The following is a 57,671-nucleotide window of genomic DNA, read 5'->3' on the forward strand; positions in this document are numbered from 1 at the left end:
TTATTTTCAGTGGCAAGGTTAACCGAATAGGGTAGCCGTAGCGAAAGCGAGTCTTAATAGGGCGCCATAGTCGCTGGGAATAGACCCGAAACCGGGCGATCTATCCATGAGCAGGTTGAAGATCAGGTAACACTGATTGGAGGACCGAACCCACTGTCGTTGAAAAGCCAGGGGATGACTTGTGGATAGGAGTGAAAGGCTAATCAAGCCCGGAGATAGCTGGTTCTCCTCGAAAGCTATTTAGGTAGCGCCTCTTGTCTCACCATCGGGGGTAGAGCACTGTTTGGGCTAGGGGGTCATCCCGACTTACCAACCCCATGCAAACTCCGAATACCGATGAGTGCAATCAAGGGAGACACACGGCGGGTGCTAACGTCCGTCGTGGAAAGGGAAACAACCCAGACCGTCAGCTAAGGTCCCAAAGTAATAGTTAAGTGGGAAACGATGTGAGAAGGCCCAGACAGCCAGGAGGTTGGCTTAGAAGCAGCCACCCTTTAAAGAAAGCGTAATAGCTCACTGGTCGAGTCGGCTCGCGCGGAAGATTTAACGGGGCTCAAACTATTCACCGAAGCTACGGGTTCAATACTTTGTATTGAGCGGTAGAGGAGCGTTGTGTAAGCGGTTGAAGGTGTGCCGGGAGGCATGCTGGACGTATCACAAGTGCGAATGCTGACATGAGTAACGATAAGGGGAGTGAGATCCTCCCCCGCCGGAAGACCAAGGGTTCCTGCGCAACGCTAATCGGCGCAGGGTGAGTCGGCCCCTAAGGTGAGGTCGAAAGACGTAATCGATGGGAAACAGGTTAATATTCCTGTACCCCTTTTGACTGCGACGGAGTGACGGAGAAGGCTAGGCCAGCACGGTGATGGTTATCCGTGTTTAAGGTCGTAGGCTGTGGGTTCAGGCAAATCCGGACCCACAAAGCCGAGAACTGATGACGAACCGGCTACGGCCGGGAAGTGGTTGATGCCATGCTTCCAGGAAAAACTTCTAAGCTTCAGGTCAAAAGGGACCGTACCCCAAACCGACACAGGTGGTCAGGTAGAGAATACCAAGGCGCTTGAGAGAACTTGGGTGAAGGAACTAGGCAAAATGGCACCGTAACTTCGGGAGAAGGTGCGCCGGCTGGTGTGAAGGGCTTGCCCCGTAAGCACCGGCTGGTCGAAGATACCAGGTGGCTGCGACTGTTTATTAAAAACACAGCACTGTGCTAACACGTAAGTGGACGTATACGGTGTGACGCCTGCCCGGTGCCGGAAGGTTAATTGATGGGGTTAGCTTAGGCGAAGCTCTTGATCGAAGCCCCGGTAAACGGCGGCCGTAACTATAACGGTCCTAAGGTAGCGAAATTCCTTGTCGGGTAAGTTCCGACCTGCACGAATGGCGTAACGATGGCCACGCTGTCTCCACCCAAGACTCAGTGAAATTGAAATCGCTGTTAAGATGCAGTGTATCCGCGGCTAGACGGAAAGACCCCGTGAACCTTTACTACAGCTTCACAGTGGATCTTGATGTTGCTTGTGTAGGATAGGTGGGAGGCTTTGAAGTGTGGACGCCAGTCTGCATGGAGCCAACCTTGAAATACCACCCTGGCAATATTGAGGTTCTAACCCAGGTCCCTTACCGGGATCGGGGACATTGTGTGGTGGGTAGTTTGACTGGGGCGGTCTCCTCCCAAAGAGTAACGGAGGAGCACGAAGGTTGGCTAAGCACGGTCGGACATCGTGCGGTTAGTGTAAAGGCACAAGCCAGCTTGACTGCGAGACGTACATGTCGAGCAGGTACGAAAGTAGGTCTTAGTGATCCGGTGGTTCTGAATGGAAGGGCCATCGCTCAACGGATAAAAGGTACTCCGGGGATAACAGGCTGATACCGCCCAAGAGTTCACATCGACGGCGGTGTTTGGCACCTCGATGTCGGCTCATCACATCCTGGGGCTGAAGCCGGTCCCAAGGGTATGGCTGTTCGCCATTTAAAGTGGTACGCGAGCTGGGTTTAGAACGTCGTGAGACAGTTCGGTCCCTATCTGCCGTGGACGTTGGAAGTTTGAGGAGAGCTGCTCCTAGTACGAGAGGACCGGAGTGGACGAACCACTGGTGTTCGGGTTGTGTCGCCAGACGCATTGCCCGGTAGCTAAGTTCGGACGGGATAACCGCTGAAAGCATCTAAGCGGGAAGCCCCCTTCAAGATGAGACTTCCCTTGGCCCTAGAGGCCACATAAGAGACGTTGAAGACTACGACGTTGATAGGCGGGGTGTGTAAGCGTTGTGAGGCGTTGAGCTAACCCGTACTAATGACTCGAGAGGCTTGACCATATAACGCCAAAGCGATCTGGTTAACTAACCAGAGCCATACGCTAGAGAGTGTAAAGCAAGAAAGCTTAAAGAATTTGGATTCCGGATGGACGTTGAAAGACGGACATCAACCAGTTTTGCCTGGTGACCATAGAGTGTTGGAACCACCCGATCCCATCCCGAACTCGGAAGTGAAACGATACATCGCCGATGGTAGTGTGGGGATTCCCCATGTGAGAGTAGGTCATCGCCAGGCACATATTTAGAAAAGCCCGATAGAGCAATCTGTCGGGCTTTTTGCTGTATGCGGAAAATAAAAATTGAACACAGTCGTATACAACAATAAAAACGGAGAAAAGCTACACTAACATTCAATTCACGGTTTGTGTTGTTTTCCATTAGCTTTGGGAGATAGAAAATGGCTGCGTCCAAAGTTCTGATAATCACTGGTGGTTCCAGTGGGATAGGGGCAGAAACCGCCCGTCATATTGTCGAGGCTGGCTGGCAAGTTGTTATCGCTGGGCGTCGGATGGAAGCATTGAAGGCATTAAGCGGCGAGCTGGGTGGGAGCGAAAAAGCTTACCCTGTCGTCTGTGATGTAACTTCTTGGGAAGACCAGCAGAAGCTGGTCAGCGAGTCTTTAGAGCACTTTGGCAGAATAGATGCTGTTTTTGCCAACGCTGGTATTGGAGGCACTCCCGGAGGTTTCAGTGGTGCCGACCCTTTGCAATGGCGGGATCTGCTTCTGACTAACGTGTATGGTGTCGGATTGACCCTGAGAGCCAGTCTGGAAGAAATCAAAAAAAGAAAAGGCCATGTGGTCATCATGAGCTCCGCTGCTGGACGTCTGCATTTGTCAGGCTCCATGTACGGGGCGAGCAAGTGGGCTGTCACTGCCATTGGTTACAACCTGCGGGAAGAGCTGAAGGACACTGGCGTAAGAACCACCATTATTGAGCCGGGCGTTGTTGATACGCCGTTTTTTGATGAAGCTAAACCACACGGTTTGAGGGCTGAAGATATTGCCCGCACTGTCGTGTTCGCACTGTCTCAGCCTGACGGTATGAACCTGCATGAAATGACGATTTACCCGACCAGCAGCGCTTTCTGAGAGTCGGGAGTCGTAAGACTCCCGTCGTCAGGAATAAGAAAAACCATTAACCAAGAAATGCTTTGTAAGCCTTGTTACTGGTTTCTTCGCAATAGTGGTAGCCAATTTCATCGAGAAAACCATTAAGATGAACCCGATCCTCTGCTGGAACATTAAGACCAACGGCAACACGCCCATAGGCTGCACCGTGATTTCGATAATGGAACATGCTGATGTTCCAGCGTTTACCCAGTTTGTTCAGGAAATTGAGTAAAGCACCTGGCCGTTCGGGGAATTCAAAGCAATAAACCACTTCATTGTCTACGGCACTGCTGTGTCCACCCACCATGTGGCGAACGTGCAGTTTTGCCATTTCGTTGTCGGTGAGGTTTTCTACCGGATAACCTTTGTCGCGTAACTCGTTGATCAGGTTGTCGATGGGCATCTGGTCCGGATGCACCTGAACACCGACAAAAATGCTGGCGTTTACAGGGTCGTGGTAGCGGTAGTTGAATTCAGTGACGTTACGTTTGCCCAGTGTTTCGCAGAAGGTTTTAAAACTACCGGGGCGTTCAGGAATGGTGACTGAGATAATCGCCTCACGCTTTTCACCCAGTTCCGCCCGTTCAGAAACATAGCGAAGACGGTCAAAGTTAACATTGGCACCCGAGTCTATTGCCATCAATGTTTGCTGTTGAACTCTTTCCCGCTCAACAAATTTCTTCAGACCCGCAACCGCCGTTGCCCCGGCGGTTTCACAGATAGACCGGGTGTCATCGAAGATGTCTTTTATGGCTGCACAGATTTCATCTGCACTAACGGTAATGACTTCATCAATATACTCCCTGCAAAGCTTGAAGGTTTCCTCACCAATTTGTGCCACGGCAATGCCATCTGCAAAGATGCCTACGTGGGGGAGAACTACACGTTCGCCAGCGTCTAATGCCGCTTTCAGACAGGCGGACTCTTCGTATTCAACACCAATCACCTTAATGTCCGGGCGGAGATACTTGATGTAGGTAGCGATACCGGCAGCCAGTCCGCCTCCGCCGACAGGAACAAAAACAGCATCCAGCGGTCCGGTATGCTGGCGGAGTATTTCCATACCGATCGTTCCCTGTCCGGCAATGGTATCAGGGTCATCGTAAGGGTGGATAAAGGTGTAGCCATGCTGCTCAACCAGTTCCAGGGCATGTTTCAGTGCCTGGTCAAAGGCGTCTCCATGCAGAATAACGCTGGCGCCTCTGGCTTTACACGACCGAACCTTTATTTCCGGTGTGGTGGTGGGCATAACAATAATGGCTTCAATGCCCAGTTTTTTTGCTGCAAGCGCTACGCCCTGGGCATGATTGCCTGCTGAAGCGGCAATCACACCACGGCTTTTCTGCTCCTCATTGAGCTGGGCAATTTTGTTATAGGCACCACGAATTTTGAAAGAAAATACGGGCTGAAGGTCTTCCCGTTTGAGAAGAATGTTATTGCCCAGACGTTCGCTCAGGAAGGGAGCTGGATCGACAGGTGTTTCTACCGCGACATCATAGACCCTGGCTTCCAGAATCTTTCTTATATAGTGGTGAGGCATTTTGTTCTGCTATTTATACTGACTTTTTTTGGATTTTCATTAGTTTTGGGCATTCTAAAGGAAATCGGTCAGAGTTGAGTAGTATAATTCTTGTTTTCCCCGTGTCTCATGCTGTTAAGGTAACGTAATGACTCAGGACGAACTGAAAAAAGCAACGGCTGAAGCCGCTCTGGAACGTATTCTTCCACATCTGGAAGATGACATGATCATCGGTATCGGTACAGGTTCCACCGCTAACTTCTTTATTGATGCCCTGGCTGAGCATAAGGCGAAGTTTGATGGTTGCGTGGCCAGCTCTGAAGCGTCTGCAGACCGCCTGAAAGGTCACGGAATCCCCGTTTACGATCTGAACAGTGTTTCCAGCCTGCGCTTTTACATCGACGGTGCTGATGAAACCAATGAACACCTGCACCTGATCAAAGGTGGTGGCGCTGCCCTGACCCGTGAAAAAATTGTGGCAGCTGTAGCGGATGAATTTATTTGTATTGCTGATGGCAGCAAGAAAGTGGCTGTGTTGGGTCAGTTCCCACTGCCCGTTGAAGTGATTCCAATGGCCCGCAGTTATGTTGCCCGTGAACTGGTTAAGCTGGGTGGTGATCCGGTTTATCGCGAAGGTGTAGTGACTGACAATGGTAATGTCATTCTGGATGTCTGGAATATGCAAATTACCGATGCGGTTGCTACTGAAGAGAAAATCAACCAGATCGTAGGTGTGGTCACTAACGGCTTATTTGCTGCCCGACCAGCCAATGTGCTGTTGCTGGGTACTGAAGACGGCGTGAAAACCATCACTGCCTGATCATTACTGTCTGATTATTAAAAACGGCCGGTTGAACCGGCCGTTTTTAATAAACCTGGTTTCATCATTCTGATATCAGTAAAGACTGGCAAAGAAAAAATGTAAGGCTGTGATAATGCTGCCAAATGATATGGTCAGCAGGACAAGTTCGCTGAACTTCAGCTTGTAGTCATAATTATTTTCATCCCTCTCCATTTCCATAGTACAGCTCCCTCTATGACAGGCTTTTTCTGGTGTTACTATTCTTTCCCAGAGCCAGTTGATTCAGTTTTTTCCTTTTATATCCTCAAGTTTAAAGCGGTTACTAATATTGATCCTTGCTACATTGGTCGGAAATTCGACTTATGTCTTATAAAAAGCATGAGCAAGAGAAATTGCCCATCCACTCAGGGAATAGAAAAAAATCATGGAAAAAGCAGCACATAGTTGCTGATCTGGTTGTAAAAAATTATTAATATAGCGAGTGGTAAGCACCAGGGATTTTAAAATAACAAGTCGAAACCATCCTTTAGGAAAGGGCGTCAACACAATGAAGAATAATAAAAAAACATTATTGAGCCTTACGGCATCCATGCTTCTGGCTGGAGGCATGGGTATGGCTCAGGCTGCCGATACCATCAAAATTGCTCTGGCGGGTCCTGTAACAGGCCCTGTTGCACAGTATGGGGATATGCAGTTTACCGGTGCCAAAATGGCGATCGAGCAGATCAATAAAGCAGGCGGAGTCAATGGCAAGCAACTGGAAGCCATGGTTTTCGACGACGCCTGTGATCCTAAGCAGGCCGTAGCTGTGGCGAACAGAATTGCTAACCAAAGGGTTCGGTTTGTTGTTGGTCACCTCTGTTCCTCCTCTACTCAGCCTGCTTCCGATGTTTACGAAGATGAAGGCATTCTGATGATTACTGCGGCTTCAACCAGCCCGGAAATTACCAGCCGTGGTTATAAGATGATTTTCCGAACTATTGGCCTGGACAGTTTGCAGGGGCCAACCGCAGGCAAATATATCGTTGAAAAAATCAAGCCAAAGAAAATGGCAGTGGTTCATGACAAACAGCAATACGGCGAAGGCATTGCCAGAGCGGTCAAGGATGTTGTGGAAAAGGCAGGTATTAATGTGGCGGTATTTGAAGGTGTCACTTCCGGTGACAAAGACTTCTCTGCGCTCATTGCCAAACTGAAAAGAGAAAATGTCGAGTTTGTTTATTATGGCGGCTACCACCCAGAACTGGGTTTGATCTTACGACAAAGCGCCGAGAAGGGTTTAAAGGTACCGTTTATGGGGCCTGAAGGCGTGGGTAATAAAGATATATCTGCTATTGCCGGTGAAGCTTCAGAAGGCTTACTGGTCACCCTGCCAAAGAGTTTCGACCAGGACCCGGCCAATGCGAAACTGGTTGAAGCCATCAAGGCAAAAGGCGATGACGCATCGGGTCCCTTTGTTTTCCCGGCTTACTCTGCGGTACAGGTGATGGCAGACAGCATGAAGATGGTTAAGAATGAAGACCCTGAAGAGGTAGCGGAAGTGCTGCGCAGGAATGTTTTTGCGACACCAACCGGACAGCTGACCTTCGATGGCAAGGGCGATCTCAAGGACTTCAGCTTTGTCGTGTATAAGTGGCATGCCGATGGCACCAAAACGGCGCTGGATTGATTGTCTTATACAAACTTAAGACATTTGTTGTCTAATAAAAATAAGAAGTACAGGGCCTGACTGAACGACGCTCGTCGTTGTCAGGCTCTGGGGATTCTACTATGACAGACTCTCTTTACTATTTTATTCAGCAACTCCTCAATGGATTGACGGTTGGCAGCACCTACGCCCTGATCGCCATAGGCTACACGATGGTCTATGGCATTATTGGCATGATCAATTTTGCGCATGGCGAAATCTACATGATTGGCAGTTACATTGCCTTCATTGTATTAGCGGCACTGGCCATGATGGGAATTGACAGTGTCGTTTTAATGCTGGCTGGCGCTTTTATTATCAGCATTATCATCACCAGTACTTACGGCTTTGCTGTTGAACGGGTGGCTTATCGTCCTTTGAGAAACAGCAACCGCCTGATAGCCCTGATCTCCGCCATAGGCATGTCTATTTTTCTGCAAAATTATGTTCGTCTGGCGCAGGGCTCAAGGGATATTGCCATGCCTGGCCTGATCAATGGAGGCTGGGTTTTTGGACCTGAGGATGGCTTTAATGCCACCCTGTCGTATATGCAGGTGATTATTTTTATGGTCACCTTTATTTCGATGACGGCTCTCACGCTGTTTATTTCCCGTTCGCGTATGGGCAGAGCCTGTCGTGCCTGTGCTGAAGACCTGGGTATGACCGGATTGCTGGGAATTAATACCAACCAGATTATTTCACTGACTTTTGTTATTGGAGCGGCACTGGCTGCTGTGGCAGGGGTTTTGTTGGGACTGTATTACGGTGTTGTGAATCCCTACATTGGCTTTATGGCCGGGTTGAAAGCGTTTACCGCTGCGGTGCTGGGGGGAATTGGCAGTATTCCCGGGGCTGTACTGGGTGGGTTGATTCTTGGGGTGACGGAGGCGATGACGGCAGGTTATTTCAGTACTGAATACAAAGACGCTGTTGCTTTCAGTCTGCTGGTCCTGATTCTGTTGTTCAGGCCCACAGGTATCCTTGGACGTCCGGAGGTTGAAAAAGTATGAAAGCACTTCGATGGACTCCGGCCATTCTGTCATCAGTGGTTCTGGTGATTCTTGCCAGCCTTATGCTGGGTGTACGACTTCAGTCTGATGGTATGATTCTGCGGATTAAGGGGGTTGAATCATCCATCTATACGTCAATCGCCATAGCTACTGCTGTTGTTTTTATCTTTCAGCTGTTCAGGGACTGGCTGGATCATGGCCTTAAATCAGTAAAGCAGCGTTTGCCTGCTGTGCCGGTTCTGACGACCAAACCCGCTTATTTTGACTCTTATTACAAGAACGCCCGCAGGCTGGTGCTTTGTTTTGCCGTTGCCGCTTTATTTGTCTGGCCGTTTTATGCCTCAAGAGGCGCTGTTGACCTGGCTACCCTGACGTTAATTTATGTCATGCTGGGACTTGGGTTAAATGTCGTTGTTGGTCTGGCGGGTTTGCTGGATCTGGGGTATGTCGGATTTTATGCGGTTGGGGCTTATGGTTACGCACTGCTGAATCAGTACTTTGGCGTGGACTTCTGGACCGGGCTATTAGCCGGTGGGCTTCTGGCGGCCTTCTTTGGTTTTATTCTTGGCTTCCCGGTTTTACGTCTGAGAGGGGATTATCTTGCCATCGTGACGCTGGGGTTTGGAGAGATTATCCGCATCCTGCTGAATAACTGGACGGAATTGACCAATGGCCCTAATGGCATTTCCCAGATTCCCAAGCCCACACTGTTTGGTCTGGAGTTTAACCGACGTGCCAGAGAAGGCACGGCCTTCCACGAGTTTTTTGGGATTGATTACAGCGGCGTATATAAAGTTATCTTCCTTTATATTCTTGCCCTGCTGCTGGTTCTGGCGACACTGTTTGTCATTAATCGCTTACTTCGAATGCCTATTGGCAGAGCCTGGGAAGCGTTAAGGGAGGATGATATAGCCTGCCGGTCACTGGGCCTGAATCCAACGGCGATCAAACTGTCTGCTTTTACCATCGGTGCTACTTTTGCTGGTTTTGCCGGAACCTTCTTTGCTGCACGACAGGGTTTTATTAGTCCTGAGTCGTTTACCTTTATTGAGTCAGCCATCATTCTCGCCATTGTTGTGCTTGGGGGCATGGGGTCTCAGCTGGGGGTGATTCTTGCTGCGGTGATTATGACGATGTTGCCGGAACTGGCTAGGGAGTTTCAGGAATACCGTATGCTGATGTTTGGCTTGATGATGGTATGCATGATGATCTGGCGGCCTGAAGGCTTATTGCCCATGAAGCGCCCCCAGATAACGTTAAAAACCAAGAATAAAGCCTCTGAAGGTCAGGTTGTCGAAGCAGGAGCATCCTCATGAGTGAATGGTTATTGGAAGCCGATGATTTGAGTATGCGCTTTGGCGGGTTGCTGGCCGTGGATCAGGTGGCGCTGAAAGTCCGCCCGGGAGAGATTGTTTCTATTATTGGGCCAAACGGTGCTGGTAAAACAACAGTATTTAATTGCCTGACAGGCTTTTATAAGCCAACAGGCGGTGTTGTCCAGTTTAAGGGTAAGGCCATTCATCAATTGCCGGGGTTTAAAATATCCCGTCTGGGACTGGTTCGGACTTTTCAGAATGTCCGGTTGTTTAAATCGATGACTGTGCTGGAAAACCTTCTGGTGGCACAGCATCGGCACCTGAATACCAACCTGCTGTCCGGTCTGTTTAAAACACCGGCTTTTCGCCGTAGTGAGCGGAAGGCTCTGGAGCAGTCTGAATACTGGCTGGATAAGGTTGGGTTATCAGAGTTTGCCAATCGGGAAGCGGGGAACCTGGCTTATGGTCAACAGCGGCGACTGGAAATAGCCCGTTGCATGGTCACCAGACCAGAGCTTCTTATGCTGGATGAACCGGCTGCCGGCCTGAACCCTAATGAGACCGCAGAATTGAATGAGCTGATTTCAGACCTCAGAGACCATCATAATGTCTCTGTGTTGCTGATTGAACATGATATGAAACTGGTGATGGAGATTTCAGATCGTATATACGTGATTAATCAGGGGCGACCTCTGGCTTCCGGTGTTCCGGACAGGGTGCGAAGTCATCCGGAAGTGATCAAAGCTTATCTGGGGGAGTCCTGAATCATGGCAGATAATGTTATTGAAACATTGATGGGAAAGCCTTTGCTGAGTGTGGAAAAGGTTTCCGCTTTTTATGGCAAGGTTCAGGCACTGGATGGTATCAGTGTCGATATCTGGCCGGGGGAGATAGTGACTCTGATCGGTGCCAACGGGGCCGGTAAAACGTCATTATTACTGACCATCTGCGGTGAACCCAGGGCCAGCTCAGGCAGTATTATTTATGATGGTCAGGACATCGCACACAAACCAACATCAGACATTATGCGCTCGGGGCTGGCGATTGTACCTGAAGGGCGTCGGATTTTTTCCCGCCTCACGGTTGAGGAAAACCTGACCATGGGCGGCTTCTTTGTAGAAGGGAAAACGTTTCAGAAAAACTTTGAACACGTATTAGAGCTGTTTCCCCGACTCAAGGAGCGTTTAAAGCAACGTGGCGGCACCATGTCCGGTGGCGAGCAGCAAATGCTGGCCATTGCCAGGGCGCTGATGAGTTCTCCCCGGTTGATGCTTTTGGATGAGCCTTCGCTTGGGCTGGCCCCCATTATTATTCAGCAGATTTTTGAAATCATCGACAAGCTGCGCAGCGAAGGCGTGACGATTTTTCTGGTTGAACAGAATGCCAATCAGGCTCTGAAACTTGCAGACCGGGGCTATGTTCTGGAAAACGGACGCATTGTTCTACAGGATCAGGGCAGTGTCCTGTTGACCAACGAAGCAGTTCAGGAAGCGTATCTTGGTGCCTGAATTGCCAAATTAGTGACGTTGCGCTGTTTTGTATTCACCCTTTAAAGGTCGATACCTACCACTGATCAGACGGGTATCGACCCGTCCTTCCTCCTTTCTTTCTGCAATTATCCTGACAGACCGAAGATACGGGTAATGGACACTGTTGTCTGCCTGGAGATAGTTTGTGCTGCTTTCCTATAATTTTTACTGATTAAGCAGTACGAGGTGAGCAGTATGAAACCTTCGAATGATCAATTGAGCCGTCAGGAAATAGTCCTGCTGTCTCTTTCTCTTTTGGCACTGGGTTTGTCTTTACTTTATTTCGCTAAAAGTCTCTTTTCTGGTTTCTGAGAGGGGGGCATATCCGCTAAACCTTTCTGTGGTGGAGGCGATTGAATAAGGGTTAAACCCTGAACATCTGGCTGATCAGGATGCAATGGATTTGCCCTTTATGAAGCGAACAGACAGTCAACAATCACAGACCAAATTCAGACATGGACTCGCAGCCACTTTGTTTGGCTGGTTCATGCTGCTGTCTTTAACGCCTATCGCAATCATTGGTTTCAACGAGTACCGTGAAGGGAAAAATGCCATTGTCGATAGTCGCTATCAGGAGCTGACCACCATCAATCTCCTGTTGAGCCAGCAAATTAATGATTACTTTGATTCGGTTGTCACCAACCTGTTTATAAAGGCAGGCATAGCCCAGACGTTTCTGCAGAAGCTTGAGAGTAGTTTTATTCAGTCAGGAAGCAGCCTGAATGACTTTGTCTACTCAGAACCCTACAACTATATACTGGACGACTATTCCCGGGAGTTTCTTGATTTCCTGCGTTATTACGATTATTCCGATGTCATTCTGGCGGATGCGAATGGCAATATTCTTTACACGGTGAACGCCTATTCCGACCTTGGGAAAAACCTGTTTGAAGATGAATCACTTAAAGCAACTTCTTTTTCTCTTGCCGTCAAAAGCAGCATAGAACTGGCTGAACCCCGTTATGCTGATGTCGATTTATATCCAGCGATTCACGACCAGCCCGTCAGTTTCTTTATTCTGCCGCTCGTCAATGACCGGGAAGGCGTGGATGGTGTGCTGGCCGTTCAGATACTGGCTTATAACGTTCAAAGCATATTCGAGAACGATAACCAGTTTGGTGCGGGACTGAAATCCTACCTTGTGGGTACCGACCAGTATGTTCGCTACGGAACAGAGCTGGGTTCTGACCAGACCATGAAGGTTCAGGTCGATAACCCTCTGGTTGAAAACTGGATCAGTCGCCTGGATGAAGAGACTTTCGAGTTTGTTGAGCTTGATGAACACCTGGATCATGATCACGGTCATGATCACGATGAATTAAGTGAGAATGAGTTTGATGATCTGAGCCTGGATGTAGAGGAAACTGAGGAGCATTCAAAGGCAAAAGACATAATGGTTGCCAGTCGTGCTCATATTCTCAGTTATAAAAATGCTGGCAATCAACCTGTACTAGGCACTTTCCACCCCATAAATGTGGCGGGGACGCCACTGGTGATGATTTCAGAAGTACTGGAAACGGACGCTTTTTCTACGGTTAAAAGCTTCAGGAACCGGCTGCTGCTTATTACTGCGATCACCATTCTGCTGGTATTGATGATCGCCCTGCTGATTACCCGCAGGCTGGTAAAACCGATTCGTACCATTACCGCCTGGGTGAATCGGGTGGCGTCCGGAGACTATGTACAGGTTGATGTAATCAGTGGTCACAATGAAATCAGTGAGCTGAGTAGCAGCTTTGCTGAAATGACCGAAAAGTTACGGCGGGTAATTAATGAAAATAAAAGGAAAAGCTGGCAGCAGGATGGGCAGGCCGGGCTGAATAACAGCATTCGCGGTGAGCAGGAAATCTCTGACCTCTGTAAGCATATAGTGTCGTATCTGGCTCAATATCTGGATATGCAGACAGGCGCTATGTACGTTCTGGATGATGATAAACAGTTGCAGCTGATGGGCTCTTACGCCTGGAGTAAGCGCAAACAGACCAAAAACAGTTTCGAACTGGGTGAGGGTATGGTCGGGCAGGCCGCGCTTGAGCAGCAGACGATTGAACTCACCAATCTGCCAGATAATTACATGACCGTTGAGTCAGGTCTGGGTATGGCGGCTCCACACTCTGTTATTGTGGTGCCTCTGATGTATGAGAATGAAGTAAAGGGTGTTCTTGAGTTTGGGCTGTTGAAGCCACTGACCGAAGAGCAGAAAGCCTTCCTTGAGCAGTCCGTTGAAAACGTAGCGATTGGCATTAACTCAGCCCAATACCGAACCCGTGTTAACCAGCTGCTCGACAAAACCACCAAACAGTCAGAAGCCATGCGTGAACAGCAGGAAGAGTTGAAAGCTGTGAATGATGAGCTGGAAAATCGTGCCAAGATTCTGGAGGAATCACAGGAAGAACTGAAAGCTCAAAGTGAGGAGATGCAGAAGTCCAATGTTGAGCTGGAAGAAAAGACCGAAATGCTGCAACAGCAGAAAGCTGAAATTGAACGTAAGAACCTTGATATTGAACTGTCCAGCAAGACACTGGAAGAAAAAGCCAAAGAGCTTGAACTGGCCAGTAAATACAAGTCAGAGTTTCTGGCGAATATGTCCCATGAGCTTCGCACACCTCTGAACTCGCTGTTGCTGCTGGCGCAAATGCTGGCAGACAATGACGAGGGCAACCTGACCGAAGACCAGATTGAGTCTGCCGAGGTGATATACAACGGCGGTAAAGAGCTGCTTGACCTGATTAACGACATTCTTGACCTGTCCAAGGTTGAAGCGGGCAAGATGGCAGTTAATCTGGAAGACGTTGATGTTGAAGAACTGTGTACCAGCGCCAAAACACTCTTTAAGCCGCTGGCTGATGACCGTGGCCTCGACTTCTCCGTAGAAGTCGATCCCGGAACTACCCGGTGCATTCTTTCAGACAGCCAGCGGCTGATGCAGATTATCAAAAATTTCCTGTCTAACGGATTCAAGTTCACTGAAAAAGGCGGTGTTTATATCCGCATACACAATACCAGCCGACAGACAGAGCATGGTGAAGAGACTTTTGTGGCATTTGATGTCAGGGATACCGGTATAGGGATTCCGAAAGAGAAGCAAAAAGTCATATTTGAAGCTTTCCAGCAGGCGGATGGTTCAACCAGCCGCCAGTATGGTGGCACCGGCCTTGGTCTGGCTATTTCCCGGGAAATGGCAAACATGCTGGGCGGGTACATAGGGCTTGAAAGTACAGAAAATGAAGGCACAACCTTTACGCTCTATCTGCCAGACAATGCTGTCTGCTCTCTTACCGGTGAAAAAATTCTGGCAGAAAGTTACTCACCGGCTGTTTCTGATGGCCTGTCAGGAGCTGCAGCAGACAAACCTGCAACCTCTCCGGGAAAGGCTCGTAAAAAGGTCAGGGAAATGGCTGAGACACCGGCACCAGCTCCGAAAGCAGATGCTGCCCTATTGTCTTCAGACGGCAAAACCCTGTTGCTGATCGAAGACGATGAACACTTTTCCAACATTTTATGTCAGATAGCGAAAAACCATCAGTTTGTCTGTTTAGTGGCGCACAGTGGTCAGGAAGGCATTGAGATGGCTAAATCCAGTCGGCCAGGGGCTATTGTGCTTGATCTTGGTCTGCCCGATATGGACGGTGAAGCGGTTCTTAATATTCTCAAAAGCGAACCATTAACTCGCGATATTCCGGTTCATATTATTTCCGGGCCGGGATCGGGATGAGATTAAAAATTCTCATGCTGTGGGGTATTTAACCAAGCCTGTCACAGTAGCGGATCTGGAGTCCGTGTTTACCACCGTCGAGCAGGCTATCTCATCAGACATCAGTCATACATTGCTGCTTGATGCGGATGAAAGCAGCCGGGCGCACATGAAAGAACTGCTGGTGAAAAAAGGGCTGAATGTTGGCGAAGCCAAAACAGCTGCCGATGCCATGGTTTCACAGCTGGAACATCAATGGCAGTGCATTGTTATGGATGTTGACCTGCCAGATATGAGCGGGTTGGCGTTTCTGGAGGGACTGTACGAAAAATTGCAGGGAAAAATGCCTTCGATTGTTATTCATACCAGCAGAGTCCTGGGTAAGGAAGAACATAACCAGCTGCAAAAATTCAGCGGTTCGATGGTGATGAAAGGTGATATGGCATCGGACCGGGTGATTGATGAGGTCAGCCTGTTCATGCATTCCATTGACAATAACGATGGGACCGAAAAAGAACCTGTAAGTCTTCCGGAGAACTCTCTGGAAGGTCACAAAATATTGCTGGTGGATGATGACCTGCGTAATACCTTTGCTCTGTCAAAAGGGCTTCAGGCTATTGGGCTGGAAGTACTGATCGCTGATAACGGTGAGAATGCACTGAAGAAGCTGGAAGAAGAAGAGGGTATAGAACTGGTGTTGATGGATATCATGATGCCAGTGATGGATGGCTATGAAGCCATGACAAAGATGCGGGAACACCCGCAGTTGAAGGATATGCCGGTTATTGCACTTACGGCCAAGGCCATGTCAGACGACAAGTCTAAATGCATTGAGGCCGGAGCCAACGATTATATGACCAAGCCTGTAGACCTTGAAAAGCTGGTGGCTATGATGAAGCTGTGGTTATTCAAATGACAGAGACTTATCAGGATCTGGAGCTGCAGCTATTACTCGATGCAGTAAAAGCTCGATATGGATATGAGTTTGCCCATTATGCCCGGGCTTCAATGATGCGGCGAATTCGCAAGCATATGAGTGCGGCCAAAACAGACAGAATCAGCGACCTTATTCCCCTGTTTATCCATGATGAAGCCGCCTTTGCCCACTTTGTTAAAGATATGTCTGTCACCGTGACAGAGATGTTTCGTGACCCCGACTTTTTTCAGGCATTGCGCAAGAACATCATTCCTCTGTTAAAGACCTTTCCTTTTATAAAAATCTGGCATGCCGGTTGTGCGACAGGGCAGGAAGCGTACTCCATGGCAATCTTGCTGGACGAAGAAAATCTGCTGGATCGCTGCCAGATATACGCGACAGATTTTAATGAAAACTCCCTGAAAATTGCCCGCAGTGGCATTTATCCGGATGCTGAGTTGCCACTGTATGAAGACAATTACAGCAAGTCCGGTGGGTATACGTCATTGGAGAATTATTGCAGCCGGGGGTACGACTCGATCAAATTCAATGGCCGGCTGTCAGAGCATATTACCTTTGCCAACCATAATCTGGTATCGGATGGTGTCTTCGGTGAAATGAACCTTGTTCTGTGCCGCAATGTACTGATTTATTTCAACAATGAGTTGCAGGACCGGGTACTGAAACTGTTGATTGACAGTTTGAGGTCCCGGGGTATTTTGTGCCTTGGGCGGCGGGAAAATATTCAGTTCAGTGAATCGTCGAGCCAGCTCGAAACCGTTGACCGGCCTCAGCGAATATTCAGGAAAAAAGTCTGATGCCTGTTAAAGAAGTATCACCGGTTGAACGCATTGTAGTGATTGGCGCCTCGGCAGGAGGATTCAGCGCTCTGCAAACCATTTTTTCAGAGTTGGGAAGCGAATTTAATTTTCCCATACTGGTTTGTAAGCATCTGGGAATAGGTGATGAAAAAGGGCTGGTGGATGTTCTGGCTAACCGCACAGGCACTACGGTTATGTTGTCGCAGGATAAACTGCCTATGTACAACGGCTGCATTTATATGGCACCAGGCAATTACCACCTGCAGGTTGAGTCCCGTGACATGCTGAGCCTGAGTATTGACGAGAGGGTTTGCCACTCAAGGCCGGCCGTTGATGTTCTGTTTGAGTCAGCCGCTGATGTCTTTGGTGAAAACGTCACTGCCATTGTCCTGACCGGTGCAAACAGTGACGGGGCGGCAGGTGTAAGAGCTGTTAAAGAGGCAGGAGGCAAAGTGGTTGCTCAGTCACCTGAATCAGCAGAGGCGAAGATCATGCCTAAAGCGGCGATTGAGACGGGATGTACCGATGCCATTCTTGATCTGGAAGGCATTGCCGGTTATCTCAGGCAGCCATAAGCGAGCTTAAACAGTAACAGAGTTTACATAGACAGGAGTTGAGAGCAGAGGTGCCGCTCAAGGAAGGAGCCTATGAGTAACACAAGCAAAGTAAAAATTCTGGTGGTCGATGATCGCAAGGAAAATCTGTTGGCCATGGACAAACTTCTGAAACCCCTGGGGGCAGAAGTTCGCAAGGCGGATTCCGGAGAAGCTGCGCTGTCCGAAGTTCTGAACCACCAGTTTGCTGTCATCCTTCTGGACGTCCAGATGCCTGGAATGGATGGCTTTGAATGTGCCACCTTGCTGCACAGCAACAAGCAGACAGCGAACATTCCAATTATTTTCGTGACTGCGATCAACAAAGACCAGGCTTATGTCAACAAAGGCTACAAGGCTGGAGCCGTTGATTATCTTCCCAAACCGATTGTTCCGGAAATTCTGCTGGGTAAGGTAAAAGTCTTTTTGCAGCTGGAACAACAGCGACTGGAACTGGAAGATGTCACCAGGCAGCTGCGATGGATCAGCCGCAAAAACAAGCTGCTTCTGGATTGCGCCAGTGAAGGGATTGTGGGTCTGGATAATGACGGGAAGGTTTCATTTATTAATCCGGCAGCCTGCGCCCTGCTGGGCGGAACAGAAGAATCACTGTTGGAGAAGCATATCAGTCAATTTATGTATGCATCTAACGATGATGATCCCATGACCAGCTGGGACAGCTCCGGGATGAAAGAAAACTGTTTGCAGAACGGTGGTAATTTTCAGATGGCCTCTGACCTCTGGCGTCAGTCCGAGGGAAGCTTTCCGGCAGAGTTAAGCGCGGCAGCTCTGGTCAATGAAAAAAAACAGGTACAGGGTGCGGTTCTGGTGTTCAACGACATCACCGAGCGCAAGAAACTGGAAGATCAGCTCACCAGGATGGCGAAATACGACAACCTGACAGGGCTGGCCAACCGGGCGTTGTTCAAGGAGTTTTTGCAAATGTCCCTGGCTCGCAGTGAACGACGGAAAAAGAATACCGGGGTCATGTATCTTGACCTGGATCACTTCAAGGAAGTCAACGACACACTGGGGCATGACGCAGGAGATGCCTTGCTGGTGAGTGTCGCTAACCGGCTTCAGGAGTGCGTTCGTGATGGCGATATGGTGGCACGTCTTGGTGGCGACGAATTTGCCATTGTGCTGGATGATGTAGCAGAGCCCCAGGACGCCAAAACGATTGCAGAAAAAATTCTGGAACAGTTTGCCATACCCCATGATTTATCGGGTGAAATGCGCAAGGTAGGCACCAGTATTGGCATTGCAACATCCAGTCATTCAGGAGATGACCCTGATGCGCTGATCAAGGCGGCTGATGATGCTATGTATGTGGCAAAGAAAGCCGGCAGAAATGGCTACCGGATGGCGCATGAACTCAGGGAATAGTCTGCTCTGATATGAAAAAGCCCGCAGTTGCGGGCTTTTTCACAGGTGTAATGTTTTATCCGTTGATGGTCATTACATCACAGGGTAGGTGTAGGAAGCATCGACACCCAGAGGCAGACCCAGAGCCCAGAACAGCAGCAGGAAGGCGGTCCAGCCAATCATGAAGACGATGGAGTAAGGCATCATGATGGAAGCGACAGTACCGATACCTGCATTTTTAACATAACGCTGGGCAAAAACAATAATGACCGGGTAGTAGGCCATCATCGGGGTAATGATGTTGGAAGAGGAGTCACCAATACGGTAAGCCGCCTGTGTCAGTTCCGGAGAGATGCCCACAGCCATCAGCATAGGAATAAAGATCGGGCCAATTATCGCCCATTTCGCAGAGGCAGAACCCACACACAGGTTTACGACAGCTGTCAACAGAACAATACCAACAATGGTCACCTGACCCGGCAGGTTCATAGCTTGCAGAAGGTCGGCACCAGACAGTGCCAGCAGGGTGCCCAGGTTGGAGTCACCGAAAGCTTTCAGGAACTGGGAGCAGAAAAACGCCATCACGATGTAGCTGCTCATAGTCTTCATGGAACCGCCCATGCTGCCAATCACATCACGATGGTTCTTGAAGGTGCCAGTCATACGACCGTAGATCACACCCGGAGTCAGGAAGAAGATGAAGATGAATGGCACGATAGACCGCATCAGTGGTGAGCTGAATGCTGTCAGGCTTCCGTCTGCTGCACGCATTGGAGATGCTTCCGGTAAGGACAGGGCGAACAGGGCAATACCCATACCCAGAAGAACCAGAGAGCTGACTTTAAACGCACGATTTTCCTGAGCAGTGTAGCTGCTCATATCTTCGCCTTCGCCTTCTTCATCGCTGACTTCAACAGACTGCAGGTGAGGCTCTACAATACGTTCGGTCACGAACCAGCCCATCAGCGTCACCAGGAAGGTGGAGCAGAAGGTGAAGTAGAAGTTTGCCAGAGGGTTCATCTGGTAATCAGGGTCAAACAGCTGTGCCGCAGACTGGGTAAAGCTTTGCAGCAGCGGGTCCAGAGCAGATGGCAGCAGACCTGCGGAGAAGCCACCGGATACACCGGCAAACGCCGCGGCCAGACCAGCCAGAGGATGACGACCCGCAGCCTTAAAGATGATCGCACCGATTGGAATGACCAGTACATAACCGGCGTCCGTTGCGATGGAGCTGACCGCACCAATGAAAACAACAGCGGGTGCCAGCAGTTTATCCGGGGTGATGCGAATCATTTTTTTCAGGGCAATGGTGATGTAGCCGGAAGATTCAGCAATACCAACACCCATAACAGAGGCCAAAACCACACCCAGCGGAGCAAAGCTGGTAAACGTGGTGACCATAGAAGCAAACAGCTCTATGAGATAATCCACATCCATCAGGTTGGCAACCTGAATGGCTTCGCCTGTGCGTGGATTGATATAGCTAAAGCTGACCATGGAAAACAGTGCTGACAGCACCAGCACCAGAGCCAGACAGTAAACAAACAGCATAGCCGGATCAGGAAGGCGATTACCTGTCCGCTCTATTCCGTCAAGAAAGCGATCCATCAATGTCGGCTTGGCACTCACATTATCTGAGCCGCTTGCCGCACTACTCGCAACATTCATTAATAACTACCTTGGGTTTTATCTATTTAATCGTCAGTCACCTTTTATTCTTATTTTACAAAACTGTAACAAAGACTTTGCATTATAAGTTATTGATATAAATCAATTTTTTTGTGATTTTTCTGTTCTGTGCGAAGTCTTAGTGAATAATTTCGAGCAATAGGGGTTTTTGTGGTTATTTTATCTGTCCTTACGGTAGGTATGAATAACTATTTGTTAGCAGTAGTTTAAAATAAACAGTATTCGCCCGATTGAATCAATATTCAGTCCGGGCGAGAGGTTAGCTGACGTCATTAAATGTCGAATGGCGTATTGAGTTTTTTTCTGACCATTACTTTCTTCAGTCTGGCAAAGCGCGGAAGGCCGTTGAGATAAGCCGGGTACTCTTCCCCCTCTATCAGGGGTTCGAGGTACTCACGACAGCTTCTGGTTATTCCAAAGCCATCTTCAGTGATGAAATCCGTGGGCATTTTACGCTCGAAGTTTGCAACTTTTTCGAGAGAGGCTTCTCCCACGGACCAGCGATAGGGGGCATTGGATTCTCGAATAATGGCAGACATCACGGCGTTTCTTCCGGTCACCGCCAGCTCGACAGCGGCTTTACCAACGGCGTAAGCCTGTTCAACATCGACACGGGAGGCAATGTGTCTGGCTGAGCGTTGCAGGTAATCAGCCACGGCGTAATGGTATTTGTAACCCAGCTCCTGCTTGATGGTGGTACATAGCGCCGGAGCCACACCGCCCAGCTGATGGTGACCAAATGAATCAACGACGGTGGTTGATGCTGACACAAAGCTGCCATCTTCGTAACGGGACCCTTCCGAAGCAACAATAACGCAGTAGCCTTCTTTTTCGGTGGTCTCCTTCACCTTGCGCAGAAAGCGTTCTTTATTCAGAGGAATTTCGGGAAAGACAATGATATGTGGAGGGTCACTGTCCTGCCGGGCGGCCAGTCCGGCTGCTGCTGCCAGCCAGCCCGCATGACGTCCCATGACCTCCATGATAAAGACTTTGGTGGATGTATCGCACATGGAAGCAATATCATGACTGGCCTCCTTGGTGGAGACGGCAAGGTACTTTGCGGCAGAGCCAAAGCCAGGGCAGTTGTCTGTCACTGTCAGGTCGTTGTCGATGGTTTTGGGGACACCAATACACGTCAGTGGATAACCCATCTCTTCACTCAGCCGGGAAACCTTCAGTGCGGTATCCATGGAGTCGTTGCCGCCATTGTAGAAAAAATAACCGATATCATGCGCCCTGAACACTTCGATCAGACGACGATATTCTTCTTCACTTTCTTCAATAGGTCTGAGCTTGTAGCGACAGGAACCAAAGGCCCCGCCCGGCGTTCGCAGCAGTGCGCCAATGGTTTCTTCGGATTCAAAACTGGTATCGATCAGTTCTTCCCGAAGCGCGCCTAGAATGCCGTTATGTCCGGCATAGACTTTTCCGATTTTGTCCTGATAGCGGCGAGCCGTTTCGATAACGGCGCAGGCGCTGGCATTAATAACGGCGGTTACACCGCCTGACTGGGCATAGAATGCGTGTTTGACTGACATCCTTAATAGCTCTCGTAACGAGTGATGTTTCTTTTTGTTCTGTGAAAATCATACTGAATGTTGGGGCAATACGGTATCCCCTGATTAAGAAACTGGTGTTACGCAGGCTGTGAATTATTCAGTAATTTCATAGTAAACTAGTCAGGATTTTGATTTTCCACTTTCATTTTTCACTTATATCGTTGCCTGGAGTCGCTGGATGCACATACATATTCTTGGAATCTGTGGCACTTTTATGGGCAGCCTGGCTCTGCTGGCAAAGGAGATGGGATTAACCGTCAGTGGTGCAGACCAGAATGTCTATCCTCCCATGAGTACACAGCTGGAAGCTCAGGGTATTGATCTTATTCAGGGGTATGATCCGGAGGTTCTGGATCAGCTCTGCCCTGATCTGGTCGTGATTGGTAATGCCATGACCAGAGGGAATCCTGTTATTGAATATGTTCTGGATAAAGGTATTCCTTATACTTCCGGCCCTCAATTTTTTGCTGAACAGGTATTGCGTGATAAATGGGTCATGGCGGTAGCCGGTACCCATGGAAAAACGACAACCAGCAGCATGCTGGCCTGGGTGCTTGAATATGCAGGGATGTCTCCGGGGTTTCTGATAGGCGGTGTTCCGGAAAATTTTGGCATTTCAGCCCGGTCAGGTGATACACCATTTTTTGTGGTTGAGGCTGATGAATACGACACGGCGTTTTTTGATAAGCGCTCTAAGTTTGTTCACTATCATCCCCGAACCTTGATAATGAATAACCTTGAATACGACCATGCTGATATTTTTCCAGATTTGTCGTCTATTCAGAAACAGTTTCATCATCTGGTTCGCACGATTCCTGCATCTGGCCGGATAATAATGCCGGGCGGAGACGCTGCGCTGGAAGATGTTATAGGTATGGGCTGCTGGTCGGAAATGGAGAAGGTCAGTTTAAGCGACAACAGTTGTGAGTGGTCAGCCAATATTCTGGAAGATGATGGCAGTCATTTTGAAGTCCTCAGGAATGGACTGATTGTTGGCCAGGTTCGCTGGGAGCATCAGGGGCGGCATAATGTCAGCAATGCCCTGGTCACCATTGCCGCTGCCCGGCATGTTGGCGTTTTACCAGCCCTGTGTTGTGAGGCTCTGTCGCTTTTCTGTGGCGTTAAACGTCGTATGGAGCTGGTGGGAGAAGTGAATGGTGTGCGCATATACGACGATTTCGCTCATCACCCAACCGCCATAGCCAGCACCCTTGAAGGTCTGCGGGCAAAGGTTGGGCCGCAAACCATCAAGGCGATTATTGAACCTCGCTCCAACACGATGAAAATGGGGCATCACAAAGAAGTGCTGGCTCAGTCAACAGCGGCGGCTTCGGAAGTGCTGTGGTTTGCGCCTGAAGCCATTGGCTGGCTGGAGGATTCGATTACAAAGAGCAGCCCGGTAAGCGCGAGGGTGATGAACTCAACCACTGAAATCATTGATTATCTGCTGGCATCGGCACAGCCCGATGAACACTGGGTCATTATGAGTAATGGTGGATTTGAGAAAATTCATACCCGCCTGCTTGAAGCGCTGAAAAACCGTGGATAAAAAACTAACTTCAGGATGTCAATGTGTCTGAATGGAAGGCTGACAAGCAAAATAGTACACAGAAAAAGAGCACACAGAAAAATAGTACACAACGGGTAACGCTGGCGATTACCGGAGCGTCCGGTGTCCAGTATGGTTTTCGACTGTTGCAGTGCCTTGTTGCTTCTGGGGTACAGGTGTTTTGCCTGGTTTCGAGGGCGGCAAGGGTTGTTTCAGCGGTTGAAGCTGATCTGACGTTGCCGGAAGAAGACTCCGGGCTGGAAGCGTTTCTGACCGATTATGCCCGGGCTGAACCTGGTCAGGTTAAAGTATTTGGTGATGAGCAGTGGATGTCCCCAGTGGCCTCAGGCAGTGGCGCACCTAGTCAAATGGTCGTGTGTCCCTGTAGTGCCGGGTCTTTATCGGCCATTGCCACGGGGGCCAGTAACAATCTGATTGAACGTGCCGCAGATGTGGTATTGAAAGAACGGCGGAAGCTTATTCTGGTACCCCGGGAAGCACCCTATTCGGAAATTCACCTGGAACACATGTTAAAGCTGACCCGGATGGGAGCGGTTGTGATTCCGGCTTCTCCCGGTTTTTACAATAAACCTGAATCAGTTGAGGACATGGTGGATTTTGTTGTTGCAAGGATTTTGAGCCAGCTGGGCTGTGAGCAGGAATTGATGCCCAGCTGGGGGGATCACTATTTATGAGCAGAAACCCGCTTTTGCAGGTTGTGTAACCATAGTACCAGGGCATCAAGAAATATCGCTGTTCGGGTTTCTTCTCCCGCAGCTCCTCCGGTGACTTCAGTGATAAAGGTCTCAGGCAGCTCCTGTCTTACCACTTCGTGCTGATAAAGGGCATGTGGCTGGTCGGAAACCACCAGGGTTTTGCCGCCAGCCGGTTTGCCATTGGGCGCTTTGTATTCCAGAAGCCACCTTTTCAGGGTGTCGCGGGTATTGGCTCGTTGCCAATGTGTGTCCTGCCAGTACCTTGGTGTATCTATGTAGATAACCGGCAGCCTGCGCATGTCTTCTGGCATTTCGGTTACTTCAAAAACCAGCCGGGCACCTTCTGTTTCCGTTAGTGGGCGAGCGCTTTTACGCGCTTTCTCCGATGCATTTTTACCAGCCACCCTGTCTGTCAGTGTATCGACCTGGTCAATCCCTGCGGTTAACGGGCGCTGTGCGACGAGGAACACGATCTGGTTGAAGCGAACGCCTTCCTGCCATAGCTTTACCAGCTGATTAAGGCGAATCTCCATTCTTGGCACCGTTGCGCCCAGCAGCAGGGCATATTCGAAATGCTGGCTGGAAGGCTTTAATTCATCGACCAGCCCGAGCTTTTCTAAATGTGCCATCACTTTTTGCTGTTTCTGAAAATCCAGTTTTATATCCGGCATTTCCCAGCGTTCCTGATCCGGCTTTCTGCGCCAGCGCTGGGAAGCATTAATGATTGAGTCCAGATCCAGAGTATGTGGTACATCCAGCTCGTCCAGCAGTGAAGACAAGGAGTTGATCAGTTCATCACTGTGGATCGGCGAGAGATGCCGTGGAGGGGCTGAATGGGTCGTTTCAGAATTCATTGCCGTCATCCATAACAGTACAAAAAACCATAAGCGATTGAGTCGCAGGCGGTACCCAGGGAGATAAGACAAGGTCATAGAGGCTGCCTTATGATGTCTTTATTTCGGCAACAGCATAGACCGGTTTAGCGCTGCAGGCAGGTCTAAACCGGTTGTTCAGTGAGGCTGGACAGGGCTGGAATGCTGATTCTGGCTGGAATATTTCATAAAACTCTGGTCAAGCTCAGGCGTTTCCCAGTTTTCCGGAAAATGCTTGGCAAGCGCTTCCATCATGACGGAATACTCATCAGCGGGCTTATTCAGCAGGTAGGTCAGGAAAGTATAGAGCTTGTTAGACATCTGCTGGTTAAAGCTGTTGAGCTGTTCCTGTGAAAGTTTTCCCTGTTTCAGGCTTTCATCAAGTTCAGACTCCCGGGTGCAGTTGGCGGCAATAATCAGGGCGAGCTTTTTGACGGTCTGGTCATTCATGGCAGTTCCTTAGCCTCCCGAAGGAAATGTGTTGGACTTATATCTTTAAAATTAGCAGTTAGTGACGGTCTTTTCTTGGTCAGGCAGACAGTTGCCCTGTCTGTGGGGGTGAAAGGCATTAAAAAGAGGTTTGCCAGCCTCTTTTTAATGCCTTGTCAGGGTAGTTTTCATATTTGTGCTGCATACCCGACCAGAATACCAGCTCCCACTACCATTCCCACAGGCCCCAGAGGCGCACCGATGATCATGCCGGCAATCGCTGCCACTTTGATCTTTGTACCTTTGGTGGTTCGAAGTAAATTCAGGTTTTTAAAAGGTTTAATCAGAAAGTCCTTCAATGATTTTGCTTTCGAACCAATGGTTTTCCATGCGTTTCTGGCAGAACGTTTCAAATGCAGTTCTGGCATTTTTATCGACTTCACCGACCGCGAAAAAGACTGCCACCATGACGTTGACGGTTTAGCAGCCTCATTGTCTGTGCCATTGCGTTTACGTTTCAGTTCGTAAGGGTCTGCAAATGGGTTATATACTCCATCGTCTGGCTTAATTGGGTTCATAGCTTATCTCCTTGCTTCCTTATCCCTGGCATTCCATTGGTGTGGAAGTCCTTCGAGTCAAGATAATGCATGGTGGTGGACAAGTGATCACTGACAGGAATGTCAGAATGACTGACAAAACAGTAAATTCAGAGGAAAGATTGTTTAACTCATTGATTTTTTTGGCAATTTAATTGCGAGTACCACAGGCTGATACTGTCAACTTCTTCCTCTGTCAGCATTTTGGCAATGTTCTCCATGGGGATATGATTGCCTCGGCGGCCTTCCCGGTAGTCCCGTAGCTGTTTGGCAAGGTAAACCTGCTTCTGGCAGGCAAGGTTCGGATTAAAGTCGGCAGTCCCTATGCCTTCCGGGCCATGGCAGCCTGAACAGAGTACCAGCGCCTTGTTTCGGGCAGCCTGCATTTGTGGAGACAGAGTGATTACTGATGACTCAGAGACAGGCTCTGAACAGCCGGAGAGCAGTAAAATTGAACAGAAGAGCAGGAAAGTCAGTGGCAACCGGATAAAAGCCATTAGTGACCGGATAAGAGTGGGCTTTAATGCTGTCACTGTTGATTCCTGCTCATTCTTTTTGTCTTGTACAGAATGTTATTAATCGATCGCAGTGCCATCTTCATTCAGGCGCAACCACTGATGAGAGTACCAGTAGTAACGTCTGCCATCCATAGAGGGCGCGGTGCAATTATAACGGCTTCTGCCAACCGACAGGCTGTTGGGGGTAACGGTTGTGAAGCGGGTTTTCTCATCATCCAGCCATTTTACGGGAATTTCCCCGGCGTTGGAGGCGTAACACTTCAGCTGATTTTTCTGAAAATCACCGTCTGCCAGCTCCAGGGTCAGCGATGGCTTCAGGTTGTTGTCTGTCACCATGGCTGAATCAGGCAGCTGTTTTTTTACAGGCAGTGGCAGGCTGTTGACCTTGGTTCTGAACCCCCGCATTTCTGCATAGTCCGCTGCCATTGGGTAACGGGGCAGCAGAGTAAAGTCGGAAAGCGGCCCGACAACACCAGACTGCTGACCAAAACCAACATAGCCCATGCTGGCAAGCAACTGCCTCAGTTCAGGGTTGGCTTCACCAAAGGGCCAGGCAAACAGTTTGACGCTTTGCCCTGTTTTTTCTTTGATACGGGCTTCGGTTTTCAGTATTTCGTCACGGTTACGGTTTACCCACTGCTGACGGGTTTCGTCGGGGTGCTTAACGACCATGTGAGAGTGGGTGATGGAGTGGTTGGCGATAGTGGCACCATGCTTTCCCATTTCCCGGAGTTGATCCCAGCTCAGGAATTGATGGTAGCCCTTGTCGACAGGCTCAATCGCTACAAAAACAGTGAAGGGATAGCCTTTCTCTTTAAGCAGTGGAAAAGCGTTCTCATAGATACTCTTATAGGCATCGTCAAAAGTAATGACAACCGTTTTATCCGGCAATGGTCTGCCGTCACGAACAGAGTTAACAACGTCAACAATGCTTTTTACCGTAAAACCATTGTCGTCAAGATAATCCAGATGTTGCTTCAGGCGATCTGGCGTGACGCTGGTGGATCTTGGGGTATCTTCACTGACGTGGTGATACTGTAAAAAAACGGCACTGTCAGCACTGTTTGCCATCGTGGAAATCAGTAACAGAGAACACAATGCGGTTTTAAACGACAGGAAACAGGAAAGTAGCTGTTTCATCGAACGTCCTTTATTGATGAGTTGTCTTGTTGGTCAGGCGACAGTACATAGGTTTTTAATAACCCACAATAGAAAAGTACAACAGAAAAGCCAGTGAGGTATCAGTAAAAAAAGGCACTCCGGATGAGTGCCTGTCTTTAGAGTGAGCCTGTGTCGTTCTTACCTTTGGCGAATAAGCCCTTCCTGCATGGTCGAAGCCACCAGACGCCCCTGTTGATCGAATATCTGCCCCCTCACCAGTCCTCTGGCACCGCTGGCGGTAGGACTGTCGATGGAGTAGAGCAGCCATTCATCCATACGGAATGGCCGGTGGAACCACATGGCGTGGTCAAGGCTGGCCACCTGCAGGTTGGGTTGCAGGAAGCGTACTCCATGAGGGAACAGCGCGGTGGGCAGAAAAGGCATATCCGAGGCAAAAGCGAGCAGGTACTTATGAACCCCCGACACATCAGGCATGGTGCCAGCAGCTTTAAACCAGACTTTGTTCAGTGGCGGACATTTTTCCGGAAGGAAAGGGTTAGACGGTTCTTCGTAACGAATGTCGATAGGTGACTCGCTTTGCAGTCTTTCCTGAACTGACGGAGGCAGAAAGTCCTTCATCTTGTTTTTCAGGATCTGGTCAGAAATCAGTCCTTCAGGGTCCTGACAGGGTGGCATGTCATCCTGATGTTCAAACCCCTCTTCCTGTATATGGAAAGAAGCGGAAAGGTTGAAAATGGGTCTGCCTTTCTGAATAGCAACAACACGGCGGGTGGTAAAACTTTTGCCGTCGCGGATACAGTCAACGTTGTAAACAATGGGCAGGTTCACGTCGCCTTCGCGCAGGAAATAGCTATGGAAGGAATGGACATGTCTTTCTCTGGGAACCGTTTGCCGGGCTGCCGACAATGCCTGCCCGATAACCTGACCGCCATACACTCTGCCCAGACCGTAGTCCTGGCTCTGGCCACGGAAAATATTTTCTTCAATGGCTTCCAGTTTGAGCAACTCCAACAGCTCGTCCAGAACTTTACTCATGCTCAATGGCCTCTTTCATCAATGGGTGAATCATGGCTGGCACGAACCTTGTCGTACCAGAGGGATGGGTTAATCAACTGCCCAGTGTCGTTAAGTTCAGGATAATATAAACGACGTTCGTCGCAATACCTTGCCAGTTCAGGGTAACCCCATTGGAACAGGGTTCTCTGATAAATATCCGCAGGCAGTTTAGGGCTGTCGTACATGCCTTTGATCAGTCGCTGTCGTTGCGCCTCAACCAGAATAACCGCTGCTGCCACGGAGACATTATAGGAAGCGACCATTCCCTGCATCGGGATAATAATATGCTGATCGGCCAGGGCGGCAGCCTCACTGGAAATGCCACGTTTTTCTGCCCCCAGCATCAGGGCGCAGGGCTGGGTGAAGTCAACCTCGTGGTAAGGGATTGCCTGTTCGGAAAAATGGGCAGCGACAATAGTGAAGCCCTGCTGTTTCAAATGAGCCGCTGTATCCTCAACCCGGTCATAGTGATGTACGCTGACATATTTGTGACTGCCCATGGAACGACGGCGAATGCCCCGGTAACCTTCTTTGGGCTGAGTCAGATGCAGGTCGGCTATCCCGACCGCATCGCAGGTTCTGATAATGGCAGATAGATTGTGGTTCTTGTGAACCTGATCCGTCATCACCGTTAAATCCGGTTGACGACGATCCAGTACTGCACGGAATTTGTGGTAACGCTCCGGTGTCATGGGTTTGATCATTGCCTGTGTAAAGTTCAGCGATTTTAGCTTTGGCAAAAGCAGGCGGCAAACGGTATGCTGCCGGACACGACGAATAAGATTCCGGTTGCTATGGAACTGAGTTACTTTGACAGCATTCATGCCTGGCTGGAGATACACCACCTCTGGCTGGGGCCGGTGATTGCCGTTGCTGCTTTTCTGGAAACGCTGGTCGCGGTCGGGCTGCTGTTGCCCGGTGTAGCCATTCTCTTTGCACTGGGGGCTCTGGCAGGCAGTGGTTTGCTGGATATAGTGGCCGTGTACCTTTGGGCTTTTCTGGGGGCTGCTCTGGGTGATGCGGTCAGCTACCAGCTTGGGTATCACTATCATAATCGGGTGCGAGGCTGGTGGCCGTTTTATAAACATACCGACTGGCTCGATAAAGGCGAACAGTTTATCCGGCGTTTTGGTGTAATGAGTATTGCTCTTGGGCGATTTGTCGGCCCTGTTCGCCCGGTGGTTCCGGTCGTTGCCGGTATGTTGAATATGCCACCCCGGCAGTTTTATATCGCTAATCTTGTGTCGTCTGTTCCCTGGGCAGTGGTGTATATGACGCCGGGTTTTCTGGCCGGAGCCGCCGTGGAGCTGGATGAAATCAAACAGATTCCGGAATGGGGCTGGTGGTCAATGGGCGCAGCCTGTCTGTTGATTGTGATGACAGTCTGGATAATAAAAACCTTGCGGGAAAAACGCTGAGTCAGTGACCGGAATAAACATATTTTTCCCGTTTGACCTGTCTGGAGCTAAACCCCATATCCAGTAATACTCTGGCGGCATCATCAATCATATTCGGATTTCCGCACAGGTACACCAGGTCCGAGTCTGTATCGAGGTTCAGGTATTCAAAGCGCTGTTGAACATAGCCCCTGAATTCATTGATGTTACTATCGACCTCGGGTTCCCGGCTCATGCAGACCTGATAGCTGAAGTTTGAGTGTTGCTCAGCAGCCTGTCTGAACTCCTGTTCATAGATCAGGTCAGTACGGTGTCTTACTCCCATAATGACCGTGACCGGTATGCCAGTCTCTGCCATTGAGGCCAGGGTTGGCAGCATTGCCCGGTAGGGTGCCAGCCCGGTTCCTGTGCCTGTTAGTATGATTTGTCCGGAATGTTCAGCGGGGGCTGTGAGAATACCAAATGGACCTGCCATCTGCAGTTGTACCCCCAAATCGGCCTGACTGAACAGCTCTGATGCCATGCCCCCCTCAACAAGGCTGATAGCGATTTCAAGATGACCCTCTTTGCGGAAGGAGTCCGGTGAGTTGGCAATGCTGTAGCTGCGCTTCTTTGTCGTGCCGTCCTGGTCAATCATAAATTGCACAAATTGTCCGGCAATAAAATCAAACTCGCCTTCAACCTGAAAATCCAGCTGAATGGTGTTGTTGCTCAGGGTATGGCGGTTGATCAGGGTCACCGGGTAGAGAGGACGGGACATAGGTTCTGTACCTTTTTTTATTTGCTCAAGGCTGTATTCGCTCAGGGCTTCTTAATGCACAGAACCAGTTTAGTACTCAATGACAATCAAACGCTAGACTTTTGGACGCACTCTGTGAGTTGCCGTGGCTGAGTATGGATCATCAGGCCAGTAATGTTTCGGGTAGCGTCCTTTCAGGTCTTTCTTTACTTCCTGATAGGTATTTTTCCAGAAGCTGGCAAGATCACGTGTGATCTGAACCGGACGCTGTGCCGGAGACAGCATTTCAATGGTCAGTGGCTGCTGATGAAAGGCGATGACTGGCGTCTCCAGTAAACCAAACAGTTCCTGCAGACGAAGGGACACTTTGGGTTCATCCGGCTTGCTGTAATCGACCCGGATATTTGAACCGCTGGGTGCCTGCCAGCGTTCGGGCGCTTCACGGTCAAGCAGCTGTTGTTGAGGCCAGCTTAACCGGCTAAGCAGGGCTTCACGTAAAGACAGTTTTTTCAGATGCTCCAGTTTTGTCATCCCATCCAGATAAGGCATCAGCCAGGCTTCCATCGTATCAAGAAGAGAGGCTTCATCACTGGCGGGCAGGAGATCATCCAGCCGGTCATTAAAACGGTTCAGAAAGACCAGGCGCTCACGGAGTTGCAGTGATTCCCGGTCCCAGGGAAGACACTGTATACCTTTCTGGCGGATACCATCCAGCAGAGCCCGTTTAATGGTGTCTGGATCAGGGTCTGGTATTTTCTGATGCTCCAGAACCAGCGCTCCCAGACGATCCTGTTGAGCCGCTATCACGCGCCCGGCTTTGCTGTCCCAGCGTGTCTCCTGATGCTCCTGAATATCTGCAAGACATTCGTCGTAAATAATGGCTTTATCAATGGCGCACGCCATAAAGACTCTGGCATTGCGATGGTGGCTGGCACCACCCAATGCTGGTATCACTAAATACTCTTCACTGGCGAGAGGGTCTTCCGGCGATAACTCTACCCCCTGACCAGAGCGGAGCAGATAGTGGCTGGTGGTTCCACGGCGTTGGGCGATACGGTCAGGATAAGCGGCAATCAACAGACGACCGGCTGTTTCACTGTTGGGTTCAACGGGTGGGGCGGCTTTAGCTTTCAGGCGACTTTCCCAGCGTTTCACCAGCTGCCGGGCTCTAAATAAACTACTTTTGTCGTTTTTTGGATTGGATGAATTGTCAAACAGATTCAGCCGGTGATGAATATTGGCAGAACGCTCTTTACCTGAAGAAAGCAGATCCCTTTCTGACAAAATAGCGGCCAGCTGGCAACCTGTACGCAGATAGCCACGTTCTGAAGCCTTCAGCAGCATGTGAGCAATACGGGGATGGGTTCCCAGCGCTGCCATCTGCAATCCCTGAGCTGTTATCTGCAGACTACCGGATGACGTTCTGGCAGTGGCTTCCAGTTGCTCTAACAGCCCCAGGGCCTCCTGATAACGCCCGGAGTTCGGTGGAGTCAGCCAGAACAACTCGCTGCTGTCGCTACAGCCCCAGCTGCACAGTTCCAGTGCCAGTGGAGCAAGGTCTGCTTCGGCAATTTCAGCGGTTTCATGGTGTTCCAGTCTCTGGTGTTCGGACTCGGTCCAGAGGCGATAACAGACCCCTTCTTCCAGTCGCCCGGCGCGACCTTTGCGCTGGTCGGCACTGCTGATACTGAGACGCCGGGTTTCCAGTCGTGTCATACCCATGCCCGGGTCGTAAACCGCCCGTCGGGTCAGGCCGGAATCGACCACAATACGAATGCCTTCAATAGTCAGGCTGGTTTCCGCGATATTGGTGGCGAGTACCACTTTTCGGCGACCGGGCTTTGCCGGTTGAATGGCTGCACGCTGCTGCGCCAGAGACAGTTCACCAGAAAGGGGTCGCAGATCGACGTTGTCTGTTTGAACGCGCTCTTCAAGCAGGGTTTGAACCTGACGAATCTCACCGGCTCCGGGCAGGAATACCAGCATGGAACCCGGTTCTTCGTGCAGGGCTTTTATGACGGTGCTGCTGACTTCACGACAGATGTTGTGAAAGCTGCGATCCTGCAGAGGCCGGGAAAGGTAGTTGATCGCCACCGGATAGCTGAAACCTTCAGAGATAACCACTGGAGCATTGAGTGCTTTACCCAGCTCATCGGCCTGCAGGGTTGCGGACATAATCAGCAGTTTAAGCGGCTCTTCCCGGTAATGCTCCTGACTCTGCAGGGTGAGCGCCAGCCCAATGTCAGCCTGCAGAGAGCGTTCATGAAACTCATCAAAAATAAGGATGCTGATACCCTGCAACTCAGGGTCTTCCTGAATCATTCGGGTCAGTACCCCTTCGGTCACTACTTCGATGCGGGTATCACGGCTGGTCCGGTTTTCCAGCTGCATGCGATAACCAACGGTTTTACCCACTGGCTCATTGAGCAGTTCTGCCATTCTGATCGCAGCGGAAGACGCCGCAATACGACGGGGTTCCAGCATCAGGATTTTGCCTTCAGGGTTTTGCTGCAGCAGATACAAAGGCACCAGGGTGGTTTTACCGGCACCGGTGGGTGCCTGAAGAATAACCCTGTCGTGTTTTTGCAGGGCAGCAGACAGGTCTGCCAGTGCATCAGTCACTGGCAGTGCAGGTAATTCAAACGACATTAGTTGTCTTTTTGCTCTTCGTAGTACTGGCGAATGATGTCAGACAGGGCGTTACGCCAGGGACGTGCATGGACACCAAAGGTGTTCAGGATTTTAGTACATTCAAACGTAGCGTTGGCTGGTGGTTTGAACCCTTCGCGGGAATCCATTTTGGCCATGATCAGTTTGCGAACCTTGAGCTCCCAGAATTGAGACGCTTCAGCGATAACAATTTCAGCAAAGCCACTTTCAGATACAGGCTCTGAGGCGCAGTAGTGATAGGTTCCCCAGGTTTCGGCACCGCAGCCGACCTGCTGCAGGATCGCCACCATCACCCGGGCCACTTCGCTGGCCGGGGTTGGGCAGCCCAGCTGGTCAGGAGTCACGTACACTTCACGATGTTTGACCATCTGCTCAGCCTGACGGCGCAAAAGGTTTGGACGACGATCACTGATGACCCAGGACAGGCGCAGAATAATGTGTTTCGTGCAGCGTTCACGAATCTGCTGTTCCGCCTGCAAACGGCTGGTTCCCAGTACGCCAATGGGGTTGGTGGGGTCTTTTTCGCTGTAAGGTTCCTGCTTTTCACCATCAAAAACCCGATAACTGGAGGCATGGAGCAGAATGGTATTCATGCGGTTGCACTGGTCAGCCAGTTCTGCCACCGCATCCCGGTTCACGGCAAAGCACCGGGAAGGTTCGTTCTCCGCCATCACCGGATTATTGTAAGCCGCTGCGTTGACAACAATCGTGGGCTGGTAGCCTTCGAGGCAGGTTTGCAGCTGGGCTGAATCACAGATATCCAGCTCACTCCGGTCCGGAGCATGGTAGGTGATGCCTTTGCTATCGAGCAGCTTGCACAGTTCATGGCCGATCTGACCGGTTTTACCGAGAACCAGTACTCTCATGGTGTATTTCAGACTCACAGTTACAGGTATCGCTATTGAAACATATTCAACGATGAAATGCTGTTTGATCAAAAATCTGTCAGAATGTGTCACCGGCAGTTAGGCGTTGGCTGTCAGTTTGAGGTGAGAGACACGTAAAAGCGACTCTGTGAAGCTCACTTGCTGACACTGATAGTGGTAACAATGACTATGCTGTTCCCCAGAAGAAAATATTGAGCTGGTTTAAGATGTATCTGGCAGAACATTCTACAGAATCCCCGGAAGATGCAGAGCGTATTCTTCTGGTCGACGATAATCCCACCAACCTGCAGGTGTTGTTACAAACCCTGAATGGTCGCGGCTATAAGCTGTTAATCGCCAAAAATGGTGAAAGCGCCCTGAGAATTGCCCATAAGGCGAAACCTGCGCTGGTGTTGCTGGACATCATGATGCCAGGCATGGATGGCTATGAAGTCTGTCGCCAGCTGAAGGAAGATCCGGCTACCAGCAAAATTACAGTGATTTTTCTCTCGGCACTGGATGACACCAAAGATAAGGTTCGTGGCCTGGAAACGGGTGCGGTTGATTTTATTTCCAAACCGTTTCAGGCAGAAGAGGTCATTGCCCGGGTGGAAACCCAGCTGAAGATTCATCGTCTGGAACAGGCCCTTTCAGCCCGCAACCGTCAGCTGGAAGCCGACAAAGCCAATATCCTGGAAAGCATGAACGAAGGGATTTTTGGCCTCGACAGCCGGGGGCATATTACCTTCGCAAATGCTGCGGCAGCCAGTATGCTGGGCTGGTCCATTGATAATCTGATTGGTCAGGGACTGATTTCCATGATGCTCGGTGAAGCGGGGGATGGCGCTCACAGCCAGCACCTTGCACCCATTCAGGTAGCTTTGAACAAAGGCGTCAGCAAGGCGGTGGAAGACACCCTGTTCTGGCACAAGGATGGTACCGCTTTTCCGGTGTACTATTCCTGCACACCGATTCTGGAAGATGACAAGCTAACCGGGGCCGTGGTGGTGTTTCGTGATATCACCGAACGCAAACGCAACCAGGAAGCCTTGCAGAAAGCACTGGATGAACTGGACCAGCAGAAAGACAAACTGACCCATGTTTCCCGCCTGAGTACCATGGGTGAGATGGCAGCCGGTTTTGCCCACGAGGTAAACCAGCCCCTGACCGCGATTTCTAACTATGCGCAGGTCGCTAAACGTATGATGACCCGACTGGAACATCAGGATGATCCAATGTATGAGTCAATCTACGAAGCGATGGATAAAATCAACACCCAGGCGCGTCGGGCAGGGGACATTATTGCCCGCATCCGCTCCTTTGTGAAAAAGCCGGATCATGTTCTCAGCAGTGTTGATCCGCACAAGCTGTTGTGTGATACCGTCAAACTGGCAGAGGTGGATGCCCGTAATAACCACATGGAAATCCATATGGATGTACCGACAGACCTGCCTGCAGTAAAAGTTGATCCGGTACAGATTCAGCAGGTGGCTCTGAACCTGATTCGCAATGGTATGGAAGCGATGTGCGACTCGGAACATCGTCATATAGGTGTCTGGGTGAAAGCCGAACGCTTTGAGGAGCGGTTTGTGAAAGTGTCGGTCATTGACCGGGGCTATGGACTGGCAGACGATGCGGAAGAAAAACTCTTTACACCGTTTTACACGACAAAACCTGATGGCATGGGAATTGGCCTGTCAGTCTGTCACTCCATTATCCAGTCGCACAATGGTCGCATGAGTTTCCAGAGGCATCCGGAAGGCGGCACTATTTTTGAATTTACCATGCCAGTGGTGAATTAAGTCAGATTATTGTACACAGTGAGCCTTGCTGGCCTTTTGCTCTGGCAGCCTCTTTTGGGGTTGCCATAACATTCTTCCAGCCTGTGAACATGGCAAACCAGAATAAACTGTCCAGATGGATGAGTGGGAAGTTGCCGCCATTAACACCAAGATTGGGACCTTTGGCTTTTGGTGAGCGCCAAAGTCCTTTATCGGTAAGGTTTTCGGTATCCGGGCTGAGAAAACACTCCTTAGTGGTTTGCTCCGGATAGTCCGGATAGACCTCCGCAGGAAAGTGCCTGTTTTTGGCATCCTGTACATAACGACACTTCGGATCGCACCAGTAGCCGCACTCAAGCACTGTGCGGCTCAATGCCTCTTGAGGGAATTCCTGTCTGATGAAAGCCTCCATTTGTCCGGGGTCCATGCCAAAAGCGTTGCCAAACAGGTCGGCAGCGATGGTTGCCAGCTCCCCGGTCAGCTGGCTCATTTGTTCCGGGTTCTTATAATCCAGATCGCCAGTGTCATGGCGAACTCTCAGCCAGTTAATCACCAGCCCGTAAAAGGTTTTGCCAAGTTCTGTCACCTTAATCTGCTTCTGAATATCGGGACTGGAGGCATTAAAACCTGAGCGCAGACCAAAGTTTGTTTTGGTGTGTTCACTGAAAGCGCGGATATCTGCCCAGTCACGCATGCCCACTGGCGCAGGAGCAATGTTTGGGTAATCTTGTGCATTCCATGCCCCAAGGGTACCGGGACTGCTTTGTCCACCAAAATAGGGGGTTGGAATCCAGGCTCTCTGGTCAGCAGTGTTATGAAAAGCACTGAGGGAGTCCGGTGCCTGGAAGTGGTGTTGCCAGAGACGGCCTGCATCTCTGGCAAACAATCGGATTCCTTCGAACGAGGCTGCAACTGAAAGCCCTTCCACTCCATCAGTCTCGTAAGGGTAATGATGGTAAAGCGATGTGTTCTTCATCGTCAAATATTTGCAGGTAAGTGGAACCATCAGCTTCGAAGGCAATGTCAGCCAGCGTAGAATCAGCCAGACCGCAAGTCTTTAGCTTTTCCCGGGCATTTTTCAGATGAAAGACCCCTTTTGGTTTGAGAAGGCTACTTTCCAGTCCCAGTTCCGCCTGATGCTGTCGAAAAAAGGTCAGGTGGGGCTGTTCGCGAATAAAGTCTTCCCACTTTTCGGGAGAAACGGCCTGCTGTTTTAGAAACTTGAAGCGGCGGAAGCCTTTTGGCACGGACTCGGAAGGGAAGGCAATACTGCGACCATAGACTTCTATTTTGTTACAGGTGGTTAGCTCCCTTTCCCAATGTTCGGGCAACTCGGGTACAGAGGTTTTCTGATGGCTCTGTTTGTACTCATCAACCACCTTCATAAGTGGTGCTGTGTAAGTAGTATCGGGAGCCACTGTGCATTCAGGGCCTACCCCAAGGCTGATAAGATGCCATGGGTAATGATACCTGCCAGGGTTAGATACTTTGAAGTTTCGTTCAACAAAGAGAGACCTGCCTCCCGGCATTTTTGCCAGATGTTCAAAGATATGTTTCTGGATTTCCGGAGAGGCTACCCGAATAACTTGTACCTGATACTCAACCGGTAGTTTCAGATCCTGTATGAGCGTTATTAGCTGAATGGATTTTTCTTTGTCTTGTAATGCTGCTGGGTGCATTCCCAGAAAATCAACGACCTTCTGAAGCAAGGTGGCCCGTTTATTAAAATCTGATCCTGGCTTTAATGAAACTGGTTTGAAACTGCCTGCCGGTAGATGTTGAAAGAGCTGCAAAAACTCACCGAACCATTGGAAATCAGTAGAGTGAATACCGTTAAGCAGATTTTGCATGCAGTCACCAAGATGGTCTTTGGAAGTCAGCTTCAGCAGGTGGTTGCGCCTGGTTTGAAACAGGTCTACCTCTTTCCCGAACAGCGGCGTTGCAGTGACCAGGTGGGTATGGTGACGATATAAAAGCACCAGCGGTGTGGCTCCGGTATCATCCTGCTGGTTTGCCAGACGTTCTGCGGGTAAAAATCTGAACAGGTTCTCATAGTCTGGTGAGTAAGAGTCCAACCCTGAAAAACGAGCCGCACATTCTCCATATCGTGAATCTGCAATGGCTGACGCCAGAAGGTGCAATACGTTAGTCCCCTGGTCAAAGGTCTGGTTTAGGGTTTCTTCAGGTGGCTTTGTCAGTGTTTGGGTTAGCAGATCAAATAACTGTGCCTGACCTAATACAAAGGCACATAGCAACAGGTGTTCCCGCTGCGCTTCTGACAGTTTTTGCAATTCAGGCAAAATCTGCTGTTGGTGGCTTCTGGCATGAACCTCAAGCAGGCACAGCTGAGAGATGGCCCTCTGGGAATGAAGTGCATTGGTGACCGACTGGGAGGAAACACTCGGGATTGAAGGAACCAGCACCGGGTCAAGAGAAGAAAGCAATGAGCGCAGCAGACAGAGCGGCCTTATCAGAAAACCGGTAAGAAGTGTTCGCGGCGTATAGAAGACTGGTAATGTTTTCTGGCGGTCTCATCAGTTTGTTAGCTGTTCTTTGTATTTCATCCGGAGAGAGATAGTCTTCCAGCAGCTCCATATAAGCCGGATCTGCCCTGCAAATAAGGTCGTTAGCATCGCTTTGGAGGATCTTTTTTGCTGTTTCCGGATCTGTATTTTCCAGAAGCTGTCTTAGCAGGGAGGCCGGAATATTGGAATCATATAAATACTGGGGCTCCTCAAGTCCCATCCCCATGTTAGCCAGAGCTTGAACCACAGAAAGGTTCGCAGGGAAGCATATATCCGGTAAAAGAATGCTAATAAACTTGTTGAAGCTGTCAGGATAGCCTGTGATGGGTGTTTCAACATTTTTCAGGCTGGCTTCAAGGTCTGAAAGTGCCTGTTTATAGGATTTGGTTAAGTTTGACCTGTCGAAAGGGATATCCAGACTCTGGATAGCCTGCTTTATATTGATGAGCTTTTCCCTGAATGCGTCAGCCGGTGTTTTAATGTTTCGGCGTTCAAGGGGCTGGAAAGTAACCTTTTTCGAATCTTTGATGACTGATGGGCTGGTGTCTGTCCGGATTTTCTCTTTATCGGATTCAGTATTCTGGCCACCCGGGACATAAGTGGGAGAAACTGGATTTAATTCGTTGCGAAACATTAATCACATCCATGTGTCAATCGATTAATTCTACCCTTAGATAGCAGCAGGCTGGTTTAGTTCAATATGTTCTGAATTCAGGAAAGGGCATTGAGGGGGATGAAAAGTTAACCGATCGGCTTGCTCGTCGAGAGTGGCTTTGTTTTTTGATTTTTTGACTACACTGAAGGCTCTTTTGTTTTACCAATTCTTCAGGATAAACATGAAATCCCCTTCACTCCCTGTGGCGCTGCTTGTACTCATTTTTTTGGGGTTTAAGCCGTTGTGCGCTAAAGCAATAAACACTCCTTTTGGTTCAATACCCGATACTCTTCAGTATTTAGAATCGGGTGAAAATAGTGTTAAACGTACCATTACCATAACGCAAGAGGCCAATAGTGAAAATGAACAACAGCCGTCTGTTATAAGAGCCTCTGTTGACGGGAGTCCCTCTATAATTGTTTCCCAGTCGGTTATTCAACAGATATCGGGCTTATCTATGAGTGACCAGACAAAAATAAACCTTTTTATAGCATTAATAATTATTCAACAGGAAATAGACGGTTACAATCCTCTAAATACTGACAACGCTGATTCCACCGATGGAGCACAAGCCCAGACAACGATGGCATTTGTCAGCGAAAGATATAGTTTTAGTATACCGAGCCGAGACCCTAATAACCGCTTCTCACTGCATGCCGATATTCCTACCAGCGCAACTAGCAGTTGGCACTTAAATTTAACCAACCCATTGTCTAAACAATTTACCGTCATTATGTCGCCTGAACCCTCATCAGTTGAGGACGTATGCACGGAGACTGATTCAGACGACGATAATACCTCCTGTTGTTGCAATGGTTTGTGGGGAAGGGCCAAGAGGTATTTTAGCTATTAAAAATGATTTTTGATAAAGCATGCGAAGAAATGGCACAACAATTGATTAATACCAGATTGGAAAATAGAACCCTATAGCTATTCTTCCGTTTGCTTTTATTTTTCTCCTGAAACGGCAGGTGTTGAGGTTGGATTTAACGGGTATAATGCACGGCTAAACTGCCCCGGCGTAAGCTAAGAGTCAGGCTAAAAGTGTTTCAGGAGGGAAGCAACGGTGACAGAACAGGTAACTGAATACATGCATGGTCTTGGGCGCAAAGCCCGGGAAGCCAGTGCCGACATGGCAAAGGCTGAAACCAGTGATAAGAACAAGGCATTGCTGGCCATTGCTGATGAACTGAAGGCCGCGCGGGAAGCGTTGCGAAAAGCCAATGCCATTGATCTTGAAAATGGTCGTAACCGTGGGTTAGACAGTGCTTTGCTGGATCGTCTGGAGCTGACCGATGCCCGCATTGATACCATGGTAGAGAATCTGGAACAGGTAGCTGCCCTGCCTGACCCGGTGGGTACCATCGACGACATGAAATACGTTCCCAGTGGCATTCAGATAGGGCAGATGCGAGTGCCGCTGGGTGTGATTGGCATCATCTACGAGTCCCGCCCCAATGTTACGATTGAAGCCGCCAGCTTATGCCTGAAATCCGGTAATGCCGTTATTCTCCGTGGTGGCAGTGAGTCGATTGCTTCCAACCAGTCGATTGCTGCCTGTGTTCAGAAAGGGCTGGTAAAAGCGGGACTGCCGGAAGCGGCTGTTCAGGTCGTGGAAACCACTGATCGCGCCGCTGTTGGTACCCTGATTTCGATGCCAGAGTATGTGGACGTTATTGTTCCCCGTGGTGGCAAAGGGCTGATTGAGCGCATCAGTAAAGACGCCAGAGTACCTGTGATCAAACATCTGGATGGTATCTGCCACGTTTACATTGACGACAAAGCGGATGTTTCCAAAGCGGTGAATATCGCCATCAACGCTAAAACACACCGCTACGGTGTCTGCAATGCCATGGAAACTCTGCTGGTGAATCAGGCTGTTGCCAAGAGCCTGTTGCCGGAGCTGGCAGCGCAGTACCTTGACATTGGTGTGGAACTTCGAGGCTGTTCTGAGGTCTGTCGTATATTGCCTGATGCTGTGGCTGCTTCAGAGGAAGACTGGGTGACGGAATACCTTGGCCCGGTGTTGTCGATCAGGGTAGTGGCGGATATGGATGAAGCCATTGCGCATATCAATCGATACGGTTCACACCATACCGATGCCATTGTGACCGAAGATTACACCCGTAGTCGCCGGTTCCTGCGAGAGGTCGACTCCAGCTCAGTCATGGTCAATGCCTCAACCCGCTTTGCGGACGGGTTTGAGTATGGTCTTGGGGCTGAAATCGGCATCTCGACCGACAAAATTCATGCCCGTGGCCCTGTCGGACTGCAAGGGCTGACTTCGCAAAAATACGTAGTGTTCGGGGACGGTCATATCCGGAAATAACGGATTGCAGACTGACTCTTGACACGACATTATGCCATCATGTGAAAAGCCTGTTTAATACACAGGCTTTCTATTTATTTGAAAGAGACAGGTCCTTAAAGCGTTTATGCAATCTGATCAATTAAAGCAGCTGGTTATCGAAGCCATTGAGGAAATGAAAGGCAATGATCTGACATGTCTGGATGTATCCGAAATGACAGACGTAACTGACTACATGATTATCGCCTGTGGTACGTCTAACCGTCACGTAAAGTCTGTGGCCGACAATGTTGTGCAAAAGTGCAAGGACAACGGTGTTCGCCCTCTGGGGATGGAAGGTGAAGACAAGGCAGAATGGGTTCTGGTTGACCTGGGTGATGTGGTAGCTCACATCATGCTGCCTGCTACCCGGGCGTTCTACGATCTGGAGCGTCTGTGGGAAACCGGTCGTGTCGAGCAGACAGCGGAAGCTGCTGAAGCCTGATGCGTATCAGGCTGATCACGGTTGGGTCAAAAATGCCGGGCTGGGTGGAAGAAGGCTATACCGAATATAGCCGTCGCCTGGGGGCAGACCTGAAGCTGGAACTGGTTGAGATTCCTCTCAACCGCCGCAGCAAAGGTGCAGACGTTAACCGTCTGCAGGAAAAAGAAGCCAACCAGATGCTGGCTGCCGTCGGGCAGGGTGATCTGGTGGTGACCATGGAGATTAAAGGTAAAGCCTGGAGTACGGAGCAGCTCGCCGACAAAATGGGCGACTGGATGCACTCTGGTCGCAATGTCAGTTTGCTGGTAGGTGGTCCTGAAGGGCTGCATCCCAGCTGTATGGCACAGGCAGATCTGCGCTGGTCTTTATCGCCATTGACGTTGCCTCACCCACTGGTTCGTGTGGTAGTGGCTGAACAGGTGTATCGAGCCTGGAGTATTTTAAAAAATCATCCTTATCATAAATAGTCAGGAGCTTTTCTGGCTCCCAGAGCGGAAGCACTGTTTCCCACTTGCAGGGAAAGAACTTCACGGAAACGAGTAATGCCAGCGAATACCTTAAAGGATCATAAAGCAGAGCAACGGATTGTCGGCACCCGAGTCTGGCTGGCGTTGTTCTTTATGATTGTTTTGGTGTTTGTGCTGATCGCCCGGTTATTTTATCTTCAGGTACTGCGTTACGATGAAATGTCGACGCAGTCTGAAGAAAACCGGGTTCTGCTACAAACCATCCCCCCGGTTCGTGGCCTGATTTACGACACCCATGGCAAGCTGCTGGCGATGAATCGCTCCAGCCGCAGTTTGACCATTGTTCGTGAACTGGCAGGCGATCTTGATCAACTGATCGAAGACATATCAACACTGGTACCGGTTACTGACAATGAACGACGCCGTTTTGACCAGCGAGTAAGACGTCGCCGCCCCTTTGAACCCATTCCCCTGAAATTCAACCTGAACGATGAACAGATCGCCACGATTGCTGTTAACCAGTTCCGGTTGCCCGGTGTCGAGATTGATGCTGATCTGGTTCGTTATTATCCGGAAAACAGTATTTTTTCCCACTCAGTAGGCTACGTTGGACGTATAAATGACCGGGAACTGAGAACCCTTGATCCAGCCCTCTACAGCGGTACTTATGTGACCGGCAAAATTGGTCTGGAGAAGTACTACGAATCAGTCCTGCTGGGGAAGCCCGGCTATCAGGAAGTAGAAACCAATGCCCGAGGCCGGGTACTCAGGGTATTGAACCAGGTTCCATCGGAGCCGGGTAAAGACCTTGAACTGTATCTGGATACGGAGTTGCAGAAAGTTGCGATTGAAGCGCTGGAAGGGCGACGTGGCGCTATTGTTGCCATGGACCCCAAGACTGGTGGCGTACTGGCCATGGTCAGTAACCCTTCGTTTGACCCCAATCTGTTTGTCACAGGCATTGATTATGAAACCTTCGACGGACTGAACAAAAACATTGAACGACCGTTGTATAACCGGGCGACGCTGGGGGAGTATCCACCGGCATCCACCATCAAACCTGTTGTAGGTCTTGCCCTGCTGGCCAATGACGTGGTGGACAAAGATACCCGCATATTCGATCAGGGCTGGTTTCAGCTGCCGGGCAGTGACCACCGTTTCCGTAACTGGAACCGTCGTGGTGACGGTTGGGTGAATCTGCATCAGTCGATTGTCCGTTCTAACGATACCTTTTTCTACAAACAGGCGGGTGAACTCGGTATTGATCGGATGCATGACTTTCTCAGCCAGTTTGGCCTTGGGCGACGCACCGGCATTGATATTGGTGAAGAGCGTCCCGGACTGTTACCGTCCCGGGAATGGAAGCGCGGTGTTTATGGACAGCCCTGGTATCCGGGCGAAACCGTCATCGCCATTATTGGTCAGGGCTACAACCTGGCGACCCCCTTGCAGCTGGCAGAGTTCACCACGATTCTGGCGAACCGGGGTCGGCATGTTCAGCCCCGGCTGGTTAAGGAAGAGATGCCCGATATTCAAAGCCCTGACTGGGGCCATGATGTGGATGTCAGTGATGAGGACTGGGATTTAATTATTGACTCTATGGAAGATGTCATTAAAAGCCCGAGGGGAACCGCTCACTGGCGCATTGGTCGTGACCTCAAGTACCGCATCGCTGGTAAGACGGGTACGGCGCAGGTCGTGAGTATCCCTCAGGGAGAGGAATACGATGCTGAACAGCTGAAAGAGTATCAGCGGGATCACAGCCTGTTTGTAGCTTTTGCACCGGTTGAAGACCCTCAGATCGCTATTTCCGTCATTGTGGAAAACAACAGTGGTGCCGCAAACGTAGCGAAGAGTGTTATGGATCATTACCTGTTACCCAGACTGAATCCATCCCTGACCCATGGGCTGTCAGTGGACGAGGCCCTGAAAGCAAAGGTGACAAACTGATGGCTGAACAGGATTTTGTACGACAGCTGAATGACGACCATGGGTTTGCCCAGACCCGGGACTGGTCAGAGAAATTACATATTGATTTTCTTCTGGTCGGACTGCTGATGATTCTTTGCTGTGCCGGGCTGTTGATTCTCTACAGTGCCAGCGGCAAGGATATGGATGTAGTGATCCGGCAGGCTCTCTATATGCTGGTTGGCTTTGTGGGGATGGTAGTGATTGCTCAGTTTTCTCCGAGAATGCTGATGCGCTTTGCGCCCTGGATGTACGCTGGTGGTGTTGTACTTCTGCTTGCGGTGTTGTTGATAGGTATCCAGTCAAAAGGAGCGCAGCGATGGATTCAGTTGCCATTTATCCGGTTCCAGCCGTCTGAAATCATCAAGCTGATTATGCCGATCGTGGTGGCTACCTATTTGTCCAACCGACCTTTGCCGCCTTCCATCAAGGATATTGTTATCAGCCTGATTATCATAGGTGTCCCGGTTGGTCTGATTGCCAAACAGCCTGACTTGGGAACCTCGCTACTGATCGGGTCGTCGGGGGCTTTTGTATTGCTACTGGCGGGGTTGCGCAAGCGACTGATATTTTCCGCCATTATGCTGGCGATTCCTGCCGTGTTTGTGTTCTGGCAGTTCCTGATGCGGGATTACCAGAAACAGCGGGTACTGACCTTTCTGAATCCGGAAAGTGATCCCTGGGGCGCTGGCTGGAATATTATCCAGTCTAAAATCGCCATTGGCTCCGGTGGTCTCTATGGTAAGGGCTGGTTGCAGGGAACCCAGTCGCACTTGGACTTTCTGCCAGAAAGTCACACTGACTTTATTATTGCGGTACTGGCTGAAGAGATGGGCCTGGTTGGATGCCTGATGCTGCTGGTGATCTACGCGCTGATCATCGGGCGGGGGCTGTTTATTACCCTAAAGTCTCAAACGCTGTTTGGCCGGTTGCTGGCGGGTAGTATTACATTGACGTTTTTTGTTTATATCTTTGTCAATATCGGAATGGTCAGTGGGCTGCTGCCTGTGGTGGGTGTGCCTTTGCCTCTGGTTAGTCGTGGTGGTACATCTCTGGCAACACTGATGGCGGGCTTTGGCATATTAATGTCGGTGCATACCCATAAAACCTTCCATCATCGAATGCGCTGACTTTTCTACCTTAGCAGTGAGCCGTACCTGCTGCGGCTCATTTCCCCCTTTATCCTGTTGTCTATCAGGAGGTGCTACCAGGGAGTCATATTTCCTTAATGGTTGATTAACAATGTATTGTTAGTCATTTTTTGTTGACAACTGTCTTACACGTTCTTGCTAGTTGTTCCCGGATTACTGCTGTAGAGTAGAAAAAATAGCACCCTGCTTTTGCACAACACGAAAGGGTGACTCAGACAGAAAGGCTGACAATTTGCTTTTTTAGTCAACCACTAACTAGTGAGTGTCTGTTTGAGTATGACAGCAGTATTCAGAGGACTTAAGACATGGCCATTTTTTCCAAAAACAATATACTGGCACTGACCGCGGGCTGTCTGATCTCAACGGTGATGATGGCTGCTCCTGTGCCTGAAGGCGAGCAAAAGGCTTCCGGCGAGCAGAGTTCCAGCAAACAGACAGCTTCCAGTGAACAGAAAGCCTCTTATGCTTCAACCAGACCAGAGGTTGAAGCCTTTATTAAGGATCTGGTCAAGAACGAACAGTTTTCCAGAAACGAAGTGGAAGCCGTACTGGGTAAGGCTCAGAGGTCTGACCGGGTGCTTGAGCTGATCAGTCGTCCGGCTGAGAAAAGGCTGGAATGGAAAGATTACCGCAAGATATTTATGACCGACCAGCGTGTGAATGAAGGCATCGACTTCTGGCTGGCTCATGCGGAAACACTGGCAGCGGCTGAAAAAGAGTACGGTGTTCCAGCATCGATAATTGTCGCGATTATTGGTGTAGAAACTTACTATGGTCGACTGACCGGTGGTTTTAAAGTACTGGATGCCCTGTCCACACTGAGCTTTGACTACCCACCACGCCGCACCTTTTTTACCCAGCAGTTGAAAGAGTTCCTGATTCTGGTTCGTGAGCAGAAGCTTGACCCCCATGAACTGACCGGCTCTTATGCGGGTGCCATGGGCATTCCACAGTTTATGCCATCGAGCTACAGAGCTTATGCTGTAGACTTCACCGGTGACGGGCAATCTAATATCTGGAAACAGAAAGAGGATGCCATTGGCAGTGTTGCCAATTACCTGAAAGAGAACGGCTGGAGAGCAGGTAAACCCATTGCCAGCAAAGCCAGGGTTCAGGGTACAAAATATGAGCAGGCCATTGGTAAAACTGTGAGACCGGCTAAAACCCTGAAACAGTTGGAGACCGCCGGGTGGAAGCCTGTGAACGTGCTGCCATCGGCGACCAAAGCGGCTGCCATGTCGTTCGAAGGTGAAAATGGGACTGAATATTGGCTGGGAATGGAGAATTTCCGGGTAATAACCACGTATAATCGCAGCAAGCTTTATGCGATGGCGGTTCACCAGTTGGCAAAAGAAGTCAATACTGGCTATAAGACTGCCGTACAAAAGAAAAAAACAGACGCCACAGTGGCGAATAAGTCCTGAAAAGTTAGTCCCGAAAAACTAGCCCCGAAAAATAAGTTACGCGGTTTATGCATTCCACAACAACATTTAGACAGGTCGGCTTTGCCGGCCTGATCACTTTATTCATTTCAGGCTGTGCCGGGGTTCCCCGGGAAGATGGAGCGCCTGCTAATCCGAGGGATGTCAGTGATATTCCCGATGCGATTCCGGTAGTTCATCAGGGAGCCATTAAAAATTCCCCTTACATGCATGAGGGTGTTGTCTATGAGCCGATGATATCAGCCAATGAATACTCGGAAGAGGGCATTGCCTCCTGGTATGGCACCAAGTTTCATGGCAAGCAGACGGCGAATGGAGAAGTCTACGACCTGTATGGGATGACGGCTGCCCATAAGACCCTGCCATTGCCGTCTTACGTGAAAGTAACCAACAAGACAAATAACCGTTCTGTGGTTTTACGGGTGAATGACCGGGGGCCTTTTGTGGGCGACCGGATTATCGATCTCTCTTTTGCTGCAGCGAAAAAGCTGGGCTTTGCGGATGAAGGCATTACGGAGGTTCTGGTTGAAGGCATTGATGTTGGTGCTTTCGCAGCCGCTGACATTGAAGGTGAGCATCAGGAAGTGTTTTTGCAGATGGCTGCCTTTAGCAATTACCATAATGCCCAGATAATGCGACGACAGCTGTCAGCGTCGACCGACACTCCGGTCAAGATTGTTAAAAACGACAGTGAAGATGAACCTCTTTACAGGGTGAGGATTGGTCCGGTTCAAACCCCGGATCATATGGAAATTCTGCTGGATACACTTGAGGCTGCGCAGTTTGCCCCACCGTATCTGGTTTACGAAACCGTTGCGCAATAACCTATTACTTTTAACTGACGGGCGGGATTATAATATCCCGTTATTGAAATTTTCAGAGCAGTTTCTTAATGAGCAAAAGAAAACACCCTGTCCGGCGTTTGGCTGGGTTAGCCACTATGATGTTTTGTCTGGGTTCCGGTATTGCCCAGGTTCAGGCTGCTGCATTGATTCCGGCGGCCCCGAAACTGGGCTCAGAAAGTTACATCCTGATGGATGCTGACAGCGGTGAAATCCTGGCTGCCGAGAAAATCGACGAGCCAATGCACCCGGCCAGCCTGACCAAGATGATGACTTCATATATTGGTGAGGCCGAAGTGGCTGCGGGCAATATTGGACGTCAGGATAAAGTGCTGGTGAGCGAAAAAGCCTGGCGTATGGGTGGTTCAACCATGTTTATCGAAGTCGGTGACAGGGTGCCGGTCGAAGAGCTGCTGAAAGGCATCATTATTGTTTCCGGTAATGATGCCAGTGTGGCACTGGCTGAACACATTGCCGGCAGCGAAGAAGGCTTTGCCCAGATGATGAATGGCACGGCCCGGAAGCTTGGAATGGTGAACACGCATTTCCAGAACTCTTCCGGCTGGCCTGCGGATGACCATTATTCAACAGCCCGTGATATGGCGATTCTGTCCAAGCATATTGTTCAGGATTACCCGGAAGACTATCATCTGTATGCTCAGAAATACTATCAGTATGGTGTGAACAAGCGTACTGGCGAACCTCTGCGTCGTCAGGCGAACCGTAACCGCCTGCTGTGGACCAACCCGAGCGTGGACGGCCTGAAAACCGGCCATATTGATGCAACCGGTTACCATCTGGCAGCCACTGCGCTTCGCGACGGGCGGCGTATGATTGCCGTCATTATGGGTTCGAACAGCGAGAAACAGCGTGCGGAAGAAGCCCAGAAACTACTGACCTACGGTTTCCGCTTTTTCGAAAACGTGGACATCAAGCGTGGTGGCCAGCCGCTGGAGTCAGTGCGTATCTGGAAAGGCGCTGACGATGACGTTAACGTCATGATCGAGAAAGACCTGGTTGTGACGGTACCTCGTGGCACTGGCAAAGACCTGAGCGCAGTGATGAAACTGGATTCTGCTATCGAAGCCCCGATCGAACGTGGTCAGCAGCTGGGTAGCCTTAAGGTGATGCGTGGTGAAGAAGTCGTGAAAGAAGTACCACTGCTGGCGCAGCGTTCTGTAGAGCGTGGTGGCATCTTTAAGCGTATCTGGGACAGCATCGTAATGTTTTTTAGCAACCTGTTTTAAGCAGTGTTGTTAACGGTTCTGGTACACGATTTCAACGAATTTGCGTTTTACGTAGGTTGGGACGATCGTAACAACCTACGTAAAACGCAGTGAAATCGTATATCAGAGCTTCATTGTTTAGAGTTTTGTGAAGAGTAATGGCTGAACAGCAACCCCAACCCCCTAAAATCGAATTCCCCTGTGACTATGAAATCCGCATTATGGGTAATGCCGCTCCGGATTTTAAAGATGTCTGTGTTGAAATTGTCAAAAAGCACGCCACTGACTACGACGGTAACTGCCGCGTTAAACCAAGCCGTGCCGGTAACTTTGAGTCTGTGATGGTAAAAATTGTCGCTACTGGCGAAGACCAGCTGCGTGCCATTTTTGAAGACCTGAAAGCAACCGGCCGGGTCAAAATGGTACTTTGATGCCGGTGACTGAGGGGGAAGCCGACATTATGGATGTGGACGCAGTGGGTCAGGCGTTGCCACTGAATGTCAGAATGCTTGGCAGGCAGGCTTACGAGCCTGTCTGGCAGGCCATGAAAACATTTACTGAAACCCGGGATGAAACCACCGTTGATGAACTCTGGTTTGTGGAGCATGACCCGGTGTTTACCCAGGGGCAGGCCGGTAAAGCAGAGCATGTTCTGAATCCGGGAACCATTCCGGTGGTTCAGGTTGACCGGGGAGGGCAGGTGACTTACCACGGGCCGGGTCAGCTGGTAGTCTATCTTTTACTGGACGTTAAACGTTCACAGAAAGGTCCGAGAGCTATTGTTTCAGGGATAGAACAGGCGATTATCAACGTTCTTCAGACCTATGGGGTTGAGTCCTGCGCCCGGCCGGAAGCTCCGGGGGTGTATATCCGGAACGCTAAAATAGCGGCTCTGGGACTTCGATTCCGTAAACAGCGATCTTACCATGGATTAAGTTTTAACCTTGATATGGACCTTGAACCTTTCAGCCGGATAAACCCCTGTGGTTACGAAGGACTGGAAGTGACTCAACTGATTGATTATGTTGAGTATTTTGACAAGCAGGATGTTGCCGGCAAGCTATTGCTCAGTCTTATGGAAGAACTGGGTTACTGTCGTATAGAAAAAACAGATCAGGGGTTACCCTGACCTTGAACGAATAGATTAAATCTGGAGTGGGAAATGTCGGGTCATACAACATCAACAGACAGCGGGCTGATTCCTACAGTACAGGTTGAACCAGCAGTCAAAGTAGAAAGTGGTGCCAAGTTTATTAACGATCACGGTATCACTGCCATTAAAAACGGCATCAAAGCCAGTCATCACGACCCTGCGCCGGTGATGCGCAAACCGGAATGGTTACGCATCAGGGCGCAATACGGCACTGAATATAAGAAAGTAAAAAGCACCGTTCACAAGCACAAGCTCAGCACCGTGTGTGAAGAAGCCATGTGTCCGAACATTAATGAATGCTGGAGTTCTGGTACGGCGACCATCATGCTGATGGGCGATGTCTGCACCCGGGCCTGCAAATTCTGTGCAGTGAATACGGGCAACCCTAAAGGCTGGCTGGATAAAGAAGAGCCGGAACATACGGCCAACAGCGTTAAGCTGATGAACCTGAAATATCTGGTATTGACCTCGGTTAACCGGGATGATCTGGAAGATGGGGGCGCAGGCCATTACGCTGATGTGGTGCGCAGGGTCAAAGCTGAAAACCCTGAAACCGATGTAGAAGTTCTCACACCGGATTTTATGGGGGTGATGACGGACGTTGAGAAAGTGATGGACAGTGGTATCTCAGTCTTTGCCCAGAACGTTGAAACCGTTAAACGCCTTACCCATCCGGTTCGTGACCCACGGGCCAGCTACGAGCAGACGCTTGCAGTGCTTGAACACGCCAAGCAATATCGTCCCGATATTCTTACCAAAACCAGCCTGATGCTGGGGCTGGGCGAAACAGATGAGGAAATTGGCGAAACCATGGATGACCTGCGGGCGATTGGCGTGGATATCATTACCTTCGGTCAGTACCTGCAACCAACCAGAAACCATTTGCCGATTGAACGCTATGTCACACCGGAACAGTTTGAACAGTACCGTCAGTGGGGGCTCGAAAAAGGCTTTCTGGAGGTCGTTTCGGGTGCGCTGGTACGATCAAGCTATCGTGCTGAGCAGGTGTTGCAGAAGAACAACGTGGGTTTGTGAGGTTTCTGGTTTATCCCCGGGAAAACAAAAAAAAACCATATTGTTACAGTAGTTCCAAAACGAATCCGGTATCATTTATGGTCATCAGGGTAGATGCATATCTTTGCCTGTCCATATTGTTCATGCTGTTTAAAAGCTTATGGAAGGCTGGTTCGGCTTGAGCCGTTGTGAGTGAGATCGTTTTTCATCTGCCTCTGATGAGGTGATGAAAAACTTTTTTGATTAAATTGTGAGCCATGTTTCTAGATCCATACTTTACCGAACTCGATAACAATAAGTTTTCTTTCAGTCGACAGCAGTCCAGCGATTTTGCCAAATATGTGTCGAACGACTTCAACCCGATACATGATGTCGATGCAAAAAAGTTCTGTGTACCCGGCGACCTGCTGTTCGCCAAAATCCTGACCAGTCAGGGGCTGTATGAGACTATGGAAGTCAGCTTTAATGGGATGGTCGGTGGTGAAACTGAACTGTCGATTGTTTCTGATGGTGATGGGCAGCTGGTCATTGTGGACAATAATGACAAAAAATATTTAAGTATCCGTCATGGTGAGGAGCGCTCCCGGGATCAGGCTCTGATTGAGCAACTGATTCGCAGTTATGTGGCCTTTTCCGGCGAGAACTTTCCCCATGTTCTGGTGCCATTGATGAAAGACAACAATGTCATGATTAATGCTGCCCGCCCGCTGGTTATGTACGAAAGCATGTCGGTACAGCTGGATCGTCTGAATCTGTCCAACCTGACCCTGGAGTCTACAGACAGTCATCTGGAAGTGTCTGGCAAACGGGGTAAGGTGACCTTGTACTTTGCTTTTAAAGACAATGGTGAGCTGGTCGGTAAAGGCAAAAAGACCATGCTGCTTTCTGGTTTGCGCGAATATGAACAGACTTCTGTTGACCAGCTGATTACGACGTATTCAGAGCGCAAACAGCAATTTGCTGCCTGATGAATCGCTCTGGCTGACAGGCAGCGGTTTCTCCGTTGCCTTCAACCCCCCCCCCTTTATTTCGTACATTTCAACAACAAGTAACTGAGTCTATACTGTCTTGCCTGCTCATCAGGAACTTATTAAAACAATATTATTTTGGACATACGTTACCTGATTAAAACCCGGTTTCTGATTATAAGAGAGAGGCCTATGAAGCTTTTGTTTTCAGGTGTGTTGTTCTGGCTTCTAATAGCCTTTTCCCATTCAGCTCTGGCAAACAAATGTGACAAAGTTATTATAAAAATAAATGGATTGTCGCTATTACTGATTGTGCCCACGGACTCAGGTATCGTGATGCGCCGTACCCGGCAGGGTGATGATGGTGATGAGCAGCGCATTTCTGATTTTTGCACGGTGGTTATCAGCGATGAGCGAATGAGTAACCCTTTAAACGAGCTGACTATTAACGGGCTGGGTGCTTTTTCGATTAGCAGTCTCTTCAGCTTCATTGAAGCAATTGGTGACCGGACGGTTTTTATAACAAGTCACCAGAATCAGCGGGTTGAATACAGAGTTATCTCCCCGCAAGCTGGGGAGAGAGATTTCTATTGGTATGAAGGTGGGAACAGCATCACAAATAGCGACTGGACTCAGTTGTTTTCTGACCCGGAATCGTTCCCGGGAAGTTCTCAGGCTGCAGAGGATGCGCCTGAATCCTTTTTCCAACGTGCTCATGAGGTTACCAATTCTGGTAACAGGCAAGTTTTTCTGGTCAACCCTTTGGCTTTGTTTTTTAACGGGCAGTGGTTAGAGCGATTCACTCAGTTTCTTCTGAGCTTTAATCCACCAACCCCATCGTATTATCTTCCATTGGGAATTCTTTACTTTCGGACAGGCTGGACGGTACACCTGCCTGAGAACAACATCATTTATTCGGTGATGCAGCTGGGAAGGGTTCTGTATTTAAACATTATAAACACTGTACCGAGACGCTTGCAGGCAGTTAATCCGGGTGATGACAATGCCCAGTCATCCGCTTCAGGCGTTTTGCGTGAAACGGTTCTTTGAAAGTGCAGGCATTGAGGCAACAGGAGCACTGTTGCCTGTGTGATCTTACTCAGCGAATCTCGGTCAGAACGTCTTCCATCGGGAAGCGGGCTTTGATTGCCCGGTCAGGCTGATTGAAGTCTTCCGGATCTCTATGCCCAATGGCAACCATGGCAACGCTGGTCAGGCTCTTTTCATTAAGTCCCATCAGCTGATCCAGCTCTTCGGGGTGGAAACCCTCAATTGGACAGGAATCCAGATCCAGCAGTGCTGCTGACATCAGCAGTTGTCCCAGGGGCAGATAAACCTGATGTTTGACCCAGTTGGCGCGTTCAGCCGGTTCCATACTGTTGAGGTAGTTGTTCAGGTAGCCAAGGCGTTGTTCGTTCACAGGCTGGTTGCGAACGTCGGCGGTTAGCTCTTCAACTTTTTTTACATCGTCCAGTGTGAAGTCTGTCCTGGCAGCAAAAATAAAAATATGGGATGCCGAGGTCATTTTACCTTTGTTGCTGTCCCAGCAAACATCTACCAGCTTCTGACGATACTCAGCATTGCTGATAACAAAGAAATGCCAGGGCTGGCTGTTAATGGAAGAGGGAGCCAGTCGCAGGGTTTCCTTGAGAATCTCTATCTTTTCTTCATCCGCTGCTTTAGCCGGGTCAAAAACCTTGGTGCTGTAACGGTTGGCAAGCAGTTTAACAATATCAACGGTCATTAATGGCTCCTGCATAAGGGTGTTGGTGTGTTCCTCTGATGTGTGTTGTACAGGGGCTTTAGCGGAAAATCCATACTCTTTACCGCTTTTTGATATACTGCGGTGTCCTCATGGAGGAGTGTACGCATGCAAAGCAATAAGCTGCGGTCAGAAGCTGACAGGTTTCTGGAAGAACAACAGGAAGAAAACCAAACAGCCATGAGAGGAAAATGCAGCTCACCCCGAAACATGAAAATGGTTACAGAACTTAGGAGAGCTGCATTTTCATAGTAATAAATAACAGAGCAGGAAGGACCTTAACCCATGCCCGCATACCGTTCAAGAACCTCGACCCATGGTCGCAATATGGCTGGAGCCCGCTCCCTGTGGCGTGCGACGGGTATGAAAGACGATGATTTCAACAAACCGATTATTGCGGTGGCGAACTCCTTTACTCAGTTTGTGCCAGGGCATGTACACCTGAAAGACATGGGACAGCTGGTGGCAAGGGAGATCGAAAAACACGGTGGTGTTGCCAAAGAGTTCAATTCCATTGCTATAGATGACGGCATTGCCATGGGACACGACGGGATGCTTTACTCCCTGCCCAGCCGTGACCTGATTGCCGACTCTGTGGAATACATGGTCAATGCTCATACTGCTGATGCTCTCGTCTGTATCTCTAACTGCGACAAAATCACCCCGGGAATGCTCAATGCCGCACTGAGGCTGAATATCCCGGTGATCTTTGTTTCCGGTGGCCCCATGGAAGCCGGTAAAACCAGACTGGCTAACCATGGTCTGGATCTTGTGGATGCCATGGTCATTGCGGCATCGGATGCCAGCGATGAAAAAGTCGCTGAATATGAACGCTCTGCCTGCCCTACCTGTGGTTCCTGTTCCGGCATGTTTACCGCCAACTCCATGAACTGTCTGACCGAAGCCCTGGGCCTGTCACTGCCGGGGAATGGATCAATGCTGGCGACTCATGCTGATCGACGACAGCTGTTTGAAGAAGCCGGTCGTCGTATTGTTGAGATCACCAGACGGTATTACGAACAGGACGACGAGAGTGTTCTGCCACGCAATGTCGCCAGTTATCAGGCATTTGAGAATGCCATGAGCCTGGACATTGCCATGGGAGGCTCTACCAACACGATTTTGCATCTGCTGGCGGCCGCTCAGGAAGGGCAGGTGGATTTCACAATGAAAGACATTGATGTGCTGTCCCGCAAGGTGCCTCAGCTGTGTAAAGTGGCTCCCAATACCCCGAAGTACCATATGGAAGACGTACATCGGGCGGGTGGTGTCATGGGAATTCTTGGCGAACTGGATCGGGCCGGTCTACTGAACAACGAACTGCCGACGGTCCATAGTGCGTCTCTGGCTGAAGCCCTGAATAAGTGGGATATCAAACGCACTTCCAATGGATCCGTTAAGTCCTTTTATCGCGCCGGACCTGCCGGTATTCGCACGACAGAGGCCTTCAGTCAGGCAACCCGCTGGGACACGTTGGATGATGATCGTGAAAATGGCTGTATTCGAAGTCTGGAGAATGCTTTCAGTCTGGAAGGTGGTCTTGCCGTTCTGACCGGTAATATTGCGGTGGATGGCTGTGTGGTGAAAACTTCGGGTGTAGACGACAGTATTCTTGTGTTTGAAGGTCCTGCCCATATCTGTGAAAGTCAGGATGATGCGGTTAGCGATATTCTGGAAGGGCGGGTTAAATCAGGCGACGTTGTTATTGTTCGCTACGAAGGGCCTAAAGGTGGGCCGGGTATGCAGGAAATGCTGTATCCGACCAGCTACCTGAAATCCAGAGGACTGGGTCGGGAATGTGCATTGCTGACGGATGGGCGTTTCTCCGGTGGCACTTCCGGTCTGTCCATCGGACATGCTTCTCCCGAGGCCGCAGCCGGTGGAACCATTGGGCTGGTGGAGCAGGGCGATACGATTCGTATTGATATCCCGAATCGCACCATTGATGTACTGGTGTCTGATGAAGTACTGACGCAGCGTCGTCAGGATATGGACGATAAGGGGAAAGCTGGCTGGAAGCCGTTGAAGGATCGCCCCCGTAAGGTCTCTGCTGCCCTTAAAGCTTATGCAGCTATGGTGACCAGTGCGGACAAAGGTGCTGTCAGGGATATTTCAGCTTTGGACTGAGGCTTTGGCAGGCATTGAAAAACCGCCCTGAAAAAATACATTCAGGGCGGTTTTTTTCAGTTGATAACAATTCTCAGGGCGACCAGAATCAGAAACAGTCCACACAGGCGATTAATCAGCATGGCGTGTCTGCGCAAGGCTGGGAGTATCGATGAATGACTGGCAATGGTAGCGATCAGGCAATACCAGATGCCGTCGCAAAGCGTTGCCATCAGAGCCATCAAAAGCTGAGTAGTACGGGTTGATTCCGGAGTGACGAACTGACTGAAAAGCGCCAGAAAAAAAACGGCAATTTTCGGGTTCAGAAAAGCAATCAGAAAACCGTCTCTTGCTGCCTGATACAGTGGCAGGCTGTTTTCCTGTCGAGTGGTGTCAGGCGTGATGGCACCTTTTGATACTATGGATTTGAAACCCAGCCAGGCCAGATAAGCCGCTCCGGCAATGGTCATAACTTTTAACACCTGCGGAGATTCTGTAATCACAACCGCCAGCCCGGCTGCCACCAGAAAGGCATAAAGGCCAATCCCGGCGGCATGGGATACGGCCGCGACCATTCCATGCAGCTTTGAGCCCTGAACCGTATATTTCATCACGGCGACAAGGCTTGGGCCGGGAGAGATTGCCCCAAGAACACAAATTGTTAAAAGAGATAGCCAGGCAGAGGTTTCCATAGACAGCCTTCGGAAATTTAATGGAGAACCCAGTACCCTGTGTTCTCGCTTTGTTTATTGGAATAGTTTATTGGAATAGTTTATTGACTCAGAGGTTATAAATCAGCAACAGCAGGATCAGACCGGGGCAGATAATGCGCGTGTACCATGGCCAGATCTTCCAGAAGAGACTGTTTTGCAGGTCTGGAACCCCCTGGCTGAGTTCAGTCAGTAAACGATCCTGTCGTATAACCCAGCTGCCGTAGATCGCAATCATAAAACAGAGCATGGGCTGCATGTACTGAGTGGCGACTTTTACCGCCATGCCGAGCAGTGTATCAATATGAAGAATAATTACGATGGAAATAGCTGCTGACAGGGTCGACATCAGCCAGCATGCACGACGGCGGACGAATGACAGTCTTTCGACCATTGCCGCGACCACAGGCTCCATCATGGAAATAGACGAGGTCAGGGCAGCTATGGCAAGAAGCAGGAAAAAGGCTGCGGCCACAAACTTACCTGCTATGCCGAGCTGATCAAACAGGGTGGGGAGAACGTTAAACACCAGTTTTTCCGCGCTGTACAGCTGGCCACTGGCATTGAATATTTCTACGCCCTGGTGCATGGCGGCGTACATGCAGGGAATTACCAGCATGCCTGCGAGGAAGGCAACAGAACTGTCCACCAGT

Annotated in this window: 50 protein-coding genes and 2 rRNA genes (2 of these 52 running past the window's edge); 33 read left to right on the top strand and 19 right to left on the bottom strand. The window is 49.8% G+C overall.

Features of this window, described 5'->3' with window-relative positions; translation table 11 throughout:
- From V5J35_RS15800 to V5J35_RS15810, 3 genes are all read left to right on the top strand, one after another.
- Positions 1–2,315, top strand: a 23S ribosomal RNA gene (locus tag V5J35_RS15800) (it extends 578 nt beyond the left edge of the window).
- A gap of 119 nt (positions 2,316–2,434) precedes the next feature.
- Positions 2,435–2,550 (top strand): 5S ribosomal RNA (gene rrf, locus V5J35_RS15805).
- 162 nt (positions 2,551–2,712) lie between these two features.
- Positions 2,713–3,405, top strand: a complete 693-nt coding sequence (locus V5J35_RS15810) for an SDR family oxidoreductase (protein ID WP_354008067.1) — start codon at positions 2,713–2,715, stop codon at positions 3,403–3,405.
- Between the two features lie 46 nt (positions 3,406–3,451).
- Here the strand turns inward: V5J35_RS15810 and ilvA are convergent, their stop codons facing one another.
- The gene (ilvA, locus tag V5J35_RS15815) at positions 3,452–4,966 is read right to left on the bottom strand and encodes a threonine ammonia-lyase, biosynthetic (RefSeq protein ID WP_354008068.1); all 1,515 of its coding nucleotides are present in this window, start codon (positions 4,964–4,966) and stop codon (positions 3,452–3,454) included.
- A gap of 127 nt (positions 4,967–5,093) precedes the next feature.
- Between ilvA and rpiA the strand changes: the two genes are divergently transcribed.
- The 11 genes from rpiA to V5J35_RS15870 all read left to right on the top strand — a co-directional run bounded on the left by rpiA (position 5,094) and on the right by V5J35_RS15870 (position 18,699).
- Entirely contained in the window at positions 5,094–5,765 is a 672-nt protein-coding gene (gene rpiA / locus V5J35_RS15820; protein ID WP_354008069.1) for a ribose-5-phosphate isomerase RpiA, read from the top strand.
- 529 nt (positions 5,766–6,294) lie between these two features.
- The gene (locus V5J35_RS15825; protein WP_354008070.1) at positions 6,295–7,416 is read left to right on the top strand and encodes a branched-chain amino acid ABC transporter substrate-binding protein; all 1,122 of its coding nucleotides are present in this window, start codon (positions 6,295–6,297) and stop codon (positions 7,414–7,416) included.
- 101 nt (positions 7,417–7,517) lie between these two features.
- Positions 7,518–8,444, top strand: coding sequence for a high-affinity branched-chain amino acid ABC transporter permease LivH (gene livH / locus V5J35_RS15830; RefSeq protein ID WP_354008071.1), 927 nt, complete (start codon positions 7,518–7,520; stop codon positions 8,442–8,444).
- On the top strand, positions 8,441–9,760 hold the full coding sequence (locus tag V5J35_RS15835; RefSeq protein ID WP_354016436.1) for a high-affinity branched-chain amino acid ABC transporter permease LivM: 1,320 nt from the start codon (positions 8,441–8,443) through the stop codon (positions 9,758–9,760). The genes livH and V5J35_RS15835 overlap by 4 nt, the downstream gene beginning before the upstream one ends.
- Positions 9,757–10,524, top strand: a complete 768-nt coding sequence (gene livG / locus V5J35_RS15840; protein ID WP_354008072.1) for a high-affinity branched-chain amino acid ABC transporter ATP-binding protein LivG — start codon at positions 9,757–9,759, stop codon at positions 10,522–10,524. The genes V5J35_RS15835 and livG overlap by 4 nt, the downstream gene beginning before the upstream one ends.
- A 3-nt stretch (positions 10,525–10,527) precedes the next feature.
- On the top strand, positions 10,528–11,268 hold the full coding sequence (locus tag V5J35_RS15845; protein ID WP_472924774.1) for an ABC transporter ATP-binding protein: 741 nt from the start codon (positions 10,528–10,530) through the stop codon (positions 11,266–11,268).
- A gap of 433 nt (positions 11,269–11,701) precedes the next feature.
- Positions 11,702–15,004: an ATP-binding protein gene (locus V5J35_RS15850; protein WP_354016437.1), complete on the top strand. Its 3,303-nt coding sequence runs from the start codon at positions 11,702–11,704 to the stop codon at positions 15,002–15,004.
- Positions 15,005–15,023: 19 nt separating this feature from the next.
- On the top strand, positions 15,024–15,899 hold the full coding sequence (locus tag V5J35_RS15855; protein ID WP_354016438.1) for a response regulator: 876 nt from the start codon (positions 15,024–15,026) through the stop codon (positions 15,897–15,899).
- On the top strand, positions 15,896–16,717 hold the full coding sequence (locus V5J35_RS15860; RefSeq protein WP_354008074.1) for a CheR family methyltransferase: 822 nt from the start codon (positions 15,896–15,898) through the stop codon (positions 16,715–16,717). The genes V5J35_RS15855 and V5J35_RS15860 overlap by 4 nt, the downstream gene beginning before the upstream one ends.
- Positions 16,717–17,295: a chemotaxis protein CheB gene (locus V5J35_RS15865; protein WP_354008075.1), complete on the top strand. Its 579-nt coding sequence runs from the start codon at positions 16,717–16,719 to the stop codon at positions 17,293–17,295. Before V5J35_RS15860 ends, V5J35_RS15865 begins: the two co-directional genes overlap by 1 nt.
- Positions 17,296–17,367: 72 nt before the next feature.
- Positions 17,368–18,699 carry a diguanylate cyclase domain-containing protein gene (locus V5J35_RS15870; protein ID WP_354008076.1) on the top strand — a complete coding sequence of 444 codons (1,332 nt, stop codon included), beginning with the start codon at positions 17,368–17,370 and terminating at the stop codon, positions 18,697–18,699.
- Positions 18,700–18,771: 72 nt separating this feature from the next.
- On the opposite strand, the gene V5J35_RS15875 is transcribed toward V5J35_RS15870, so the two are convergent.
- On the bottom strand, positions 18,772–20,346 hold the full coding sequence (locus tag V5J35_RS15875) for an AbgT family transporter (RefSeq protein ID WP_354008077.1): 1,575 nt from the start codon (positions 20,344–20,346) through the stop codon (positions 18,772–18,774).
- Positions 20,347–20,639: 293 nt separating this feature from the next.
- Positions 20,640–21,905, bottom strand: coding sequence for a 6-phosphofructokinase (locus V5J35_RS15880; protein ID WP_354008078.1), 1,266 nt, complete (start codon positions 21,903–21,905; stop codon positions 20,640–20,642).
- A gap of 199 nt (positions 21,906–22,104) precedes the next feature.
- Here V5J35_RS15880 and mpl point away from each other — a divergent pair, with 199 nt between their 5' ends.
- Both mpl and V5J35_RS15890 read left to right on the top strand, forming a co-directional pair.
- Positions 22,105–23,475 (top strand): UDP-N-acetylmuramate:L-alanyl-gamma-D-glutamyl-meso-diaminopimelate ligase, encoded by a 1,371-nt coding sequence (mpl, locus tag V5J35_RS15885; RefSeq protein WP_354008079.1) that lies wholly within the window; start codon positions 22,105–22,107, stop codon positions 23,473–23,475.
- Between the two features lie 101 nt (positions 23,476–23,576).
- Complete coding sequence (locus tag V5J35_RS15890) at positions 23,577–24,170, top strand: flavin prenyltransferase UbiX (protein WP_354011309.1); 594 nt, start codon at positions 23,577–23,579, stop codon at positions 24,168–24,170.
- Here V5J35_RS15890 and V5J35_RS15895 read toward each other — a convergent pair.
- The 7 genes from V5J35_RS15895 to trmH all read right to left on the bottom strand — a co-directional run bounded on the left by V5J35_RS15895 (position 24,161) and on the right by trmH (position 29,488).
- The gene (locus V5J35_RS15895) at positions 24,161–25,045 is read right to left on the bottom strand and encodes a hypothetical protein (protein WP_354008080.1); all 885 of its coding nucleotides are present in this window, start codon (positions 25,043–25,045) and stop codon (positions 24,161–24,163) included. The genes V5J35_RS15890 and V5J35_RS15895 overlap by 10 nt on opposite strands.
- A gap of 156 nt (positions 25,046–25,201) precedes the next feature.
- A complete protein-coding gene (locus tag V5J35_RS15900; protein WP_354008081.1) occupies positions 25,202–25,513 on the bottom strand; it encodes a hypothetical protein in 312 nt (103 codons plus the stop codon).
- Between the two features lie 167 nt (positions 25,514–25,680).
- A complete protein-coding gene (locus V5J35_RS15905) occupies positions 25,681–26,070 on the bottom strand; it encodes a hypothetical protein (protein ID WP_354008082.1) in 390 nt (129 codons plus the stop codon).
- Positions 26,071–26,219: 149 nt separating this feature from the next.
- Entirely contained in the window at positions 26,220–26,621 is a 402-nt protein-coding gene (locus tag V5J35_RS15910) for a c-type cytochrome (RefSeq protein ID WP_354008083.1), read from the bottom strand.
- Positions 26,622–26,663: 42 nt separating this feature from the next.
- On the bottom strand, positions 26,664–27,746 hold the full coding sequence (locus V5J35_RS15915) for a polysaccharide deacetylase family protein (protein WP_354008084.1): 1,083 nt from the start codon (positions 27,744–27,746) through the stop codon (positions 26,664–26,666).
- A 159-nt stretch (positions 27,747–27,905) separates the two neighbouring features.
- Positions 27,906–28,763 (bottom strand): acyl-CoA thioesterase II, encoded by an 858-nt coding sequence (tesB, locus tag V5J35_RS15920; RefSeq protein WP_354008085.1) that lies wholly within the window; start codon positions 28,761–28,763, stop codon positions 27,906–27,908.
- 2 nt (positions 28,764–28,765) lie between these two features.
- The gene (gene trmH, locus V5J35_RS15925; protein ID WP_354008086.1) at positions 28,766–29,488 is read right to left on the bottom strand and encodes a tRNA (guanosine(18)-2'-O)-methyltransferase TrmH; all 723 of its coding nucleotides are present in this window, start codon (positions 29,486–29,488) and stop codon (positions 28,766–28,768) included.
- 54 nt (positions 29,489–29,542) lie between these two features.
- On the opposite strand from trmH, the gene V5J35_RS15930 reads away from it, so the two are divergent.
- Complete coding sequence (locus V5J35_RS15930) at positions 29,543–30,202, top strand: DedA family protein (protein ID WP_354008087.1); 660 nt, start codon at positions 29,543–29,545, stop codon at positions 30,200–30,202.
- A 1-nt stretch (position 30,203) separates the two neighbouring features.
- Here V5J35_RS15930 and V5J35_RS15935 read toward each other — a convergent pair whose 3' ends face one another.
- The 3 genes from V5J35_RS15935 to V5J35_RS15945 form a co-directional block, all read right to left on the bottom strand.
- Positions 30,204–30,941, bottom strand: coding sequence for an FAD-binding oxidoreductase (locus tag V5J35_RS15935; RefSeq protein WP_354008088.1), 738 nt, complete (start codon positions 30,939–30,941; stop codon positions 30,204–30,206).
- 93 nt (positions 30,942–31,034) lie between these two features.
- Positions 31,035–33,569, bottom strand: a complete 2,535-nt coding sequence (gene hrpB, locus V5J35_RS15940; protein WP_354008089.1) for an ATP-dependent helicase HrpB — start codon at positions 33,567–33,569, stop codon at positions 31,035–31,037.
- Positions 33,569–34,456, bottom strand: coding sequence for an SDR family oxidoreductase (locus V5J35_RS15945; protein ID WP_354008090.1), 888 nt, complete (start codon positions 34,454–34,456; stop codon positions 33,569–33,571). Before V5J35_RS15945 ends, hrpB begins: the two co-directional genes overlap by 1 nt.
- Positions 34,457–34,668: 212 nt before the next feature.
- Here V5J35_RS15945 and V5J35_RS15950 point away from each other — a divergent pair, with 212 nt between their 5' ends.
- Positions 34,669–36,258 carry an ATP-binding response regulator gene (locus V5J35_RS15950; RefSeq protein WP_354008091.1) on the top strand — a complete coding sequence of 530 codons (1,590 nt, stop codon included), beginning with the start codon at positions 34,669–34,671 and terminating at the stop codon, positions 36,256–36,258.
- Position 36,259: 1 nt separating this feature from the next.
- On the opposite strand, the gene V5J35_RS15955 is transcribed toward V5J35_RS15950, so the two are convergent.
- From V5J35_RS15955 to V5J35_RS15965, 3 genes are read right to left on the bottom strand one after another with little or no spacing between them, the layout of a single operon-like run.
- A complete protein-coding gene (locus V5J35_RS15955) occupies positions 36,260–37,213 on the bottom strand; it encodes a hypothetical protein (protein WP_354008092.1) in 954 nt (317 codons plus the stop codon).
- Entirely contained in the window at positions 37,170–38,681 is a 1,512-nt protein-coding gene (locus tag V5J35_RS15960) for a hypothetical protein (RefSeq protein ID WP_354008093.1), read from the bottom strand. Before V5J35_RS15960 ends, V5J35_RS15955 begins: the two co-directional genes overlap by 44 nt.
- On the bottom strand, positions 38,665–39,396 hold the full coding sequence (locus V5J35_RS15965) for a hypothetical protein (RefSeq protein WP_354008094.1): 732 nt from the start codon (positions 39,394–39,396) through the stop codon (positions 38,665–38,667). The genes V5J35_RS15960 and V5J35_RS15965 overlap by 17 nt, the downstream gene beginning before the upstream one ends.
- 202 nt (positions 39,397–39,598) lie before the next feature.
- On the opposite strand from V5J35_RS15965, the gene V5J35_RS15970 reads away from it, so the two are divergent.
- From V5J35_RS15970 to V5J35_RS16035, 14 genes are all read left to right on the top strand, one after another.
- Entirely contained in the window at positions 39,599–40,270 is a 672-nt protein-coding gene (locus V5J35_RS15970) for a hypothetical protein (RefSeq protein WP_354008095.1), read from the top strand.
- Positions 40,271–40,483: 213 nt separating this feature from the next.
- A complete protein-coding gene (locus V5J35_RS15975; protein ID WP_354008096.1) occupies positions 40,484–41,746 on the top strand; it encodes a glutamate-5-semialdehyde dehydrogenase in 1,263 nt (420 codons plus the stop codon).
- 106 nt (positions 41,747–41,852) lie between these two features.
- Positions 41,853–42,209: a ribosome silencing factor gene (rsfS, locus tag V5J35_RS15980; RefSeq protein WP_354008097.1), complete on the top strand. Its 357-nt coding sequence runs from the start codon at positions 41,853–41,855 to the stop codon at positions 42,207–42,209.
- Positions 42,209–42,676, top strand: a complete 468-nt coding sequence (gene rlmH / locus V5J35_RS15985; protein ID WP_354008098.1) for a 23S rRNA (pseudouridine(1915)-N(3))-methyltransferase RlmH — start codon at positions 42,209–42,211, stop codon at positions 42,674–42,676. Before rsfS ends, rlmH begins: the two co-directional genes overlap by 1 nt.
- A 75-nt stretch (positions 42,677–42,751) precedes the next feature.
- Positions 42,752–44,626 (top strand): penicillin-binding protein 2, encoded by a 1,875-nt coding sequence (gene mrdA, locus V5J35_RS15990; protein ID WP_354008099.1) that lies wholly within the window; start codon positions 42,752–42,754, stop codon positions 44,624–44,626.
- Positions 44,626–45,774: a rod shape-determining protein RodA gene (rodA, locus tag V5J35_RS15995; protein WP_354008100.1), complete on the top strand. Its 1,149-nt coding sequence runs from the start codon at positions 44,626–44,628 to the stop codon at positions 45,772–45,774. The genes mrdA and rodA overlap by 1 nt, the downstream gene beginning before the upstream one ends.
- A gap of 326 nt (positions 45,775–46,100) precedes the next feature.
- Positions 46,101–47,219, top strand: a complete 1,119-nt coding sequence (mltB, locus tag V5J35_RS16000; protein ID WP_354008101.1) for a lytic murein transglycosylase B — start codon at positions 46,101–46,103, stop codon at positions 47,217–47,219.
- Positions 47,220–47,266: 47 nt separating this feature from the next.
- Positions 47,267–48,061, top strand: a complete 795-nt coding sequence (locus V5J35_RS16005; protein WP_354008102.1) for a septal ring lytic transglycosylase RlpA family protein — start codon at positions 47,267–47,269, stop codon at positions 48,059–48,061.
- 68 nt (positions 48,062–48,129) lie between these two features.
- Positions 48,130–49,326 carry a D-alanyl-D-alanine carboxypeptidase family protein gene (locus V5J35_RS16010; RefSeq protein ID WP_354016439.1) on the top strand — a complete coding sequence of 399 codons (1,197 nt, stop codon included), beginning with the start codon at positions 48,130–48,132 and terminating at the stop codon, positions 49,324–49,326.
- A 137-nt stretch (positions 49,327–49,463) separates the two neighbouring features.
- Entirely contained in the window at positions 49,464–49,736 is a 273-nt protein-coding gene (locus V5J35_RS16015; protein WP_354008104.1) for an HP0495 family protein, read from the top strand.
- Positions 49,736–50,434, top strand: coding sequence for a lipoyl(octanoyl) transferase LipB (gene lipB / locus V5J35_RS16020; RefSeq protein ID WP_419095760.1), 699 nt, complete (start codon positions 49,736–49,738; stop codon positions 50,432–50,434). Before V5J35_RS16015 ends, lipB begins: the two co-directional genes overlap by 1 nt.
- A 33-nt stretch (positions 50,435–50,467) precedes the next feature.
- On the top strand, positions 50,468–51,493 hold the full coding sequence (gene lipA / locus V5J35_RS16025; RefSeq protein ID WP_354008105.1) for a lipoyl synthase: 1,026 nt from the start codon (positions 50,468–50,470) through the stop codon (positions 51,491–51,493).
- A 236-nt stretch (positions 51,494–51,729) separates the two neighbouring features.
- Positions 51,730–52,440: a DUF3581 family protein gene (locus tag V5J35_RS16030; protein ID WP_354008106.1), complete on the top strand. Its 711-nt coding sequence runs from the start codon at positions 51,730–51,732 to the stop codon at positions 52,438–52,440.
- Positions 52,441–52,776: 336 nt separating this feature from the next.
- A complete protein-coding gene (locus V5J35_RS16035) occupies positions 52,777–53,490 on the top strand; it encodes a hypothetical protein (RefSeq protein WP_354008107.1) in 714 nt (237 codons plus the stop codon).
- 49 nt (positions 53,491–53,539) lie between these two features.
- On the opposite strand, the gene V5J35_RS16040 is transcribed toward V5J35_RS16035, so the two are convergent.
- Positions 53,540–54,184 carry a nitroreductase family protein gene (locus V5J35_RS16040; protein ID WP_354008108.1) on the bottom strand — a complete coding sequence of 215 codons (645 nt, stop codon included), beginning with the start codon at positions 54,182–54,184 and terminating at the stop codon, positions 53,540–53,542.
- A 303-nt stretch (positions 54,185–54,487) separates the two neighbouring features.
- Here V5J35_RS16040 and ilvD point away from each other — a divergent pair, with 303 nt between their 5' ends.
- A complete protein-coding gene (gene ilvD / locus V5J35_RS16045) occupies positions 54,488–56,329 on the top strand; it encodes a dihydroxy-acid dehydratase (protein ID WP_354008109.1) in 1,842 nt (613 codons plus the stop codon).
- A gap of 56 nt (positions 56,330–56,385) precedes the next feature.
- Here the strand turns inward: ilvD and V5J35_RS16050 are convergent, their stop codons facing one another.
- Both V5J35_RS16050 and V5J35_RS16055 read right to left on the bottom strand, forming a co-directional pair.
- Positions 56,386–57,000 (bottom strand): LysE family translocator, encoded by a 615-nt coding sequence (locus V5J35_RS16050; RefSeq protein WP_354008110.1) that lies wholly within the window; start codon positions 56,998–57,000, stop codon positions 56,386–56,388.
- A gap of 88 nt (positions 57,001–57,088) precedes the next feature.
- Positions 57,089–57,671 carry the final stretch of a sodium-dependent transporter gene (locus V5J35_RS16055; RefSeq protein ID WP_354008111.1) on the bottom strand. 815 nt of this gene lie beyond the right edge of the window, so the window shows 583 of its 1,398 coding nt (coding positions 816–1,398); the start codon falls outside the window, past its right edge — the gene reads right to left on this strand; the stop codon is at positions 57,089–57,091.

Origin of the sequence: Endozoicomonas sp. NE40, assembly GCF_040549045.1 — a bacterium.
GTDB classification, from domain to species: Bacteria; Pseudomonadota; Gammaproteobacteria; order Pseudomonadales; family Endozoicomonadaceae; genus Endozoicomonas_A; species Endozoicomonas_A lisbonensis.

Coding starts and splice junctions, on each gene's coding strand:
- V5J35_RS15810 (WP_354008067.1), top strand. CDS start 2,713: ATGGCTGCGTCCAAAGTTCTGATAATCACTGGTGGTTCCAGTGGGATA.
- ilvA (WP_354008068.1), bottom strand. CDS start 4,966: ATGCCTCACCACTATATAAGAAAGATTCTGGAAGCCAGGGTCTATGAT.
- V5J35_RS15865 (WP_354008075.1), top strand. CDS start 16,717: ATGCCTGTTAAAGAAGTATCACCGGTTGAACGCATTGTAGTGATTGGC.
- ilvD (WP_354008109.1), top strand. CDS start 54,488: ATGCCCGCATACCGTTCAAGAACCTCGACCCATGGTCGCAATATGGCT.
- V5J35_RS15850 (WP_354016437.1), top strand. CDS start 11,702: ATGAAGCGAACAGACAGTCAACAATCACAGACCAAATTCAGACATGGA.
- trmH (WP_354008086.1), bottom strand. CDS start 29,488: ATGATCAAACCCATGACACCGGAGCGTTACCACAAATTCCGTGCAGTA.
- V5J35_RS15860 (WP_354008074.1), top strand. CDS start 15,896: ATGACAGAGACTTATCAGGATCTGGAGCTGCAGCTATTACTCGATGCA.
- rsfS (WP_354008097.1), top strand. CDS start 41,853: ATGCAATCTGATCAATTAAAGCAGCTGGTTATCGAAGCCATTGAGGAA.
- hrpB (WP_354008089.1), bottom strand. CDS start 33,569: ATGTCGTTTGAATTACCTGCACTGCCAGTGACTGATGCACTGGCAGAC.
- V5J35_RS16010 (WP_354016439.1), top strand. CDS start 48,130: ATGAGCAAAAGAAAACACCCTGTCCGGCGTTTGGCTGGGTTAGCCACT.
- mpl (WP_354008079.1), top strand. CDS start 22,105: ATGCACATACATATTCTTGGAATCTGTGGCACTTTTATGGGCAGCCTG.
- V5J35_RS16005 (WP_354008102.1), top strand. CDS start 47,267: ATGCATTCCACAACAACATTTAGACAGGTCGGCTTTGCCGGCCTGATC.
- mrdA (WP_354008099.1), top strand. CDS start 42,752: ATGCCAGCGAATACCTTAAAGGATCATAAAGCAGAGCAACGGATTGTC.
- V5J35_RS15970 (WP_354008095.1), top strand. CDS start 39,599: ATGAAATCCCCTTCACTCCCTGTGGCGCTGCTTGTACTCATTTTTTTG.
- V5J35_RS15935 (WP_354008088.1), bottom strand. CDS start 30,941: ATGTCCCGTCCTCTCTACCCGGTGACCCTGATCAACCGCCATACCCTG.
- V5J35_RS15930 (WP_354008087.1), top strand. CDS start 29,543: ATGCTGCCGGACACGACGAATAAGATTCCGGTTGCTATGGAACTGAGT.
- V5J35_RS15955 (WP_354008092.1), bottom strand. CDS start 37,213: ATGAAGAACACATCGCTTTACCATCATTACCCTTACGAGACTGATGGA.
- V5J35_RS15915 (WP_354008084.1), bottom strand. CDS start 27,746: ATGAAACAGCTACTTTCCTGTTTCCTGTCGTTTAAAACCGCATTGTGT.
- rodA (WP_354008100.1), top strand. CDS start 44,626: ATGGCTGAACAGGATTTTGTACGACAGCTGAATGACGACCATGGGTTT.
- V5J35_RS16040 (WP_354008108.1), bottom strand. CDS start 54,184: ATGACCGTTGATATTGTTAAACTGCTTGCCAACCGTTACAGCACCAAG.
- V5J35_RS16015 (WP_354008104.1), top strand. CDS start 49,464: ATGGCTGAACAGCAACCCCAACCCCCTAAAATCGAATTCCCCTGTGAC.
- V5J35_RS15965 (WP_354008094.1), bottom strand. CDS start 39,396: ATGTTTCGCAACGAATTAAATCCAGTTTCTCCCACTTATGTCCCGGGT.
- V5J35_RS15900 (WP_354008081.1), bottom strand. CDS start 25,513: ATGAATGACCAGACCGTCAAAAAGCTCGCCCTGATTATTGCCGCCAAC.
- mltB (WP_354008101.1), top strand. CDS start 46,101: ATGGCCATTTTTTCCAAAAACAATATACTGGCACTGACCGCGGGCTGT.
- livG (WP_354008072.1), top strand. CDS start 9,757: ATGAGTGAATGGTTATTGGAAGCCGATGATTTGAGTATGCGCTTTGGC.
- V5J35_RS15835 (WP_354016436.1), top strand. CDS start 8,441: ATGAAAGCACTTCGATGGACTCCGGCCATTCTGTCATCAGTGGTTCTG.
- V5J35_RS15905 (WP_354008082.1), bottom strand. CDS start 26,070: ATGAACCCAATTAAGCCAGACGATGGAGTATATAACCCATTTGCAGAC.
- tesB (WP_354008085.1), bottom strand. CDS start 28,763: ATGAGTAAAGTTCTGGACGAGCTGTTGGAGTTGCTCAAACTGGAAGCC.
- rpiA (WP_354008069.1), top strand. CDS start 5,094: ATGACTCAGGACGAACTGAAAAAAGCAACGGCTGAAGCCGCTCTGGAA.
- V5J35_RS16035 (WP_354008107.1), top strand. CDS start 52,777: ATGCGCCGTACCCGGCAGGGTGATGATGGTGATGAGCAGCGCATTTCT.
- V5J35_RS16050 (WP_354008110.1), bottom strand. CDS start 57,000: ATGGAAACCTCTGCCTGGCTATCTCTTTTAACAATTTGTGTTCTTGGG.
- V5J35_RS15875 (WP_354008077.1), bottom strand. CDS start 20,346: ATGAATGTTGCGAGTAGTGCGGCAAGCGGCTCAGATAATGTGAGTGCC.
- lipA (WP_354008105.1), top strand. CDS start 50,468: ATGTCGGGTCATACAACATCAACAGACAGCGGGCTGATTCCTACAGTA.
- V5J35_RS15945 (WP_354008090.1), bottom strand. CDS start 34,456: ATGAGAGTACTGGTTCTCGGTAAAACCGGTCAGATCGGCCATGAACTG.
- V5J35_RS15880 (WP_354008078.1), bottom strand. CDS start 21,905: ATGTCAGTCAAACACGCATTCTATGCCCAGTCAGGCGGTGTAACCGCC.
- V5J35_RS15870 (WP_354008076.1), top strand. CDS start 17,368: ATGAGTAACACAAGCAAAGTAAAAATTCTGGTGGTCGATGATCGCAAG.
- V5J35_RS15825 (WP_354008070.1), top strand. CDS start 6,295: ATGAAGAATAATAAAAAAACATTATTGAGCCTTACGGCATCCATGCTT.
- rlmH (WP_354008098.1), top strand. CDS start 42,209: ATGCGTATCAGGCTGATCACGGTTGGGTCAAAAATGCCGGGCTGGGTG.
- V5J35_RS15895 (WP_354008080.1), bottom strand. CDS start 25,045: ATGAATTCTGAAACGACCCATTCAGCCCCTCCACGGCATCTCTCGCCG.
- livH (WP_354008071.1), top strand. CDS start 7,518: ATGACAGACTCTCTTTACTATTTTATTCAGCAACTCCTCAATGGATTG.
- V5J35_RS16030 (WP_354008106.1), top strand. CDS start 51,730: ATGTTTCTAGATCCATACTTTACCGAACTCGATAACAATAAGTTTTCT.
- lipB (WP_419095760.1), top strand. CDS start 49,736: ATGCCGGTGACTGAGGGGGAAGCCGACATTATGGATGTGGACGCAGTG.
- V5J35_RS15845 (WP_472924774.1), top strand. CDS start 10,528: ATGGCAGATAATGTTATTGAAACATTGATGGGAAAGCCTTTGCTGAGT.